General features: G+C 40.0%; 48 protein-coding genes, 2 pseudogenes and 1 other annotated feature (2 of these 51 running past the window's edge). Of the genes and pseudogenes, 43 read left to right on the top strand and 7 right to left on the bottom strand.

Going from position 1 to position 57,671, the window contains the following annotated elements:
* The 16 genes and pseudogenes from RV00_RS16810 to spx form a co-directional block, all read left to right on the top strand.
* Positions 1-1,848, top strand: the 3' portion of a protein-coding gene (locus RV00_RS16810; protein WP_084133260.1) for an NlpC/P60 family protein. 66 nt of this gene lie to the left of the window's left edge; only the last 1,848 of its 1,914 coding nucleotides appear in the window; its start codon lies beyond the left edge, outside the window; it ends in the stop codon at positions 1,846-1,848.
* A gap of 821 nt (positions 1,849-2,669) precedes the next feature.
* A complete protein-coding gene (locus tag RV00_RS07355) occupies positions 2,670-6,491 on the top strand; it encodes a Cna B-type domain-containing protein (RefSeq protein WP_071861955.1) in 3,822 nt (1,273 codons plus the stop codon).
* Positions 6,492-6,494: 3 nt separating this feature from the next.
* Positions 6,495-7,187, top strand: coding sequence for a hypothetical protein (locus RV00_RS07350; RefSeq protein ID WP_071861954.1), 693 nt, complete (start codon positions 6,495-6,497; stop codon positions 7,185-7,187).
* A gap of 13 nt (positions 7,188-7,200) precedes the next feature.
* Positions 7,201-8,868 carry a SpaH/EbpB family LPXTG-anchored major pilin gene (locus RV00_RS07345; RefSeq protein ID WP_071861953.1) on the top strand — a complete coding sequence of 556 codons (1,668 nt, stop codon included), beginning with the start codon at positions 7,201-7,203 and terminating at the stop codon, positions 8,866-8,868.
* Between the two features lie 146 nt (positions 8,869-9,014).
* Positions 9,015-9,665 (top strand): HI_0552 family protein, encoded by a 651-nt coding sequence (locus RV00_RS07340; RefSeq protein WP_071861952.1) that lies wholly within the window; start codon positions 9,015-9,017, stop codon positions 9,663-9,665.
* Positions 9,666-9,762: 97 nt separating this feature from the next.
* A complete protein-coding gene (locus tag RV00_RS07335) occupies positions 9,763-9,993 on the top strand; it encodes a DUF1858 domain-containing protein (protein WP_071861951.1) in 231 nt (76 codons plus the stop codon).
* Entirely contained in the window at positions 9,993-11,318 is a 1,326-nt protein-coding gene (locus RV00_RS07330; RefSeq protein WP_071861950.1) for a DUF438 domain-containing protein, read from the top strand. The genes RV00_RS07335 and RV00_RS07330 overlap by 1 nt, the downstream gene beginning before the upstream one ends.
* A gap of 118 nt (positions 11,319-11,436) precedes the next feature.
* The gene (locus RV00_RS07325) at positions 11,437-13,353 is read left to right on the top strand and encodes a heavy metal translocating P-type ATPase (RefSeq protein ID WP_071861949.1); all 1,917 of its coding nucleotides are present in this window, start codon (positions 11,437-11,439) and stop codon (positions 13,351-13,353) included.
* 28 nt (positions 13,354-13,381) lie between these two features.
* A complete protein-coding gene (locus tag RV00_RS07320; protein ID WP_071861948.1) occupies positions 13,382-13,612 on the top strand; it encodes a heavy-metal-associated domain-containing protein in 231 nt (76 codons plus the stop codon).
* Position 13,613: 1 nt separating this feature from the next.
* On the top strand, positions 13,614-14,141 hold the full coding sequence (locus RV00_RS07315; RefSeq protein WP_071861947.1) for a ferritin family protein: 528 nt from the start codon (positions 13,614-13,616) through the stop codon (positions 14,139-14,141).
* Positions 14,142-14,153: 12 nt separating this feature from the next.
* The gene (locus tag RV00_RS07310) at positions 14,154-14,813 is read left to right on the top strand and encodes a Crp/Fnr family transcriptional regulator (RefSeq protein ID WP_071861946.1); all 660 of its coding nucleotides are present in this window, start codon (positions 14,154-14,156) and stop codon (positions 14,811-14,813) included.
* 206 nt (positions 14,814-15,019) lie between these two features.
* Positions 15,020-15,127: pseudogene (locus RV00_RS07305) on the top strand (helix-turn-helix transcriptional regulator); the annotation flags it as partial.
* 133 nt (positions 15,128-15,260) lie between these two features.
* Positions 15,261-15,707, top strand: coding sequence for a GNAT family N-acetyltransferase (locus tag RV00_RS07300; RefSeq protein WP_071861945.1), 447 nt, complete (start codon positions 15,261-15,263; stop codon positions 15,705-15,707).
* Between the two features lie 151 nt (positions 15,708-15,858).
* Positions 15,859-17,163 carry an MATE family efflux transporter gene (locus RV00_RS07295; RefSeq protein WP_071861944.1) on the top strand — a complete coding sequence of 435 codons (1,305 nt, stop codon included), beginning with the start codon at positions 15,859-15,861 and terminating at the stop codon, positions 17,161-17,163.
* Positions 17,164-17,290: 127 nt separating this feature from the next.
* Positions 17,291-18,154 (top strand): arginase family protein, encoded by an 864-nt coding sequence (locus tag RV00_RS07290; RefSeq protein ID WP_071861943.1) that lies wholly within the window; start codon positions 17,291-17,293, stop codon positions 18,152-18,154.
* A 523-nt stretch (positions 18,155-18,677) separates the two neighbouring features.
* On the top strand, positions 18,678-19,103 hold the full coding sequence (gene spx, locus RV00_RS07285; RefSeq protein ID WP_071861942.1) for a transcriptional regulator Spx: 426 nt from the start codon (positions 18,678-18,680) through the stop codon (positions 19,101-19,103).
* Between the two features lie 85 nt (positions 19,104-19,188).
* On the opposite strand, the gene RV00_RS07280 is transcribed toward spx, so the two are convergent.
* Positions 19,189-20,652, bottom strand: coding sequence for a helix-turn-helix domain-containing protein (locus RV00_RS07280; protein WP_071861941.1), 1,464 nt, complete (start codon positions 20,650-20,652; stop codon positions 19,189-19,191).
* The gene (locus tag RV00_RS07275; protein ID WP_071861940.1) at positions 20,645-21,574 is read right to left on the bottom strand and encodes a DUF916 domain-containing protein; all 930 of its coding nucleotides are present in this window, start codon (positions 21,572-21,574) and stop codon (positions 20,645-20,647) included. Before RV00_RS07275 ends, RV00_RS07280 begins: the two co-directional genes overlap by 8 nt.
* Positions 21,575-21,858: 284 nt before the next feature.
* Here RV00_RS07275 and RV00_RS07270 point away from each other — a divergent pair, with 284 nt between their 5' ends.
* The 23 genes and pseudogenes from RV00_RS07270 (at position 21,859) to RV00_RS07160 (ending at position 44,542) form a co-directional block, all read left to right on the top strand.
* Positions 21,859-22,551: a WxL domain-containing protein gene (locus RV00_RS07270; protein ID WP_071861939.1), complete on the top strand. Its 693-nt coding sequence runs from the start codon at positions 21,859-21,861 to the stop codon at positions 22,549-22,551.
* 117 nt (positions 22,552-22,668) lie between these two features.
* Entirely contained in the window at positions 22,669-23,706 is a 1,038-nt protein-coding gene (locus tag RV00_RS07265; RefSeq protein WP_071861938.1) for a WxLIP family cell surface protein, read from the top strand.
* The gene (locus RV00_RS07260) at positions 23,706-25,721 is read left to right on the top strand and encodes a WxL domain-containing protein (protein WP_071861937.1); all 2,016 of its coding nucleotides are present in this window, start codon (positions 23,706-23,708) and stop codon (positions 25,719-25,721) included. The genes RV00_RS07265 and RV00_RS07260 overlap by 1 nt, the downstream gene beginning before the upstream one ends.
* A gap of 87 nt (positions 25,722-25,808) precedes the next feature.
* Positions 25,809-26,321, top strand: a complete 513-nt coding sequence (locus RV00_RS07255; RefSeq protein WP_071861936.1) for a YehS family protein — start codon at positions 25,809-25,811, stop codon at positions 26,319-26,321.
* Between the two features lie 215 nt (positions 26,322-26,536).
* Positions 26,537-26,734: a hypothetical protein gene (locus tag RV00_RS07250; protein ID WP_071861935.1), complete on the top strand. Its 198-nt coding sequence runs from the start codon at positions 26,537-26,539 to the stop codon at positions 26,732-26,734.
* Positions 26,735-26,903: 169 nt separating this feature from the next.
* Positions 26,904-27,144 (top strand) — a binding site (T-box leader).
* Positions 27,145-27,297: 153 nt separating this feature from the next.
* Positions 27,298-28,146: an SAM hydrolase/SAM-dependent halogenase family protein gene (locus RV00_RS07245; RefSeq protein ID WP_071861934.1), complete on the top strand. Its 849-nt coding sequence runs from the start codon at positions 27,298-27,300 to the stop codon at positions 28,144-28,146.
* A 21-nt stretch (positions 28,147-28,167) separates the two neighbouring features.
* Complete coding sequence (locus RV00_RS07240) at positions 28,168-28,719, top strand: ECF-type riboflavin transporter substrate-binding protein (protein ID WP_071861933.1); 552 nt, start codon at positions 28,168-28,170, stop codon at positions 28,717-28,719.
* Positions 28,720-28,737: 18 nt separating this feature from the next.
* On the top strand, positions 28,738-30,426 hold the full coding sequence (locus RV00_RS07235) for an ABC transporter ATP-binding protein (RefSeq protein WP_071861932.1): 1,689 nt from the start codon (positions 28,738-28,740) through the stop codon (positions 30,424-30,426).
* Positions 30,413-31,246: an energy-coupling factor transporter transmembrane component T family protein gene (locus tag RV00_RS07230; protein ID WP_071861931.1), complete on the top strand. Its 834-nt coding sequence runs from the start codon at positions 30,413-30,415 to the stop codon at positions 31,244-31,246. Before RV00_RS07235 ends, RV00_RS07230 begins: the two co-directional genes overlap by 14 nt.
* Before the next feature lie 348 nt (positions 31,247-31,594).
* A complete protein-coding gene (locus tag RV00_RS07225; RefSeq protein ID WP_071861930.1) occupies positions 31,595-32,104 on the top strand; it encodes a cell division protein in 510 nt (169 codons plus the stop codon).
* Positions 32,101-33,408, top strand: a complete 1,308-nt coding sequence (locus RV00_RS07220) for a glycosyltransferase family 2 protein (protein ID WP_071861929.1) — start codon at positions 32,101-32,103, stop codon at positions 33,406-33,408. The genes RV00_RS07225 and RV00_RS07220 overlap by 4 nt, the downstream gene beginning before the upstream one ends.
* Positions 33,409-33,694: 286 nt before the next feature.
* The gene (locus RV00_RS07215; RefSeq protein ID WP_071861928.1) at positions 33,695-34,363 is read left to right on the top strand and encodes an Asp23/Gls24 family envelope stress response protein; all 669 of its coding nucleotides are present in this window, start codon (positions 33,695-33,697) and stop codon (positions 34,361-34,363) included.
* A gap of 510 nt (positions 34,364-34,873) precedes the next feature.
* Positions 34,874-35,236, top strand: coding sequence for an iron-sulfur cluster biosynthesis family protein (locus RV00_RS07210; protein WP_071861927.1), 363 nt, complete (start codon positions 34,874-34,876; stop codon positions 35,234-35,236).
* A gap of 49 nt (positions 35,237-35,285) precedes the next feature.
* Complete coding sequence (locus tag RV00_RS07205) at positions 35,286-35,888, top strand: TetR/AcrR family transcriptional regulator (protein ID WP_338070743.1); 603 nt, start codon at positions 35,286-35,288, stop codon at positions 35,886-35,888.
* A 90-nt stretch (positions 35,889-35,978) separates the two neighbouring features.
* Positions 35,979-36,875, top strand: coding sequence for a deoxyribonuclease IV (locus RV00_RS07200; protein WP_211272381.1), 897 nt, complete (start codon positions 35,979-35,981; stop codon positions 36,873-36,875).
* Positions 36,876-37,070: 195 nt separating this feature from the next.
* Positions 37,071-39,113 carry a BglG family transcription antiterminator gene (locus tag RV00_RS07195; protein WP_071861924.1) on the top strand — a complete coding sequence of 681 codons (2,043 nt, stop codon included), beginning with the start codon at positions 37,071-37,073 and terminating at the stop codon, positions 39,111-39,113.
* 17 nt (positions 39,114-39,130) lie between these two features.
* The gene (locus RV00_RS07190) at positions 39,131-39,763 is read left to right on the top strand and encodes a bifunctional 4-hydroxy-2-oxoglutarate aldolase/2-dehydro-3-deoxy-phosphogluconate aldolase (protein WP_071861923.1); all 633 of its coding nucleotides are present in this window, start codon (positions 39,131-39,133) and stop codon (positions 39,761-39,763) included.
* Positions 39,763-40,221, top strand: a complete 459-nt coding sequence (locus RV00_RS07185) for a PTS sugar transporter subunit IIA (protein WP_071861922.1) — start codon at positions 39,763-39,765, stop codon at positions 40,219-40,221. Before RV00_RS07190 ends, RV00_RS07185 begins: the two co-directional genes overlap by 1 nt.
* 16 nt (positions 40,222-40,237) lie before the next feature.
* A complete protein-coding gene (locus RV00_RS07180) occupies positions 40,238-40,516 on the top strand; it encodes a PTS sugar transporter subunit IIB (RefSeq protein WP_071861921.1) in 279 nt (92 codons plus the stop codon).
* A 24-nt stretch (positions 40,517-40,540) separates the two neighbouring features.
* A pseudogene (locus RV00_RS07175) lies at positions 40,541-41,907 on the top strand (PTS galactitol transporter subunit IIC).
* 12 nt (positions 41,908-41,919) lie between these two features.
* On the top strand, positions 41,920-43,065 hold the full coding sequence (dgoD, locus tag RV00_RS07170; protein WP_071861920.1) for a galactonate dehydratase: 1,146 nt from the start codon (positions 41,920-41,922) through the stop codon (positions 43,063-43,065).
* A gap of 16 nt (positions 43,066-43,081) precedes the next feature.
* Positions 43,082-43,537 carry a hypothetical protein gene (locus tag RV00_RS07165; RefSeq protein WP_071861919.1) on the top strand — a complete coding sequence of 152 codons (456 nt, stop codon included), beginning with the start codon at positions 43,082-43,084 and terminating at the stop codon, positions 43,535-43,537.
* Positions 43,538-43,819: 282 nt separating this feature from the next.
* Complete coding sequence (locus tag RV00_RS07160; RefSeq protein ID WP_071862155.1) at positions 43,820-44,542, top strand: alpha/beta hydrolase; 723 nt, start codon at positions 43,820-43,822, stop codon at positions 44,540-44,542.
* A 135-nt stretch (positions 44,543-44,677) separates the two neighbouring features.
* On the opposite strand, the gene pgmB is transcribed toward RV00_RS07160, so the two are convergent.
* Genes pgmB through RV00_RS07145 form a run of 3 tightly spaced genes read right to left on the bottom strand, consistent with a single transcriptional unit; the run spans position 44,678 to position 49,881 of the window.
* Positions 44,678-45,355, bottom strand: coding sequence for a beta-phosphoglucomutase (gene pgmB, locus RV00_RS07155; protein WP_071861918.1), 678 nt, complete (start codon positions 45,353-45,355; stop codon positions 44,678-44,680).
* Positions 45,348-48,173 (bottom strand): alpha-L-rhamnosidase, encoded by a 2,826-nt coding sequence (locus RV00_RS07150; protein ID WP_071861917.1) that lies wholly within the window; start codon positions 48,171-48,173, stop codon positions 45,348-45,350. The genes pgmB and RV00_RS07150 overlap by 8 nt, the downstream gene beginning before the upstream one ends.
* A gap of 16 nt (positions 48,174-48,189) precedes the next feature.
* Positions 48,190-49,881, bottom strand: a complete 1,692-nt coding sequence (locus RV00_RS07145; protein ID WP_071861916.1) for a glycoside hydrolase family 3 protein — start codon at positions 49,879-49,881, stop codon at positions 48,190-48,192.
* Positions 49,882-50,162: 281 nt separating this feature from the next.
* On the opposite strand from RV00_RS07145, the gene RV00_RS07140 reads away from it, so the two are divergent.
* Entirely contained in the window at positions 50,163-51,173 is a 1,011-nt protein-coding gene (locus RV00_RS07140; protein WP_071861915.1) for an AraC family transcriptional regulator, read from the top strand.
* A 123-nt stretch (positions 51,174-51,296) separates the two neighbouring features.
* On the opposite strand, the gene RV00_RS07135 is transcribed toward RV00_RS07140, so the two are convergent.
* Positions 51,297-52,259: an AraC family transcriptional regulator gene (locus RV00_RS07135; RefSeq protein WP_071861914.1), complete on the bottom strand. Its 963-nt coding sequence runs from the start codon at positions 52,257-52,259 to the stop codon at positions 51,297-51,299.
* Between the two features lie 116 nt (positions 52,260-52,375).
* On the opposite strand from RV00_RS07135, the gene RV00_RS07130 reads away from it, so the two are divergent.
* The 3 genes from RV00_RS07130 (at position 52,376) to RV00_RS07120 (ending at position 57,280) form a co-directional block, all read left to right on the top strand.
* Positions 52,376-54,766, top strand: coding sequence for a glycoside hydrolase family 2 TIM barrel-domain containing protein (locus tag RV00_RS07130; RefSeq protein ID WP_071861913.1), 2,391 nt, complete (start codon positions 52,376-52,378; stop codon positions 54,764-54,766).
* Positions 54,767-54,899: 133 nt separating this feature from the next.
* Positions 54,900-56,117, top strand: a complete 1,218-nt coding sequence (locus RV00_RS07125; protein ID WP_071862154.1) for an MFS transporter — start codon at positions 54,900-54,902, stop codon at positions 56,115-56,117.
* A gap of 167 nt (positions 56,118-56,284) precedes the next feature.
* Positions 56,285-57,280 carry an aldo/keto reductase gene (locus tag RV00_RS07120; protein WP_071861912.1) on the top strand — a complete coding sequence of 332 codons (996 nt, stop codon included), beginning with the start codon at positions 56,285-56,287 and terminating at the stop codon, positions 57,278-57,280.
* A gap of 56 nt (positions 57,281-57,336) precedes the next feature.
* Here the strand turns inward: RV00_RS07120 and RV00_RS07115 are convergent, their stop codons facing one another.
* Positions 57,337-57,671 carry the 3' portion of a hypothetical protein gene (locus RV00_RS07115; protein WP_143141775.1) on the bottom strand. The gene runs 175 nt beyond the window's last position, so only the last 335 of its 510 coding nucleotides appear in the window; its start codon lies beyond the right edge, outside the window; it ends in the stop codon at positions 57,337-57,339.

The raw sequence follows: 57,671 nt of genomic DNA, 5'->3' as shown, positions 1-57,671 counted from the left end.
CACTATTTGAAAAAGAGCTCTGCTGTGTTGGGGACAGCGTTAGTCACTTGTTCAGTAGTCGCACCTTTACTTAGTCCAAATGAAGTTGAAGCTAAAGCCACGAACACGTCGGAGTCAACAAAATCTGTTGACGAAAAAGCGTTTATCAACAAAATTTCAAAAGAAATTCGTCCGTTAGCGGAAAAACATGATCTGTATGCATCGGTAATGATCGCTCAAGCAATTGTTGAAAGTAATTGGGGACAAAAAGATTTTGCCCAAGCGCCATATTATAATCTTTTCGGCTTAGAAGGTCAGTATCAAGGAAATTCAGCAATTTTAGAGAAAACCGATTCAAATACTGGCAAAGCAGAAAAGAAAGAAATGAAAAAGTATGCTTCATATAAAGAAGCGATTGAAGATTACATCGAGATCATGAAAACAACTTCTCGCGATGGCAATGAAAACTATTTCAGTGGTTCATGGCGTAGTAAATCAGACAGCTATCAAGCTGCAGCTGAAGCCCTAAAAGGACGCTTTAATGACGATGAAGGCTATGTTCAAAAATTAGTTTCAGTGATTCAAGATCATGATTTGGCTACTTACGATGCTACAAAAGACGTAACACCGCCAGTTGCACAACCTGCGGCGAACACGCCTGCTGACGCACAAGAATACACTGTTCAATCAGGCGATTCGGTTTATTCTATCACGAATCAATTTGGAATTGGACTAGAAGAGTTCTTATCATGGAACAGTATTGAAGGTAACACGATTTATCCAGGTCAAAAGGTAGTCGTAGGCAATGGCAAGGTAGTTGCGAAGCCAGTTGTTGAAGACCAAGTTGTCAGCAAAACAGAAACGGCAGCTACACCAGTGGCAAACACACCAACGCCGGAAATTCCTGCAGTATCAACTGATTTAGCAGCAGATCAAATTGCGACACCAGATGTGATTCAGCCAACGGTCAATCAAGAACCAATAGTAACACCAACACCAACACCGGCGCCAGAACAACCAGCAACAACTCCGGAAGCAACACCAGCACCAGAAGAACCAGCAACAACTCCGGAAGCAACACCAGCACCAGAAGAACCAGCAACAACTCCGGAAGCAACACCAGCACCAGAAGAACCAGCAACAACTCCGGAAGCAACACCAGCACCAGAAGAACCAGCAACAACTCCGGAAGCAACACCAGCACCAGAAGAACCAGCAACAACTCCGGAAGCAACACCAGCACCAGAAGAACCAGCAACAACTCCGGAAGCAACACCAGCACCAGAAGAACCAGCAACAACTCCGGAAGCAACACCAGCACCAGAAGAACCAGCAACAACGCCGGACGTAACACCAGCACCAGAACAACCTGCGACGACGCCGGAAGCAACACCGACACCAGAACAACCAGCAACAACGCCGGAAGCAACAACGCCAGAAACAACACCGGCACCAGAACAACCAGCGACAACGCCGGAAGCAACACCAGCACCGGAACAATCACAACAGACCTCTCAAGGGCAACAGATTGTAGATGAAGCTGAGAAATACATCGGGACTCAATATGTATGGGGCGGAAAAGATCCAAGCGGCTTTGACTGTTCAGGTTTGACACAATATGTTTACAAGCAAGTAACAGGAAAAGATATTGGTGTTTGGACAGTCGCGCAAGAATCTTCAGGTCAACAAATTTCTGTAAGCCAAGCACAACAAGGTGATTTGTTATTCTGGGGTCAACAAGGCGATACCTATCACGTAGCGATTTCAGCCGGTGGCGATAGCTATATTCATGCGCCGCAACCAGGTGAAAGTGTGAAATACGGTTCAACTCAATACTACGCACCAGATTTTGGAGTGCGTGTATACTAAAAAAGTGATACATCCAAGAAAACTGGTCAGCAGAATCAGTTTTCTTGGATGTTTTTTTGCGTAGACTTTTCTCACGACAACAGACAAATAATAAAACACATTAAGCAAAAATATTTGCAGGTTTACTATAGAAGAAAAAATTGCGTCCGTGAGTGGCATAATAGTTTTGAAGTGAGTGTATTGAAGAATCTATTCAATACACTCACTTTTTTGTGATAGAAAAATTTTTAATTTTATTTGCTGAAAAGTTGAACTAGCTCCTTTTGTCATAAAAAGAAGATGATTTATTTCATAATGTCAAAATTTTAAAAAGAAAATGGAGGGAAATCAATCGATTATTTACTTTTAGGCGAATATCAGGGACTGTTCTACTTTCAAAATACCAATTTACGTTTGAAATAAATAGAAAATAAATAATAAACGCCTTAAAAACCCTATTAAATCTTTTTTTGTCAATAAAAGTCTATGTTGAATCCTATCATTCTTTATCAAATTGTGTTCAATCAAGAAAAAAAAAAGTTGTTGAAAATGCGTGGAATAACAAGGATTTAATGAGAAAACAGACAATTCGTTCATGAGTTAATCTTCCTTTGATTACTCGAAAGGGCGCTTTTTTTATTAAACATATGAATGTCAATAAACGCTAAGAGAAATTCTTTTATCGGATAAAATAACCTATTAATTCGTTTGTATCACCTTATTAATAGCGTATAACTAAAATATAATAACGAATAAAAAACGAAAAGGTGAAATGCAGAAGAAATTAATATCAGTTACTATAATCTTGGAAATATAAATAAGCGAAGGGGGGGAGGTAAAAAATGCCTAAAATAAAACTATTCGTCGTAGTAACACTAATGTTTTCTTTCTTAGCGGGGGTGTTTCTTTCAACTACACAAGTTCAATCAGAAACGATCAAAAAGACCATTATTGATGAAGATTATTTGAATATGTCTTATGAATTTGAAGAGAAGGCTGAAGATAGTCAATTGTTATTTAAGTTCAAACGGCGAGCAGAAGATAAAAAAGTACAACAGCGACTCAAAATGAAACTAACCGATGGAAAGAATGAACCAATCGAATATCCAGAATCGGCCAGTCTAAAAGCAGACGGCGGATGGTTGATAGAAAAAGAATTTTCAGCAGAGCAAGAAAAGCAAATAACAGTAAAGCTTTCTAAGTCAATCAAGGAACTTAACTTATATGTGCAAATGGATCAGAAAAGTATTTCCGACGAATCAGATGGAAAGATCGAAGAAAATGTCTTGAAGCAAGAAAAGCCTTATGTTTTGAAACTAAAAGATGAAAAGCAAGCGACGAACAGTTCAAGCAAAAAAGCAGAGGGGAAAAAAGAAAAAACGACCGAGAGTTCTCAAGGATTGATCGGTCCTAAAAAAGAAAAAGCGACACAAAACAACGGACCGGCAAATGCACCGATGAATTCAGGCAGCGGAGTGGCTATGCCGATCTATGAAAACTTCGCCCCAACATACACACCAGATGGAGCAGATGGGAAATACCCAACTAATGCTTGGCAGCCGACTAACCAACCGAATGTCAAAAACTATCAAGGGGGATATGCAAGTACAAAGCAATGGGATGGCAATACTGGTTGGGATGTCACAAATGATAATTATACGAACTCCTACATTAAATATGGGGATGATACGAGCGATCCGAACGTATCCCTAAGAAAATACGCACAGGCAACTGAAAATGAAAACGAGTTCAAGATCAAATTAAATGTTAAAGGGAATATCACCCATAAACCTGGGGTAGATATGGTCTTCCTATTGGATAACTCAGGATCGATGGTTAATGGGCCTACGGGATCTAGATCAAGGAAGAAAAATACTGAAGACGCGTTAGCTAGAATTGTTCGAGAGTTGAAAACAAATTATCCCAGTAATTCAGACACTGGGCTGCGAATTGGTGCTCATATCTTTTCAGACTATAGTTGGAATCAAGGCCAAGAGACATTTCCATTGTCTTCCAATAAGAGTAACTGGGATGGGATTGTCAGTGGGTATAAAGGGTTCGTGGTTGCAGGACAAACCTTTACACAACGGGGACTGCGTGAAGCAGCAGATGTATTCATAGGTGCACCAAATATTGGTGAACGACAGAAATTCCTCTTTGTATTAACTGACGGAGCTCCTAATAGAAGTTGGAATCCTGAAGATGGTCATGCGGATGGAACAATGTTTCTTGACCCTTATTATGTCACTAGATTTTCAATGGGAACTAAAGGAAACTACGCTGGTGGAAATCCACTAGGCGCTAATAAAGACCGAACGAAGCTTCCAACGATGACAAGGGGGGTAACTAGTCATATAACTACGACTAACTCTACTGCCAAAGCAATCAAAGAAAATGAAGGAGTACAGATCCATACGATCGCGGTAAATGTCGAACGATTTTATTCAGATGACCACCCAACTGAGACCTTGAAAGAAGGGCTCTATCGGATGGGAAGTAAAAAGGCAAATAGAACGTCAGACACTGCTTCAGATTACTTCTTTTATGATGTCTCAAATCCTGATGAGTTGGAAGAAACGTTCAAAAACTGGTATGACGCGATCATTCGGACAGTCGATAAAGGGAAGATCACTGATCCTTTAGGCGATATGGTCGATTTAGTTGACGGGCCGAGAGCTACACAAGTTAACAATGGTGCTGATCCTATCGCGACACTTGATCAACCAGAAGCCACACGCACGAATGATAATCGACAAATTAATGTGAACAATATCAATTTAACGGCAGATCAGGAGATTGAAGTCGAGTATACAGTTCGCCTAAAACCATCAGCTGTAGCTAATCGCTGGTATCCGACTAACGGAAGGACAACTTTGGAACCGACTTCAGAACGAAACACAGACAAATTAGACTTCGGGGTGCCATCCGTTCGCAAACAACAGACGATTGATGAACTCAGTATTCCAGTAAGAAAAATTTGGGATGATAATAATGATACTAGCAAACGACCATCAAGTATCACAGTCAAATTGCAACGGTCAACGAACGGCGGCAGCTGGACAGATGTAGGGACTAAACAGTTAAGCAACTCGAATTCTTGGACACAAACCTTTACCGGCCTTGAAAAAGGTGCTGGAATCCAATATCGCGTCACTGAACCGACCCAAACAACAGGCTATTTACCGGCTACGGTCAGTCCAGCGACGATCAACTCAGCGACTCCATTTACAGGAGAAGTGCAGGTCACTAATAAAATTAAAGGTGCTGCTTTTGAGATTCCAGTAGAAAAAATCTGGAATGACAATAATCAAACCAACAAACGACCACCAAAGATTACAGTCAAGTTGCAACGCTCAAATGGGGTCGACTGGGATGATATTGCCACTAAAGATTTAGTAGCAAGTAAACAATGGAAAGATAGTTTCACAGTGGAAAATTATGAAGCGATCAGTTATAGAATAGTTGAAGTAGGGCAAGTGACTGGTTATGAGGCGCCTCAGTATAATCAGGAGTGGTTTAACTCAGATTGGAATCCAATGCCCGCTGGCGGAATCAAAATTACCAATACAATTTCAGCAGCTGATTTCGTCATCCCAGTCGAAAAGGTCTGGGAGGATGAAAATAACCAATTCGGGACTCGACCGACGAGTGTAACGGCGCAACTTCAACGGTTGGGCGGCACTGGGTGGGAGAGTGTTGAGGAGAAGGTATTGGATGCGGGAAATAATTGGAAAGACAACTTTTCAGCAGTCGATGGCGATGACTCGATCGTCTATCGTGTTCAAGAGTTAGACCGTACACCAGGATACAAAGCGCCAACAATGAATATCGCCGCTTTTACTAAGCCAGAGCTGGCTTTTGTAGAGGGAACAGTAAAGATCACGAATACCTTAATAAAAACCAATTATCAATTTGTGAAGGTCTTTGATGATGGAGCGACACCGTTTAGCGGCAGTGATTTACCGAAGTTTAGTGTCAAACGCAAATCAAATGGAACTGTTTTAGCAGAAAATCTTACGCCAAATGCTTCTGGTGAGGTCAAAATCGAGAACTTGACTTTCGGAACCTTTGAAGTAGAAGAAACACATGTGCCACAAGGGTTCCAAAAAATGAGTAATTTTGACATCGTTGTGACAGAAAACGGAGCAGGTACAGCTTTAGTAGTCAAGGTCAATAACAGTACCGATTCTTATAAAGCAAAAAATAAATTAAAGGATTTCTCAATGACGGTTCTAAAGGTCGATGAAGATGGGTCAACACCACTTGGGGGAGCAACTTTTAAATTGAGTGGACCGGATGGATACGAGCATACGGAAAGTTCTGATTTCATGTTTTTCAGTAATTTGAAGCCTGGACAGTATACCTTAGAAGAAACTCAAGCTCCTCAAGATTATAGTAAAATCACGACGCCGATTCGCATCACGATTGGTGTTGACGGGACGATAACGATCCCTGACCATTCGAATGTTAGCTGGTTCGGCGGGATAATGGACTACGGAAATGAAATAACCTTGACGGTAACCAATAAGAAAGAACGAGATGGTGCACTACCAGCAACTGGGGAAAAAGGTATTAAAGCCTTTATGTTAGTGGCAGCGAGCTTGGCTGTCGCTGGGATGATTACTGGCGGAGTCTTCTTGATTCGCAGCAGAAGGGAGGGCTAATAAATGAGAAAAGGACTTTCATTTATTCTAAGCCTGCTTCTGGGAATATGCTTTTTGGGTGGAACAGCAGTTGGAGCAGAGGAGCAAGTTGATCTGTGGATTCACACATGGTCAGAAAAGGGAGAAAAAGTAGAGGGGACGGAGAAGTTAGCATTTGATGTTTATAATCTGACGCAATGGCGAGAGGAACGTAAAGGGGATGAGAAGCAGGACAAAGAATATCTAATGAACACTTACCCAAGTAAAGAGGAACTAAAGTCATTTGTAGAGCAGGAACAATTGACGAAACTGAACGAAGCCTCCTACTTAGTTGATGGTAGCGGGAACGTCTCATTCGATGTTCCCCGTTACCAAGATGGAAAAGATGCGGCGTATTTGATCTTAGCCAGTGGTGAAGAGGGAGAATACCACATGCTGCCAATCATTCTATATTTCCCGCAGCAACATCCGGAAACAGGGGAGGAAGCACAACGATTACTGATTTATGGAAAATATCAAGATATCAAAGTACCGGCACCACCGGAAGATCCGGCACCACCATTGGAGCCAGAGGAGCCTAGCGCAGCAAAAGATTTTCCGACTTTAGGGAAACGATATCCATCCACCAACGACTTGGTGAGAGATTTTTCTAGGATTGGCTTAGTTTTAGTAATGATTGGTTTTATTGGTTTAAAACAAATAAAAAAAAGAAAATAGGGGGAAAAGAAAAATGAAGAGTAGAGGGAAGGTAATAAGTTTTATCATGGCGCTGTTATGCATGGTACCACTGATCGCTGGATTAGCGGGTTTTGGTAATGAAGCTTCAGCAGCGGGTGACACAGTCAATGTTACATTGCACAAGAAGAAGATGGACCAATTTCCGACGGCGATGAAAAATCCTGGTGAAGTTACAGATGCTTTCGATCATTTTCAACCATTAGAAGGCGTTACATTCACACCGTATGATGTCACTACAGCTTTCTATGCAGCATTAGATGAAGAATTAGCAAAAGGTACCGACTATGATGACGCGGTTAAACTAGTCGTTAAAGATTTTGCATTGGATCCAAGTGCGACACCAGCGGCAACAGGCAAAGCAACTGACTCAGATGGTAAAGTGGAATTTAAAGACTTAGCAAAACGCACGGCAGGCGGAATCTACAAAGTATACTTCTTTAAAGAAGATGTTCCTGCAGATTATGAAGAGTATGAAGGCTATCCAACATTGTTAGTTTTACCAGCGATGAAAGCAGACGGAACAACTCCAATTGAAGATATTCATTTGTATCCGAAGAACAAACTTAAAAATGAAGAAAATCCTAAAAAAGAATTGTTAGATGATGAAGGAAATCCTTTAACAGTACCAACAGATGGCTACTATGTTTATGATATCGGTAAAGTCGTCAGCTACAAAGCATCATTCACATTCCCAAGTCAAATCGGTGAAATCCTTCATGATGTTGGCACAGCAGGGGTAGACCAAACACGTTATTCAAAATTTGAATTAAAAGATGAAGTGTCAGTTGAAGGAATGAAATTTGAAGGTATTTCTGAAATTTGGATCGGCGGAGTGAAATTAGACACTGCGGCTAGAGCAGCACTTGAAGATAAAATGCCAATCACACCAGTCAATGCAGGTCCAACAGGTCCTTATACTGGCAAAAAAGCGGGATTCACTATGGCGGCAAAATTGAACAATGAAAAGAGTGATGGCGATGCAGCTAAATTCGGTGAATCAGTAGCAACCGCAGAATTCTTAAAAAAATATGCAGGTCAAAAGATCGAATTGGTTTACGGGGTATCATTTACTAATGAAACAGCCGTTGATGTGAAAGTAGAGAATGATTTCTTAGTAAACATGGAACATGATGGAGGTCAAGCAGACAACCGCGAAAACGATCAAACAGTACCAGGGATTTCAACTGGTGGTATGAAATTCTTGAAATACGAAGAAGGAGACAAAGCTCAAGGACTGCAAGGTGCAGAATTTGCTATCCTTAAGAAAGATGGCTCAGACGAATACTACTTGACTCAAGATGCTGATAAAAAACCAGCTTGGACAAAAATTGATGCATCAAATCCAATCAGTCAAGCGGACAAATTTGTGTCTGCCGAAGACGGTAGTTTCAAAGTAGAAGGACTTGCTAAAGGCACATACTATTTAAGAGAAACTAAAGCACCTCATGGCTTCCAATTGTTGACAGAAGACAAAGAATTTGAGGTCAAGGCGGGTTCTTACACAACAACTGCATTGAGATATGATGTAGCCAACGTAACTGAAGGCGGCTTCCTACCATCTACTGGTGGTATGGGTATCGTAGCATTCTTACTAGTAGGTCTAAGCCTAATGTCAGTAGCATACTTCCGCTACCGCAAAGTGCAACATGCAGCAGAATAGTAGAAGTTAATTTTTTAAACAGGATGGGGAGACTCATCCTGTTTTTTTGTGTTGAATTTTAACGAGGATTTACTAAATGGCTAACAGTTGAATAAATTTTGGCTGCTATTTACAATAGAAAAGATCTAATGAAAAGAGGCATTTTGATGGAGTTAACGAATGAAGATTTTCAATTATTTGAACGAGATTATTTTGCTTTTAAGCAATTAAAGGCAAGTTATACTATAGCAGAAATTGAGCAGATCAAGAAAAACTATCAGGAACATTGGCAAAAATGGAAGGCGCTGCAGCAAGTAGTGGCAAAATCATTACCAGCAGAATATCATCTGGACAAGCCGAAGATCGAAAGCTGGACCAACGGGTGGAATTTGCGGAATCATTTTTGGTGCGCGTATCGTGATCCGCAGCATCGTAATCAAAATGCGTGTTTGGCGACCTTATTGAATAAAAAGCAATTTCAAGTTTATTTGATGTTTCAGCATTATAAAAGTGGTGAACGTTCGGGAAGTTTGGCGGATTATAATGCGCTGCTGCCGACGCTGAAAAAGTGGAGCGAGACGGTAGACATTACGGATTACTATATTTGGCCGCAAGTGGAACATGAATTAGCTGACCATCTCCTGCTTTCGGAATTCTTAGCAGATCCACTTCAATCAGAGAAGCTGGAAGCTAAATTAGAGGGACGAAGTTTTCAAGTGGGAAAACTATTATTTAAAACAAAAAGTATCACAACGGTTGATGAAATGGTTGTTCAAACGATCAAAGAATTAGCTCCATTGTATTTTGCTTTAAGCTAGTTCGATTAGATCCTCTTCAAAAATTTTTAAGAAGCGCTGAAAAATAGTTGTTTTGGGCGTATAATGAGTGAGCAAATAAATTAAGGGAGAACTGTGTATGAAGGAATTAGACTTATCTAAATCTTTGTTGGAATTAGTCACTCTTTATCCTGAAGTAAAGGATTTAATGTATAGATTAGGTTTTGAAGCGATCGCAAAACCGGGCATGCTGCAAACGGCAGGCCGTTATGTAACGATCCCCAAAGGCGCGAAAATGAAACACATTCCGCTAAATCAAGTCATTGAGTTGTTTGAAGCGAATGGCTTTACTGTGAAAGGAGCAGTCTAATGGAACGTACGAGAGAACAACGACAAGCGAGAATTGTCGAGATCCTATCATTACTCCACAAAGGCGGTTCTTTTGAGGAAGCGAAAGATTTATTTAATCAAGAGTTTGACGGCGTAGATGTGACCGAGATTACGGCGGCGGAAAAAGCCCTGATCCAAGGTGGTTTAAATCCCCAAGAGATTCAAAAGTTGTGTAATATTCATGCGGCGGTATTTAAAGGTTCAATCAACGAGATTCATCGATCTAATTTGGAGCATGAACAGCCGGGTCATCCGATCCATACGCTGAAGCTAGAAAATCAGGTGTTGCAATCGTTGTTGACGGATGAAATCGATGGTCTTCTAGTTAAAATAAAAGCAGGTGATTGGTCACAAAAGGAACGGTTGCTGCATGCACTGACTGATTTAATGCAGATCGATAAGCATTATGCTCGTAAAGAAACGTTGATTTTTTCTTATATGGAAAAATACGGTATCACGGCCCCTCCAAAAGTAATGTGGGGCGTTGATGACGATATTCGGGATCAAATCAAAGCTTTGATCCAATTAGTAAGTTCTGACAAAGCGGCTTACAACCCAATTGCTGAGCAGTGGGAATCGGCAAAAAATGAAATTGAAGAGATGATTTTTAAAGAAGAAGAGATCATGGCACCGATGACTTTAGATGTTTTCAGTTTGAAGGATTGGGAAAAAATCGCCGAAGATAGTTTTGATATCGGCTTTGCTTTCATACCTGATCTTTTACCGTGGAAGGCCAGCCAAGCTTCACTAGAAAAGGAACAAGAACGAGAACCAGCTCGTCAATTAGCGATCCAGCAAGCCAAGGAAACAACAGAGGGGATCGCAGCTAGTCTGACTGATCAAACAGAGATGAACCCGGTAGAACATGATGATTGGGAGAACAAAGCATCGGCTGAGACGGTCGTTTTACCTACCGGAACATTAAAGATGGCAGAAATGATCGCTATGTTCCAAGTTTTACCAGTGGACTTGACGTTTGTTGATAAAGAAGATCGTGTACGCTTTTTCTCAGAAGGGAAAAGCCGAGTTTTTCCCCGTACGAAGTCAGTAATCGGACGTGAGGTTGTGAATTGCCATCCACCGAAGAGTATGCACATCGTTCAGCAAATCCTTGATGATTTTCGTTCAGGCGCCCGTTCAGAAGCAGATTTTTGGATCGATATTCGAGGCAAAAAAATCTATATTCGTTATTTTGCTCTAAAAGATGAATCCGACGAATATTTAGGCTGCTTAGAGGTTACTCAAGATATTACAGAAATCCAATCAATTGAAGGTCAAAATCGTTTATTGGATGGAAAAAATTAAAATGCCATTTTAAAGAGTATTCGTATTTTTACGAATACTCTTTTTTTCTTGATAGTAATCAATTCATTTTCTGAAGAGCACTTGTAAACTGTTAGAAAACAGACAAGGAGTGATAATAGTGAAGGTGCAAAAGAAAATACTCGCTCAAAAAAAGGAGCTCACGTTGCTCAATGCGATTTTTATCATAGGTTCGATTGGGGCTAAGTTTTTTTTCCAACAGGAGTGGATCTATGACGTAGGAATGATCGTCGCCTCTGTATTAGGGGGTCTGCCGATCATGATCCAAGCTTATCAAGCATTAAAGGTTAAGGTGATCAGTATTGATTTACTCGTTACGATCGCGGTAATAGGGGCATTTATGATTGGGGAATACAATGAATCGGCGATCGTCACTTTTCTTTTTCTATTGGGTCATTTGCTTGAGCAAAAAACATTGGAACATACCCGTTCTGCTATTCAAAAATTAGTCCAAATGGCTCCTGCAAAAGCTTGGAAATTCACGGGTGAGGCTTTTAGTGAAGTGGAGATAGACGAGGTGGGAGTGGGCGATCAATTATTGGTCAAAACAGGTGCCCAGATTCCCGTTGATGGCATAGTATTAGAAGGATCAGGCTATCTAAATGAAGCAAATGTGACCGGGGAATCAAAGCAAGTCCATAAGCAAACAGCCGATCAGGTGTTTGCCGGAACGATCTTGGAGAATGGCACCCTAAAAATGCGGGCTGAAAGAATCGGTGAAGATACGACTTTTGGAAAAATCATTGAACTTGTAGAGGAAGCACAAGACAGCAAGTCAACCGCAGAACGGTTTATAGATCATTTTGCTAAATATTATACGCCGCTCATTTTAATTATAGCTATACTGACTGGCTTGATTAGTCGAGACGTTCGTTTAGCGATTACCATTCTCGTACTTGGCTGTCCGGGGGCGTTGATCATTGGTGTGCCGGTATCCAATGTTGCGGGGATCGGAAACGGAGCGAAAAATGGGATATTGATCAAAGGTAGTGATGTAATGAATACTTTTAGTCGGGTGAATACGCTAGTCTTTGACAAAACTGGAACGTTGACAAATGGCAAACCAACCGTCGCAACAGTGCAGCTGTACGGCAAATCAGCTACTGACTATCTTGCGTTGACTGCGGCGGTGGAAGCCGAATCGGATCATCCTTTAGGACAAGCCATCGTTGACTATGTAAAAGAAAATAGCCAAGAAGATTTTAGCAAAATCAGTGTCACTGATACTGCAATCAAAGCAGGCCGAGGGATTGTTGCATCTGTAGCAGGTCAGCGCCTAATCATCGGCAATAAGCAGCTCATGAAAGAACAAAAAATTCCACTGACGACTGCGCTTCAAGTAGACGAACAATTTTTACACGAGCAAGGTCACTCGGTAGTATTGATTGCAACGGATCAAGAAGTCGTGGCATTGATTGGTGTAAAGGATCAGCTTCGTCAAGGTACATCAGAGACTATGAGTGCGCTGAGAAAAAGCGGCATTAAACGTCTGATTATGTTGACAGGGGACAATCAACGGACTGCAGAAATTATTGGAAAAGAGCTTGGATTCACTGAAATTCAGGGTGATTTACTACCTGAAGAGAAAGCGGATGTCATTCAACAGCTGCAACAAGCAGGCGAAGTTGTGGCCTTTGTGGGGGATGGAATCAATGATAGTCCGTCGATCGCGCTAGCGGATATTGGGATAGCGATGGGGAGTGGAACTGACGTAGCCGTTGAGACATCGGATATTGTTTTAATTCAGTCAACATTTCAAAGCTTACTTCATGCTTATCAACTTACTAAAAAGACGGTGACCAATATGAAAGAAAATATTACGATTGCGATTGGGACTGTCCTCTTTTTGTTAGTGGGGTTAGTTTTTGGCTATGTTTATATGGCCAGTGGCATGTTCTTTCATGAATTAAGTATCTTGATTGTTGTAATCAATGGTATGCGGCTGCTTTCTTTTAAAACAAAAAAGGCAAAACTTGATAGAAATCAATTCGCGAAAATCAAAGAATCTATAGAATGAAGGTATCAATTTAAAGGAGGCTTCAATGATGAAAAAAATGATTATCCAATTAGGGACACTGACTTGTCCGTCGTGTATGCAAAAAATAGAAAATGCGGTCAGCCAACAAAAAGGTGTCGAAAATGTAAAAGTTCTTTTCAATGCCAGCAAAGTCAAAGCCGATTTCCAAGCAGAGCAGACTAGTCCGGAAGTATTACAAAAAGTGATCGAAGACTTAGGTTATGAAGTGGAAACGGTCAAAGTAAAGGAGCTATCCTAAAGTGAATCCAGATGAAAAATTCCAAGCAGAACAAATCAAAAGTGATCGGGACCATCATACGCCGACTGCCGCAGCGATGATCAGCCATATTTTGGCTAATCTATTTATCCATCGAACGAAGCTAAGACAAGCAAATTATTATTTAAAAGGTCACGTGCGAAGCTTTTCTGAGGATAAGTTGGTAGGGATGATTGCTGATGAAGATCATTTCTTTGATACATTAAGTCAAAAGGTCCTTGCAGAAGGAGAACTGGTCCCAACAACTTTGAAAGAGTTCAGCGACTATGCGATGATCAAAGAAAGTGGTAAATTAAAGTATGAAAGCGACACAGTGATTCTTAGGGAGTTTATCACGGATCTAGCAACGCAAAATTTATTTGTCACCCGCGGGATCGCCTTAGCAGAAAAAGAGGCTAAATTTGGTTTAGCTGATTTTTTGAAAGAACTATACGGCTGGATCAAGGAGCAGGAATTGGTTTGGCAGCGGTATTTGGGAGAAGAGGGACTCTCCCAACTTGAAGAAGAGTAAAGGAGAATTTTCATGAACCATGAACATTTATGCGTATCTTTAGTTCCACTATTCAATCATTTGGATATCACGGATCAGCAAAGAATACATGCGCTGGTTAAACACCGGGTCATTGAAAAAGGTGAACAAATTTTTACACCCGCGGGAACCGCGCAATTAGTGATTGTTGCTCATGGAAATATGAAAGTCTATCAACTATCTTCAAATGGCAAGGAACAAGTCCTACGCGTAGTGGAACCTGGTGGGTACGAAGGTGAAAACCAATTATTTGGTGTTCGAAATGAAGTTTTATTTGGTGAAGCACTAGAAACAACTGAAGTTTGTATTCTTAGACAGCAAGATTTTTCAGAATTGCTCTTAAGTTATCCGCAACTAAGCTTGAAATTACTAGAGATCAATGCTCAAAAAATGCTGAAAGTAGAAAAGCAGACACAATTTTTAATGATGGAGAAAGTGGAGGAGCGTTTAGCCACCTATTTGCTTGATTTGGCTAAAGTAGCCCATACAAAGACATTCGTTTTACCTATGAAAATGAAAGAGCTAGCCTATTTTTTAGGGACGACACCGGAAACTTTATCAAGAAAATTCAAATTACTAGAACAGCAACAGCTGATTAAGCGTGAAAGACGCAATGTAACGCTATTAGATACAACAGGATTAGAAGAGTTGTGAGCATTTAGGTTAAGCAGACTGAGGGATACTCAGCCTGTTTTTTTGCATTTCGATGAAAAAAGCAACAATAGTTAGTCAGCGGTTTGGTTACTCGATAGATTGCTTTTGATTGGATTATATCTCAATTATTTGTTAACTGATCCAAAGACATTGTAGGGTGAGCCCATGTCAGAAAAAAATTTTAAGAACCGTTTAATAGAAATACTGAAGAGAAACTCTCCCAAACTGCATTAGCAAAATCAGTTGGGTTCTCGAGAACGACGGTCAATTCAATTGAAACCGGACGATTCAGTCCAACTGCGAATTTGACGTAGATTTTACGCATCGTGTTAGATAAAACGTTTGAAGAACTCTTTTATTTCTAGTAGTATTTCACTTGAATATGAATCTATCAGCGAAAATTTGCTAGTGTGACAAATAAATAATGGCTCAAGGAGGAAGAAATCAGTGAACGTATTCATCAAAGCAGTCGAGGAATCCAATTGGCGGGAAATCGCCGCACTTTCTGTATCCGCCGACCAACGCGGTTTTATCGAAAGTAATGCGCAATCGCTATTAGAAGCGGCTTATGATTCCTCGCTCCAATGGCATCCTTTAGCGCTTTATCACGAAACAACGATCGTTGGATTTGCGATGATTGGCGCTAAAGAAGGCAATGAAATGTGGCTGGATCGCTTCATGATCGGAGCTGAATTTCAAGGGAAGGGATATGGCAGTTTGTTTATGCCGTTACTAATCGACCATATGAAACGGCATTATCAAATCGCACGCATTTATTTAAGTGTTCATGATGAAAACGAAAAAATTATTCCTTATTATCAACGTTTCGGCTTTATTGATAGTCAACAATACGATTTAGAAAATGGCGAGCGCATCATGTATTTGGATGCTTGATCAATCGGTGTTTGCCTTTTTAGTAATTTGTTGCTAGAATAAAAGAAAATTATGAAGAACTTTTAACAAAATCGCCGGGTTTTGTTTTGAGCAGCAGTCTACCCCATAGGCCATTGGAGGGTAGGATGCTCTTTTTTTTGGAGGAATTTAGATGAACGAGATCAAAGGGTATGTTACGAGAAGTGTGCTAAGTACGTTGGGTTTGTCACTGTATATTTTAGCGGATACGTTCTTCATTGCAAATGGTGTCGGAGTGCTAGGCTTAGCGGCACTGAATATCGCTCTGCCATTGTTTAATTTATTGACGGGGCTTGGTCTGCTCCTGAGAATGGGCGGGGCGACGTTGTTTGCTTTGAAAGGGCGAAGCGGTAACTATTTTTCGCAGTTAATGATTGTTGGTGGCGTTATCGGGCTGTTTTTTACAGCACTTGGCCTCTTTTTCAGTCGTCCATTGGCGCTGGTATTAGGAGCTAGTGGCGCAACGGTGGACCTGACGACGCTTTATATGCGTTTTATTTTGATAATGGCGCCCTTTTTCATCTTGAATAATTTGTGTCTGGCCTTTGTTCGAAATGATCAAAATCCCCAACTGGCAATGAAAGCGATGATTTTGTCTAGTGTCTTTAATATGATCTTTGATTATATTTTCGTTTTCCCATTGGATATGGGCATGGCCGGTGCTGCACTTGCCACTGTGTTGTCGCCGGTCCTTAGTCTGGCTATTTTAAGTACCCATCGTAATTTTTCAAAGCGGCAGTTGTCGTTAAGCTGGGTGAAACCACAATTAAGAATAGTGACCAAGAGTATCCAACTAGGGCTCTCTTCGTTTCTGGCGGAAATGAGTACTGGTGTCAGTATCTTAGTTTTCAATCAAGTGCTGCTGGGATTAGGCGGAGATATCGTAATCGCCGCTTATGGGGTGCTGGCGAATATTCTAGTGGTTGCCTTGTCGTTGTTTACCGGAGTGGCCCAAGGGATTCAGCCATTGATTAGTCGTGCCGCAAATAAAAAAGAAACTCTGACGATTCAAAAAATCTTGAACTTTGGCTTAAAAACCAGCTTTATTATGGCAGTGGGATTGTATTTGATTCTGTTTTTCCTAAAATACCCGATCATTTCCGCCTTCAATCGTGAAAATGATCCGCTGCTGATTCAATTAGCAGCTTACGGGATTCCGATCTTTTTTGTATCGTTGTTCGGGTCATCATTAAACGTGGTGTTCAGCATCTTCTTTTCGGCGATCGGTCACGCCAAACAAGCCTTTGCACTGTCTTTATTTCGCGGCTATTTTTTGTTAGTTCCGTTGGTGATCATTTTAGCCGCGATTTGGGGCCTGACAGGAGCCTGGGTCAGCTTGCCAATAACGGAAGGACTCACGTTAATCGTTTCATTTTTCTTTTTACGAAAGTATAAAAAGGCTGCCGTTAAAGCTTCAAGGCTGAATGCGGAAGTATAAAATAAGTACTCTGAAAGGACGAAATCGTCAGTTTCAGAGTGCTTTTTTGAGTAGTTGTGAGAAAAGCTGCTGTCATCCCCAAAACAAGCTGTTATGATTAAAGTAACGAAAAAAGGAGGCACAAAAGATGAAGGATCAGAAGACATTACGATTATTGTTGCCGCAATGGCAAGGGGGCAATAATCCAAACTATTATTTTGGTGGGGAGCTATTGGCTCAGATTGTTCCTGCTAGTGCTAAGGATAAGCTGAGACGTGTGCCAGTAGCGAAAGATTTTGACAAAGCATTAGCTGTTGAAGATGGTGTCAAAGGTAGCAAGGTGCTTTTGCAGCAATTAGCAGACACAACGAAGATTTTAGCAGAAGAAAATCCGGATAGGGTAATCGTTCTCGGTGGGGATTGTTCGATCTCGCAGGCTCCTTTTGATTATTTAAACGGTAAATATGGAGGCAATTTAGGAATTCTTTGGCTAGATGCCCATCCAGATGTGGCATTGGCGGCGGATACTACGCATGATCATGAAATGGTCTTAGGCAATCTATTAGGTGGTGGAGCTCCCAGCTTCGCTGAAAAGGTTCAGCATCCAGTAAAGCCGAGCCACGTAATGTTTGCGGGCCTGATTTATGAAGAGCTAAGGCCGCGAGATCAAGCAGTCAATCGCTTGCAGCTGCGCTATGCGACCCCTCAGCAGTTGAAAGAGAACAGCCAGCCGATCATTGACTGGCTAAAAGAAAATAACATTCAACATGTGGCGGTCCATTTTGATCTTGATGTACTAACGCCGGAGGATTTTCGTTCAATTTACCCAGCGGAACCTTATTTGAAGACGTTTGGTGCCGCAATCGGAGAAATGACTCTAAAAGAGGTGACACGTGTATTAACGGATCTTTCTAAGGAAACCGAATTGGTGGGCTTGAGTATCGCGGAGCACATGCCATGGGATGCGTTGAATCTTCGTCAGGCTTTATCACAGGTTTCGATATTTAAATAGAAAAATGAAGTTGTGGATTTTTGGCATAATCGAGAAAGCAAACTTTGCGCTCAATCATCAAAAGTGATTGAGCGTTTTTTGTGTTCAGTTTTAACTCATCAAATAGTTATGGATATTTCTTTAAGTGCTAGCTTTGCTTTTAAAAGTACATTTTTTAGCGATCTTTCAGAGTGATTTTTGCGAAAAAAACTTAAAAATAGTAAAAAAAATCATTCAATCAGTTTTTACATTATTGAAGAACTTATTGATTAAAAAGCAACCTATCAGATGCAGATTGTTATCTAATTGGTATAGACCAAAGCATAAAAACTGCTTCAATCAGTGTATTTACTTCAAATTTCATTCGGCTCCTTGTTTAGAATGATTCTATTAAAAGTTATATAAAAAAGCACACTTGTCACATAAAAGGATTATTTTTCGTCATTTTGATCAGAGCACATTTAACAAAAAGGGAAGAATATTGTATGGTTGATATATAAGATAACTGAGAATAATAAAAAAGATTAAGAAAGGTGTTTAGCAGATGATTAAATTGTATACTTCTCCGAGTTGTACTTCTTGCCGTAAAGCAAAAGCATGGTTAACCGAACAAGAACTTCCATTTGAGGAAAGAAATATTTTTTCTAGTCCTTTGAATAAAGAAGAAATCAAGGAAATTCTTTGCTTGACGGAGACAGGAACGGAAGAGATTATCTCGACTCGTTCTAAGGTCTATGAAAAACTTAATGTTGATTTTGATGAATTATCTTTCAATGAGCTGATTGAATTGATTGAAAAGCACCCAACCTTATTACGCAGACCAATTATTTTAGACGAGCGTCATTTACAAGTGGGTTACAATCAAGATGAAATTCATCAATTTATTCCCCGTGAAGTCAGACGCCTGACTTCAAAAGAGATGTCTAAGATTCTGATTTATTTGGATTTAGAAAAACAAAGCCTTGCTTAGTAGGTGAGCTAAACACATAAAAACAAACAAGTGCTACCTTCAAGAATCGAAGATAGTACCTGTTTGTTTTTTTATTATAATAAAGTTAGCGATTTTTTTCGATATACGTCTTACGTAAAGCTACATATAATGAAGAAAGATTTTGATATCCGACGTTAAAGTCCCAATAATAGACAGGAATTTCCATGGCTGTTTGGGAAAAGGTCGTAATCAGAAAATCGTAGGTAGTCTCACTGTGATAAAGCTCTGTTTCCACAAAACTAATATCCGCTAAAAAGTCCCACAACCGTTTGACGAGTAATTGATTAGACTCCACCATAACGCCGACTTTCAAAGGGTGTTCCTTGGTCATTTGATAATAGAAAGGTGAGATACCAGAACGCAGGATCTGGACTAAATATTTTTCAGAAGGGCGAAGGGCTGAAAATTCTTCTCGTTTTAAAAGTGAATTTAAGAATTGTTTGATCTTCTGTTCAAGCTGTAAGGTCTCGGCTGATTTTACTTCAGGATACTTGACTAAAGCGGGTAGATTTGGAAAGGGGCCGCGAAAAACATAGAAGGCAAGAATGATGTTGGCTAGATTGGCCATCATCATTTTTTTTGTCCCCGTTTCCATATGCACGTGCAATTCGTCGATGACAAAACAGCGGAAACTTTCTACTAAATCCCAGACTGGATTTGTTTTTCTAGTAAAGGTCTGAATACTTTTTTCTAGTGCGGGATCGGCAGGGTCTTCGTAAATCGGAATAAAATTCATCAGAAAATAGATCGAAGCCAATTCTCCCTTAGAATGTTCCGGTGAAAGGTCAAAGGTGTTTTCAAACGCACACAGATCACATTCGGGATTATCTTCCAACATAAAATCCAAGGCCGGTTCGTACTCAGCGAATCGCTGCTGGAGCATGCGAGTGAGAGCCACGCCAGAATAAATCGATGTTTCCAAGCGGCTGACAAAGTCGCGACTTAAAGGTGAATCCTGTAAAAAGAGCTCACCATAAGTCGACGCTTTTTCTTTGGCGACATCGAAAGGCCAAAATAAATTGCGGTAGCCTAACCAAAAAAAATAGAAGAAAGCCAGACGGATGGCGATCTCATTCCCTTCTATTCGGAATTTTTGAAAGTTGATTTTGAGCTGGTACTTGGCTAAATATTTGATCATCGGCTGCATTCTGCGGCTGATGGTGGCGCGGCTGATATAATTTTGCTGCAAGAAATTTTCCAAACCAAGTGTTGGTTTCAAAAGTAATGCTTGCATAAATTGGAAAGAAAGACTTGATTTTAATAGGTGAAGGCGGTACTCATCAATCGAAAGCGCCAGTTTTTCAGTGGAGATTCCGGTATTTGGTACGATCAAGGAAGTTTTGATCAGCCCTGACTCTAATAAATCGTGATCCAGTTCTTGCAATAGCTTGTAATACTGTTGATAAGAAAGCTGAGTCTGGGCGGCAAGGTCACGATAAGGATAGATTCCAGTCGTTTGTCCCGCGAGATTCTTAAAGATCCGGAATTTCATTTGAGTGACCGAATCAAAGACTATTTCTTCAAACATAACGTTTCTCCTTTCTTTTTTTCCAAATAAAAAGAATTAATGATCCGAGGATAAAAGCCAAGGCCAGGATAAATGGCCAAAGAGCAAGCTCGTAGATTTGTAGCTGATTATTCTGCTGATGCAGAAAGACCCAGCGGTCAAAAGAAAACGCCTTTTCGCCTTTGATTGTTAGCTTGATGGTATAAAGTCCACTCGTTGGCGGTTTTTCGGTTGGCAACTGCAATGTAAATGAATCATGAGGCGCGACGCTGATGGTCTGATCTGTTAGGCTGATTTCTTTTCCTGTAATAGAGCGAAGTTCGCCTGTTAATTGGTAGTGACTAATTAATCGACCTGAGGTGTTGGCTAGTTTCGCAGCTACATCTTCTTTGGCTGTCGTGAAATTTTCTAAAGTTAGTTGGGGAGCGGGTAAGGCTTTATCCTCTCGCAGCATCACTCCGATTACGTAAGCCAATTCTTGTTGGATGCCACCGTTAGTGGGGGCATTCTGATCAAGAATTTGAAAGCCTCCTAATAAACTGCCGGAAAAACCTTTTTCAGGAATCGTCAATTGGAAAGCAACTTGCTTTTGCTCCTTGGCTTCTAAGTGAACCGTCTGAGGTCCAGAGACTAGTTCTTTAAAGTTTGGACCACTAGTAGGCTTATGATCGTTCAAGCTGTATTCGATTTGCCCGATCGTATTCGTGAAGGCAGTGGTAGGAGTGATCTCTAAAGTTTTTGGCTGATCGTCAAAGTTTTCTACTATTATATAGAGGGTTTGCTGTTGGTCTTTTTTTACTTGCAAATCAAAGTAAGAAGCGCCGTCGATTTGGTTCTCAGGAAAAATCGGCGATGCACCAAATCCAAAGGTCGCGGCTTGAGTGGTCGGCATGTAAATAAATAAAAGAATGAAACTAAGTACTAAAGAAAATATTTTTTTCACTAGTGACTCCTCCGTGACGGATATATCTGCTGTTTTGAGTATAACAAAGGATTTTATCAAAGTGAAAAGATAATTTTATTTTCACATTTAGATAAATCCATTTTGTAAATGTGAAACAAGCTTGATACCGCAAGGCGATAGGCTTTTTGAAGGGTAAAAGCAGCGAGCTATTACATTGATATTGGCGTTAGAAAACTTATAATCAGATGTGTATTAAAGATTATTTACATAAACGTTTCATGAAAATAATAATTTGTTGCATGAGATGTTAAGGAGGAATTTTTATGAAAAAAATGTTAGCCACACTTATGACTTCAACGATCGTCCTAGCTTCACTAGGCTTAGCAAGTACGAATGTTTTTGCGGCTGAAACTATCAACGCAGGGACACTAGGGGCCGGATATGATGCGACCAACGATTCAGTAGCTGCAAATTCTAAAGCTGAATTCGCCATCGAACCCGGTCAACTACGGTTAGATCAAGTACCTGACTTGCATTTTGCTAACGATAACGGTACAAATCCAAAGGTTGCTGACTTTTCAAAGGAAGTTCATTTGAATTTGTTTGATGGAAAACTTTCGAACGCGTCTAAAGATGGAAATAGCAATCAAAAAATCACTGTTTCTGACTACCGCGGAACGAACGCTGGTTGGAAACTCTCCGTATCAAGAAGTGATTTTACGAATCTTGCCGACAGTAGCAAAAAAATCGATGGTGTAACTATGACATTATCTCCTTCAGCTGATGCGACTGACGGAATCGCAACCAAAGCACCAGTTAAAACAATTGTGAATGATCAAGCAGCGACTTTGATCAATGCGGCTGTTAACGAAGGAACTTTTGCCAACAACTTCGATGTAGCTTCTGGCGATTTGACCGTTGCTGCCAACGCAAATAAAAATATCGTTGCTGGGACTTACCAAGCTGATGTGAACTGGACATTAGCCAATATACCAACTGCAGCTCCAGCAAAATAAGTGGATCAAGCTCGCTAAATTTTCGTTAATCGAACGCTTTGTGCGTTCGATTTTTTGTAAAACAGATTATTTTTGACTAAGATGAAAAGAGAGAGAATCAATAAAGGGGAGAACAATATGAAAAAAATAGGATTAGTGTTAGCCGCTGTTTTTTTGATGATGATCAGTTTTATGACCACAGTTTCTGCTGAAGCAGCTGGTGCAGGCTTTACTATCGATGCGGTCCAGCCCGAAAATCAAATTGGTGATGCTAGCTATTTTAATCTGAAAGTGATCCCTGATCAAAGCCAAGAACTGACTTTAAAGGTAAAGAATTTAGAGAATCAAGCGATCAAAATCAAAATTTCGCCCAATCCTGCGTTTACTAATAATAATGGTCAGATCGATTATAGTGATCAAACGGTAAAGCGTGATGATACTGCTAAATATGATGTGACACAGCTTGTTTCTAGTCCGCAAGAAGTGGAGCTGGCAGCCAATGAAACGAAGGATGTCAAATTTACTCTAACAGCACCAAAGGAAGCCTTCAGTGGGACGATCATGGGTGGTTTTTACGCGGAAAAACTTTCTGATGATACCGCCGATTCGTCATCTAGTGAAGGGCAAATGCTGACGGTGAAAAATAAATATTCTTTAGTGCTCGGTCTAGCATTGACAGAAAATCCTGATCAAAACATCACACCAAAATTAAAATTAAATGATGTCAAAGCTGGATTGTCTGATGAACACACCGCGGTCTTAGCTAATTTACAAAATATCGAACCACAAGCCTTTGGCTCCATGACAGTGGATGCCAAGATCTATAAAAAAGGCGACGATAACGTTTTTAAAGAAACGAAGAAGTACAATCAAGAAATGGCGCCAAACTCTAATTATGATTTCGCCATTGATTGGCAGAAGGAACCGCTTGAAGCGGGGGATTATCATTTGGCTTTAGTCGCAACTTCTGGTACACAAGAATGGAAATTTGAACGAGACTTCACGATCGCTCAATTGGAAGCTCAGACCATCAATGAAAAATCAGTTGATACACCAGAGCAATCCAATAATTTATGGTTGTATGTCATTATCGGTGTCTTAGTCTTAATCATTTTATTGCTATTGGTTTTCTTATTAGGCCGTAAAAAAGGCAGACAAGCAAAGGATGAGGCGTAATGAACAGAAAAAATCGGCTGGCCTTTCTGCTTTTCCTATTAGTTGGAGGCACTCTTTTTACTTCCACCGTTCAAGCGTTTTCCAGTACTGAAACTGCGACTCAAACAACCATGACTGCTGATTCCGCGACACAGGAGACTTTGATGAATTCTTCAACGGAAGATTCGCCAGCAACTACTCGATCTAAGAGTGATGAAACAGCGGAGTCCTCCAGCCAAACAAGTACCAGTTCCTCGGTAAAATCACCAGAGAAGACCATTAAACCTGAAAAACGCGGATTGGTTGACGCATCAGGCTTGGTCAATCCGCGAGAGCTGTCTAGCTATCCTTTAGGAGTCGGTACAGAATTCACCGCTTTTGCTGGCGGAACCTTAACAATTGGTCAGCAAAACGTGACAGGCTATATGGGCGCTAATACGATTACTGGGAAAAATGGCTGGCCAAATTATTTCGGCAGCAATCTAACCACTGGCGGTTTGAAATTAACGGGTGATCCTAAAGAAAATGTCACAGTGGTAGCCAATACCATCAATGATACATTAGCCAATAATTTAGCCCAGTCTAGTGCGTTTCCAAATCAAAAGCTGATCGTAAAGAATGGCGGAGCTAAAATTCCCGCAGCTAAAAAATCAGTTCATTCTGCCGATCAACTCCAAGCTTTTCAAGATAATGGGATTACCGCTGATAATTGGCAGTCAACCACGCAAAATAATTTAATCAGTGTCAGTGAAAAGTATCAAAGTCTGACCCAAGATAAAGGGGTTGCTGTTTCAGATACGGCAATCAAGGCCACTCAAACAGTAGTCCAAGATACGACTAAAGCCAAGACAGTCCATCAGATCAGCCTTGATCTTCGCAACTATACCAGCTCAGCTGTTCCCATTATCATTTTAGATATGAATCTTTTTCGAGCCGATGATGAGTTCGAGATTAATTATCAAGGTGCTTCATCCAAGCAATTGCCGTATTTGATTTTTAATTGGCAAACGAGTGGCACCTTTACGTGGGATTGGAACAACCACTTGACGGTCACGGGGGACACGACGATTGAAGCATTAGGAAACCGCATCATCCATTCATTTCCGAACGCGAGTCAAGTCTCAATCATTGCCGCAAAATTTTATGGTTCATTGCTTGTTCCAAAGGGAAATATTCTTGTAGGCAGTGCTGGGGCCAATGTAATGCATTCTAGTTACGTAGCTGGCGGTGACATTGAGATTCAATCGGAATTAAATTTAGACATGGCAAAAAGGAATCAATTTGATACGAGCAACTGGCCGGGTACTAGCGCGCCTAATCATCCCACGCCTAAATTGCCGACGATTCATTTAACCACAGAAGATGGCCATGCAGTGGGAAATGAACTGACGATCTTCAAAGATCAGCCAATTAAATTAAAGATCGTTACAACTGATTACGAGGGAACCGATGTCGAGGGAGCCGATGGACAAGGTGACTTTAGCAAAATGGTGATCACTGATGGAGTGAACCTGCAAGGCTTATCTGTAGGGAAGCACGTCATTACGATCAGAATTCCTGGGCAGGAAGATGTTTTTACTAAAATTATAGTCAATGTCAGCGGGTATTTGACATTAGATCAAGTCCCAGATCTTCAATTCGGGAAAAAAGATCTATCGCAATTTAGTCAAGATCCTAGTTTTCAACTAGTCAGCGAAAACAATGAGGGCATCAAGATTACCGATGAACGCTTTCCGACGGATGGAAAAACACCATGGAGTTTATCGGTTGCTTTAAGTGATTTTTCAAATGGTAAAAAGCCGATCGCCGGCAAGATCGATTTTGCTTCTGCTCAAGGAGCACAAGGGCTTTTGAATGGCACCGTAACTTCTGATGGTAAGTTGACGTTCGATAAAACTGGCAAGCCCAATTTGGATCATTCAGTCAGTGAAAATCTAGCAGCTGAGACAAAGTTAAGTATCACCGATGCTAAGCAAGTAGAGACGGGCACTTATCAAGCGACTCTGCGTTGGACCTTATCCAATGCGCCACAATAATAACAAAGACTAGCTCCGACGTTCGAAAGAATGAGGTGCTAGTCTTTTTTGTGTTATAGTAGAACAATCAGAAAAGTGGAGGAACTCATGAATAATAACGATCTATTACTACGTTTGCGTTACGCCTTAGATATCAAAGATACCGATATCGTTAAAGCTTTCGAATTAGGCGGCTTGACCGTTACCAAAGAAGAAGAGAAAGACATGTTGAAGAAAATCGCGAACCAAGCCGAAGAACAAGACGAATTCGAAAAAAATACGTACGTAAAACCAATCAATAATCAAGTCTTCGATAGCTTTTTGAACGGTTTTATCATTTTGAAACGCGGCCCACAAAAAAATAAATCCGCCGAAGCGCCCCAATTAAAAAGCAATCAAATCCGCCATATCAACAATATTTTATTGAAAAAGGTCAAGATCGCCTTGCAATTAACTAGTGATGATATGCTGGATATTATGGCAGAAGCCGGGGTCTATCCTTCAAAAGGTGAGCTGGGCGCCATTCTTAGAAAAGAAGGTCATCGTAACTTTAAACCTTGTGGCGACAAATACGCTCGCAATTTTTTAAAAGGCCTGGCGTTGTGCTATCGTGAGGACTAGTTGCAGAGCTAAGTAACCTATTATTAACATAATGGACACCTTTACCACAGTCATTTTTAAAATGAGTGTAGTAAAGTTTTTTTTATTTTGCATATTCAAAAAAAATCGAATATAAAGAAAATTCCTCTTTGGATATAATAACTTTAACGAGCCACAAGCGCTTCAATCGAAAGGTTATTTTAAAAGAAAACAAGGATTGTTCTAGGAGGATTATGATGACACTTAATGAAAGAATCGAATTACAAAAACGCTTAAAGAAGCTAACTAGAACCAGTGATTGGATGGTCAATCCTAACAAACGTAGTGAAGTGGAATGGTTAAGAAGCTATTTATTTCCAAGTGTTTTTGATAAGCAGAGAAAACGGATGGTCACTGATAGATTTGAATGGGCAAGTCGAGGAGTACAGTTTTAGTTCATATTTTTAGCGAAGTTATGGACTGGTTTGTTTGTTGGAAAAGTTATTTAATCGCTGTAAATAAAAAAAGATATCGTGAAGAATTACAGTCTAAGCATGTTTAATTTGATGAAGATAATCTGTGTTTGACAAGCTTGGGCTTCTCTGCTATGATTTTGCAAATGAATGAAACACATTGAAAAAGAAAGTAAAATAATCATACTTAGCCTAAGAGAGTCCTCGTTGTGGTGAGAGAGGATGCAAGTAGATCATTTGAAAATGGCTTTTGAGTGGATTTCCCGAATCTTTAAGGAAATACGGATGCCCCCGTTAACAAGGCACAGTCTCCGATGTTTGGGTACTGATAAAGGTAGAGTCTGTGAAGGCTGTACGATTAAAGGTGGTAACGCATGTTAAATGCCCTTAGCAATTTTTTGCTGAGGGTATTTTTTTGTTCTCTTTGTCTCTTTTTCAAAGAAGATTCATTCATAAAGATTATGGCTCGTTTATTAAATGAGGGGATGTTAATCCGATTCAATATTCGATTCCATGAAGGAAAAATAATGAAGGGTGGAAGAGTTATGGCAAATTTTTTAGTACTGCAAACGGATTTTGGCTTACAAGATGGGGCGGTCAATGCCATGTATGGGGTGGCTTATCAAGTCGAGCCCAACTTGACGATCAATAATCTAACTCATGAAATTGAGCCTTATAATATCCATGATGCGAGTTATCGGCTGTTGCAGACGGTTAGTTATTGGCCAGCAGGTACGGTTTTTGTGTCAGTAGTAGATCCTGGCGTGGGCTCGACTCGCCGTAGTGTGGCAGCGGAGCTTAAAGGCGGTCAATATGTGATCACACCGGATAACGGGACATTAACTTACCTAGCTCAGTATGTAGGCATCAAAGAGCTGCGTCAGATTGATGAAGAAAGTCAACGATTACCGGGATCTTCTGAGAGTCACACCTTTCATGGCCGGGATGTTTATGTATATAATGGAGCACGTTTGGCCAGTGGAAAGGTCGCTTTTACCGAGTTAGGTGAGATTATTTCTCTAACGGATCTTGTAACTTTCCCATTGACTGCTCCACAACAAGATGAGCAAAAGATTACCGGTACCATCGATATTACCGATATTCGTTTTGGTTCGCTTTGGACGAACATTCCATTGGAGTTTTTCAAAACGTGGCAAGTGGACTATGGGCAGAACTTATTAGTAAAAATATATTTCAAAGATGTATTGCGCTATCAAGACGAAGTGGTGTTTGGTCGTTCCTTTGCCCAAGTAGTACCGAAAGAAGCAGTGCTTTATATTAACTCTGTGCTGAATGTCGGACTGGGTATCAATCTTGATTCTTTTTCAGGGGTATATAAAATTGGGACCGGTAATGAGTGGACGATTGAATTGACAAAAGTTGAAAATAATTAATAATTCTAAGGAGGAAAACAAATGAATAGTAAATTTACAGTAAAACATATTGTAGCAATTGGAATCGGGGCGGCTGTTTTTTTCATCTTGAAGCGCTTTGTGACGATACCGACGGGCATTCCTAATACGGATATCGCGACGGCTTATCCTTTCTTAGCATTACTTGGTGTTGTTTATGGACCTATTGTGGCGGGGTTAGCGGGCTTTATCGGACACGCGTTAGGAGATTTGACGACTTATGGGGCTTGGTGGTCGTGGATCGTTGCTTCTGGTTTTCTAGGTGTCTTCTTCGGTTTATTGACGAAACGAATTCCAATCAATGAAGGAATTTTTGGTAAAAAAGAAATGATTACTTTTATTGTAGGAGAAACGATCGCGAACTTAGTTACGTGGGTCGTGATTGCTCCAGTTGGTGATATTTTGATCTATGCCGAGGCACCAAGCAAAGTCTTTACGCAAGGAGTCGTAGCCGGTGTGACAAATGCGATTGTTACAGGAATCATCGGTGTCATTTTACTCAAGGCTTACGCCCAAACTAAAACGAAAAAAGGCAGTCTGAATAAAGAAAGATAGTGTGAGGACAGTGGAAAAATGATCGAGTTTCGTGATTTTACATTTCAATATGATAGTCAGGCCGAACCGACCTTAAAGCAGATCAATTTGACGATCAAACAAGGAGAAAAGATTTTGCTGATGGGTAGCAGCGGTTCTGGCAAGTCAACTCTAGGAAAATGTCTAAATGGAATCATCCCACAAAATGAAAAAGGCACCTTTAGCGGTTCACTGACAATCAATGGTAAGAACTTCAGTGAGTCATCCATTTATGATCTTTCGTTAGATGTTGGAACGGTACTGCAAGATACCGACAGTCAATTTGTTGGCTTGACGGTAGCAGAGGATATCGCCTTTTCATTGGAAAATGAAATGATTGAGCAGCCGGCGATGCAAAAGGCGGTGGACTATTGGGCCCAAAAAACGGATTTGATGACACATTTAAGAAAGCGGCCGCAAGATTTATCTGGTGGACAAAAGCAAAGGGTAACGATGGCGGGCGTCTTGATTGATGAGACACCGATTCTACTTTTTGATGAACCGCTGGCTAATCTCGATCCGCAAACTGGTTACGAAGCGATCCAAATGATCCATCAGCTTTATCAAACCCAGCAATTTACCACGGTTATTATTGAGCATCGTTTAGAAGAGGTTTTGGCGGCGCCCATCGACCGCATCATTTTACTTGATGAGGGTCAGATTATTGCGGACTTAACACCAACCGAATTATTGCGGAGTGATCTATTAGCCAAGCATGGCATTCGCGAACCGCTCTATATCACGGCGTTGAAACGAGCAGGCATTTCCTTAACTGATTTCGCCGATTTAACCGATGTGGACCAGTTGGTTTCTCCAGAAATCGCCGCAGCATTGGCTCACACGCACAGTCAATTTCGCCAAACACCTTCGCAGCAAGTTCCGTTACTGGTCTTACGGAATATTACTTTTGGTTTTGGCACTGAACCGGTCATTAAAGGTGTCGACCTAACGCTATATCAAGGTGAAATGGTCAGTTTAGTTGGACATAACGGAGCAGGTAAATCTACTTTGTCTAATTTGATTACGGGCTTTTATCCTCTACAAGAGGGTCAATTGTTGTGGCAAGGTCAAGTACTAACGGACGAAAGTATCAAAGAGCGAGCTGATAAAATAGGGTATGTATTGCAAAACAGCAATCAAATGCTCTCTAAAAATATGATCTACGAAGAAGTAGCTTTAGGCTTAGTCAATCGTGGGGCAGTTCCTGAAGTGATTGAGGAAAAAGTTATAGAAACTTTGAAAGTTTGTGGACTGTATGAATTCCGCAATTGGCCAATCTCGGCATTGAGCCACGGTCAAAAACGGCGAGTAGCGATTGCGGCAATTTTAGTTTTAGAACCACAATTATTAATACTAGATGAACCAACCGCTGGACAAGATTATTATCATTATAATGAGATGATGACCTTCTTACGGCAATTAAATCAGCAGGGCATCACGATTTTAATGATTACTCATGATATGCATCTGATGTTAGAGCATACTCAGCGAACCATCGTTTTAAAAGACGGTCAAATCATTGCCGACGAAGCACCAACAAGTGTGCTTTCATCGTCGGAACTGGTGACTTCCGCTAGTTTAAGAGAAACAAGTTTATATCGGTTAGCGAAAAAGAATCAGATCGCGGATGCTACCGGCTATGTGTCCGCCTTTATCCAGCATGAGGAGGATTCTCATGGAAGCAAATAATGTAATTGGCTATCTGCCTAAAAAAACACCGATTCATCAGCTTAGCGGCTTCACTAAAATGCTTAGCTTCTTAATGATTTCAATCGTCGGAATGATTTCATATGACACACGTTTTCTGATTGCTCTGGCGGTTTTTTCCGCGATTCTTTTTCGAATCGCCAAAATTTCCTATCGTGAGATTTCTTTTGTCTTAAAATTTATTGCGTTCTTCTCTGTATTGAATTTGCTGACGGTTTATCTTTTTGCACCGGAATACGGCGTGACGATCTATGGGTCTCGCCATGTAATTTTTGAGGGGATCGGTCGTTATACGTTAACGCAAGAACAATTGTTTTATGAACTGAATCTCTTAATCAAGTATTTTGTGACCATTCCACCAGGTTTGATTTTTATTTTGACCACCAATCCCAGTGAATTGGCGTCAAGCATTCATCGAGTGGGCGGGTCATACAAGATAGCCTATGCTTTTTCGTTGGCGTTGCGTTACATTCCTGATATCCAAGAAGATTTTCGAACGATTTCTAAAGCACAACAAGCACGTGGAAACGAACTGTCAAAAAAAGCGGCTCTATCCAAACGGATACGAGGAAATCTGACGATTGCGATTCCCTTGATTTTTTCAAGTTTGGAACGAATCGAGACTATTTCTTCGGCGATGGAATTGCGACGCTTCGGCAAGAAAAAGGGTCGGACGTGGCTGTTGGCTAAGCCGCTGAAAAGAAATGATTATCTTGCTCTGTTGTTGGTGATTGTCTTATGTTTGATTGGAATTTATTTATTGCGGATCAACGGTGGACGCTTTTATAATCCCTTTCGTTAAAGGCTACAACGAAGAATAAAATAAATTATGGCTGCTGAACTAGTTGGTTGTTTGGCGGTTTTTTGGATTGAGAAAAGCGGCTTTAGGAGAATAAATAGGCAATGACAAAAACTCGGTTTCGTAAACTATGACTCTACTGATCGTATTCAAGCTAAAAATACTACCAAAGTGTGAATTGAATGAAACCAAGGAAATCAGGAATAATGGTCATGGCTTGTTCATAATTGTGTACATAAAATGAAATTATCGTTATGATAAAGTAAAGAAACTGTTTCACAGAAGGTCTATTCGTACCTTTTTAGGTAATTTTTTAGTATTCTGAAATGTGAAGGTAGGAGCGTGAGTGAAATGAAAAAAATGATTCAACGTAAGGATGTCTCCAAGTTATTAGTCTCGGATGACTATTTTTCAGAGAAGCATTATCTTCTCAAAATTCGACAGACTTTAGTGGCTATCATTGGCTGGGTGGGTGTAATTCTCCCCTTCGTATGGCTTTCGATCCCCTTTGTCTTTCCTAAATTTGCTAAAGAATATTCCTTCCGTACTTATGTAGATGGATTCCAAACATTTCGATTTTTACTAATCTTTTTAACGATTAGTTTCGTTTTTATCCTGATTTTCTATATCTGTATGACCATTTGGAACAATTATCGCTTCAGCCATTTTTTGCAAAAGGAACCCTTGTTTAATGAAAAGAGAATGGAAAAGCGGAAAAAGCTCATTAACGAAGCTTATGATGAACGATTTTGCCCAGAAGAAATTCGACACAACGTCAAATTTTACTCCGTTTCCGAAGAACAGAACTTAGACAAAGAATTTTTCCGTAAAATGTATAAAGATAATGAGGTGCCGTTATGATTCATTTTATCAACAGCGGCAATCCCATATTCGATACAATCTTTACAATTATGTTCCTAATCTTGATCGCCTATCCGATCTTAGGGGGCTTTGGCTGGTTTATCGGAGAGTTATGTTATGCGCTGATTTTTAAGTATCGCCAGAAAAACTGGATCGAAATCCCCGAAGAGATCGAACCTTTTATCACGATTATGGTTCCCGCACACAATGAAGAAATCGTGATTGAAAAGACGATCGACTACTTAATGAATCAGCTGAATTACTCAAATTATGAAGTATTAGTGACCGACGATGGTTCCACGGATGAGACACCAGCAATTTTGCGCCGTTTATCCGACCAATATGAAAACTTGCGAGTCGTCCGTATTGAAAAAAATAAGGGCAAAGCCCATGCCTTTGATATCGGCGTAGCCTTCGCGAAGGGGGAATTGATCCTCAGTAACGATGCGGACACCGTTCCCGAACCTGATGCTTTGAACTATTACGTGAATTTCTTTATTCGAAAGGATGCACGAAATATTTCGGCGGTCACTGCCAATATGGACGTACAAAATCGAACCAAGCTGATCGCAAAGTCTCAGACGGTGGAGTTTTCCAGTATCGTAGGCATCATCAAACGGACCCAAATGGGCGTACTTGGTGGAATTTATGCCTACAGCGGCGCCAATACGATGTATCGAAAAGACGCTTTGATCGATGTGGGAATGTTTCGTCAAGACCGAGCAACAGAAGATATTAGTATTGCTTGGGACCACCAGTTGGATGGGTGGGCCTCGCTATTCGCGCCCCGAATCATGTTCTTTATGGAAGTCCCGGAAAATTTGAAAATGTTGTACCGTCAAAGAAAACGCTGGGCAAAAGGTGGAACAGAAGTCTGGCTGACCAATTTCAAAAAGGTTTTTTTACATCCGTTTCAAAATATTGGGCGGACTGTCATGTTTATCGATCAGACCTTCAGTATCATTTGGTCCTTCTTTTTCTGGATTTCTTCCATTTTGTTCGCCGGAGCGCTTATTCGATTTCTAGTTGAGGGAAATTATGAACGGATCTACCACATGATCACTCTATCATTCTTGTTTGTTTGTTTTGAAATGATTTCCGGTACATTTCAGCTAGTGGCCTCATTAATCGCTGACGACCGAGCCAGAAAACTCAAATACATCTTGTTCGCACCATTATACATGCTGTTTTATTGGATGCTGAATGCTTTGACGATTGTCACAACCTTTATTCCTGCGGTGAAGACGATCTTAGGATTCGGCAGTGGAACATGGAAAAGTCCGGAGCGACAAAAACGAGATTAGAAGAAGGAGCCTGTAAAAAAATGCTTATGGAGAAGATAATCCGTAAATAGAACATGTCTTTCCGTTCGCCAAAAGGGAATTTTCTCTTTTTTTATCATTTATTTTCTGTATTTTAAGCATATTTTTTGCTTTAAAAAAAGATGCGTCCTATCCTTAATATATAGTAGGTTTGAAAAAGCTACTTTTTCTAAGAAACAAGTCGCTTAAAAGTCAAATTTATTTAAGACGAACTTAACAGCTTTTTGGACCAATGAAGTGATTCTGTAAAAAAATAGGAGGCTCTATCATGGAAAATAACAATGACAAAAACAAAATGACTAAAAACGCACCAGTATCTGCACATCCCGATCCGGTTATGCCAAATGCGGAGGAAAAAATGCAAGCTGATCACCAGCATGATGCTAGTAAATCCGTACACGATGGTAAACAAGAAATGAAGACCAATCCGCATTCAAATGAAGAAAATACGGATGGCGAAGTGACTTATGATGACAAAGTAATTCAAAAAATCATTGGGATCGCTTTGGAAGATGTTGATGGCTTATTGACGATCGATGGCGGCTTCTTCTCAAATACTGCTGAAAAACTAGTGAATACAGACAACGAAACAGCTGGTATCGAAACAGAAGTTGGAAAGAAACAAGTAGCCGTCGACATGAAAGTCGTTGTGGAATACGGCAAAGATATTGAAAAAATCTTTAGTCAAATCAAACAGATTGCCAGCAAAGAAGTCGCAACTATGACTCACCTAGATGTGATTGAGGTAAATGTTAAAGTCACCGACATCACAACTAAAGAACAATTTGAGAAAGATAGCGAGACGGTTCAGGACAAAGTAACGGACGCCGCTAAAACAACAGGGGAATTTGCTTCTGAGCAGACCGACAAAGCAAAAGCTGCGATAAATAACCAAGCAGATAAAATGAAAGATGATTCAAAACCAGAAGTACAATAAAAAGTTTTTTAGAACTTTTTATTGCTTAATCTAAATAGTTAAAAATGGACGATGGTTTCGACTATTGTCTTTTTTTAACTAATAGCGGAGTTGGAAATCCTTATCAAGGTTTTTTATAGAGTTAACCTTTACGAAGACTAACACTGATGGGTAACACGATACACCAATGTCTGGTCACCATGTAAACAGCGAAAGTGTTGAAGTGAATTATGGCGGCTATGAGAAGATGAGTTCTCACCCGATGCGGACATACACAGTTTTCAATTACTGAGTATACAAATATTCCGATCGGATTGATTGAGACGAATCTGCAAAAACAAACCGGTGGGATTTCTTCTAATGCTGCAGTTTTTGAATCTCACGTCTTGATGGATTATAGAACTGGTCCGGTTTAGAGAAAAGATGGAGATAGCAGTTCAAATCTTTGCGTAAACAGTCAAATTTTTATATACTCTTTTTGTACCAAACGGTAGGTTTTATTTTAAATTTAAAAAGAAGAAGGAATAGATGATGGAATTAGTTATTTCAGAAGAAGCGAAGGATTATATTGAAAAGAAAGTACCTAGTTATCAAAAAGTAGTGTTAGATTTTGAAGATGGCGACAGTCCATTTAAGATCAATGCCTCGAGTTGTGGTCTGGATGTTGGTTTTCGCTTGGTCTTACTGCAGGATGCGGATGAATCGAAATTGGATTTCTCAAACTATCAATCAACGGTCAATACGTCTATGGGTGAAGTCTATTTGAAAGAAAGTTCAAAGCTTTATTTAGATGATAATACTCGTTTGGTTTTTGATCCTAAATATATGCGTCTGCAATTGAAAGGCGATAATTCTGGTACGATTGCCAATTCTGTAGAAATCTATGAAGCGTAATATTAGCAGAGAGAGAGGCTCTTAGCCGATAGTAGCCTTTTTTTGAGGAATTCAGTTAGGAGGGTTTGGCATCAAAGCAAAAGAAAAAATCATTTTAGGTGCGCGTGAGTTAATCTATCAGCACGGCTACATGAATACATCAATCTCAGACATTTTGGAGTTTACAAATACTGGCAAGGGACAGCTATATTATTATTTTGATTCAAAAAAGGCGATTGGATTAGCAGTTATCCAGTCCCTGCTTGAAGAATGGCGGATAGATTTATTTGAACAGATTTTGTCGACAGACTTGCCAGCGGAACAATCGATTGAACAAATGATTGATTGGTTTTTTGCTTTCCATCAGAAAGCAGTGATTCATTATGGTTGTCCGGTAGGAAATCTGATAGCGGAATTGGCTTTAGCAGACGAACAGTTTCGTGAGCCGTTGAATAGCTTTATGAAGGAGTGGCAAGAGCTTGTGAAGAAGCAAGTGCTAGCTCTTGATGGGAATCAACTCACTGAGGAAGAAGCTGCGCAGGAAGCGAGTCATATCATTGGCAGTCTGCAAGGAATCGCTTTGCTTTTGAAGCTCTCGCAAAATATTAATGAAGCGAGTCAATCGATTGTTTTTTTGAAAAAGGAATTGAAATTAAAACAAAAGCCCAAATAATTTTACCGGTGTTTTTTGAATTATTTGGGATAAAGGACGATCATGGTCATAAAAGATTAGAATAAATACTAAAGGAAGCTGGAGTAAATGATGCTATTAGGCTCACACGTCTCGCTTGGAGGAAAAGAAATGCTGCTACAGGCAGCAAAGGAAGCCGCTGTCTATCAGGCAAATGCGCTACTTTGTTATACTGGAGCCCCGCAAAATTCTCACCGCAAGCCGATCGAGGATTATCACATCCCAGAAGCTTGGGACTACATGAAACTAAAAGGGATTCAGAATGTGACTATTCATGGACCATTCTTGATCAATTTAGCTAATTCCATTGATCCGCACGTTTTTTCATTTAGTATCGACTTTTTAAAAGAGGAATTGCAGCGAACTGAAGCAATTGGCGCAAAAACATTGGTCTTACATCCAGGTGCTCATCGGGGAGCGGGCTCTGAAAAAGGGATCGCACAATTGATCGAAGGATTGAACGAGGTGCTTGATCATTCAACAGGACCTTCGATTGCATTAGAGACGATGGCAGGTAAAGGGACTGAAATAGGGAAAAATTTTGCAGAGCTGGCCGAGATAATTAGCGGAGTCACCTATAACGAGCGGTTATCAGTATGTGTCGATACTTGTCATATTTATGACGGCGGCTATGACATTGTTAATGATTTGGATAGAGTGTTGAAAGAATTTGATCAACTTATTGGTTTAGAACGAATTAGTACTTTCCATCTCAATGATTCTTTGTATGGCTTGGCCTCACATAAGGACCGGCATCAAAATATTGGCCTGGGGAAGATTGGTCTTCCCACGTTAAAACGAATTGTTGACTTGCCGGAATTTGCGGAAGTTCCCAAGTTTTTAGAAACCCCCTCGAACGGGAAAGTAAAATATAAGAATCCGCCTTACAAAGAGGAAATCGCTCTGCTTCGTGGCGAGCTTTCCTTTGAAGAATACTTAAAGTCTCCGAAGCTATACAGAGAGAGGTAAGAATTTGCAGAGTTAAAAGGAATAAAACTTGAGCTTTATTAAAAGCTCAAGTTTTATTCCTTTTATGATTATAGAGAACATAAAAATTTTTGACTATGACAATCGTTTTAATAGACTGTGACAAAATTAGGTTTAAAAGACAAACCAGATTGTTAACAACAGCCGTTATAATGAATATGTCAGGAGGGAAAGAAAATGAATGAACGGATCCGAAATATTCTGACCATACTTACAAAGAGACCAGAAATAAAAATGGCCGAAGTGACAAAGGAGCTTGGACTGACTAGACGGCAAATTAATTACGCTATCAATCAGTTTAATTCTGAATTGATCACTCAGAAAATTCCGAACATTGAGCGGAATCACGCTGGAGACTTTATCGTCCCTTTGGAGGTGTTACAACTACTTTCGACACAAAGAGAACTAATAGAACAGGTAACAACGATTCCTACAGATGAGGAACGATTAGCATTAATTGTCATGTTTTTAATCACCCACATTGAATATGTGAGTGCTGAACACCTTAGTGAATTTCTGGATGTTGGAAAATCTACGGTAACTGATGATTTGAAAAAGGTTGATCCGTTTATTCAAAGGTACTATTTAACCTTCAAGTACGATCGCTTACAAGGCTATCAACTTGAAGGTTCCGAACATCGAATCATGCAGCTTCTGTCTGATTTGGTGAAACGTTATCCAATTTTTAAGCGGATCGAGGTAACCGGAAAACTAAGTCCACAGATATCCAAGGAAGAAGTAATCCACCTTATTCATAATATGGAACAAATGTTGCACTTAAGTTATTCAGATGAATCTTTGGAATATTTACGAACCGCTATACCCTTACTTTTAGCTCGAGCTGTAGTGAGAACGAAACTAGGAACGCAAGATTTTTTTGAAGGTGAAGTACAGTACACACCGGAGCACCGATTTCTTAGTGTTTTGATTAAAGAGACGAATTGGGAAATAGCTGATAGTTATTTAGACTGGCTGACCTTACTATTTTTGATTTCTAACATTTTTGAAAAGAAAACGACCCAAGAATTTGATTCTGATTTCCGGTTGAAAGAATTGATTCGGGAGATGGTGTCTAATTTCGAACATCAGACGTTTATTATGATTGAGGATCGAGAAAATTTTGAACGGCGGATTCTAAACCATTTACGTCCGGCTTGCTTCCGTATTAAGTATAACTTGAGTCTAGGGATGTACTCTTTAGACAGTCTGATTCAAGACAGCAATCACGCAATTTTAAATGACCTGATGAAAGAATTAATTGTTCCAACAGAAAATTGGTTAAGGCGGGCGTTCCCCAATGATGAATTAGATCTGCTTTCCTACTATTTTGGTTTTCAGTTGAGTAATCAACCTGTAGTCAAACAACAAAAACCTAAAGCAGTAGTGGTCTGCACTAATGGGGTTATGGTTTCAAAAGTGATTAGAGAAAGTTTGGAAAAATTATTCACAGAGATCCATTTTTTGGCCTCGTTTTCGGTTAGAGATTTCTATCAATTTGAAGTGGATTATGATCTTGTATTTACGACTATTCCTTTGGAAACAAATTTACCACAGTTTATTATTGAGCCGATTATGACATATAAAGAACAAATCAGTCTTCGTTATCGTGTCTTGAATGAGCTTGGAATCAATGAAGTCGATCAATCCGTTGATCGTTTGTTGAGCATCATACAGAAGTACGCTACTGTCTCCAGTTCCAAGGAATTAAAGGAAGAACTACAATATTTTTTGTTACAGGAAAAGCAGGATTCGCCTCTAGAGAATACGAAAGTTTTGCCATCTTTAACTTATTATTTAAAGCCCAACTACATTACGATTGTTGATCAAGCAATTACTTGGGAAGAAGCAGTGGCTTTAGCCTGCAAGCCATTACTAGAGAACCAAATCATCAATCAAGACTTTTTAACCGACTGTCTTCAACAAATTGAACAACCCAATTATGCAGGATATTTTGGTGAGAAGACATGTATTCCGCATACTACAATTGAACATGGTGTTTTAAGAGAAGGCGTTAGTTTATTAATCAGCAAAGAAAAGATCGCATTTCCAAATAGGGAAGATATTCAGATTATCCTTCCATTATCTTTCCTGGATTTAACTAAGCATTTGAAAGCGGTTAATCAAATTGCTGATCTTAGCACGAATCCAGCATTTTTAGCAGAGTTATTTACGAAACAAGAAACCACGTCGATATATCAATTAATTCGACAATTTACTTGAGAAAAGAGCGATTGAACATGAGGTTAAAAGATTATCCACGCTTTACCATTATTATGCGAGGCTATACTTTTCAGCAAGCAGATGCAATTTTGAAAGCTATGAAAGGATTAGAAAACGAGTTTGCGGTTGAAATGACGCTAAATACCCCGAACGCCTTGGAACAAATTAAAGAATTGACGATGACTTATGGCGATTCTATCTATATTGGAGCTGGAACAGTTCGAACAATTGACGACGTGAAGGCTGCCACCGCGGCTGGAGCCCAGTTTTTATTAGGGCCGCATATTTTCACGACAGAAATGTTAAATTACGCAAAGCAGCACAATGTACTTGCTGTACCAGCAGCCATGACACCATCAGAAATTAGCGATATGTTTGAGCAAGGAGCGGATATTGTTAAAGTTTTTCCAGCTTCGGTAGTATCGCCAAGATTTTTCAAAGACGTTCAAGCACCACTTGGAAAGCTACCTTTGATGGGTGTCGGAGGTATCTCAGTCGAAAATGCTCAGAAATTTCTATCAAATGGTGCCAGCTATTTAGGACTTGGTTCGGGAATGTTTAACCCAGAGGACTTGGAAAAACTGAACATTGAAAATTTGGCAGCAGCATTAAATAAATTAATTTCTAGTGTACAAGGGGTGATGGTTTGATGGAATTATTTTTACATGAAGAATTAGTGTTTAGAGAAGTATTCGCGAAAACGAAAGAAGAAGTATTAACCTTTTTGGCAGAAAAATTATTCGAAAAAGGGTACGTAAAACATGAATACATTCAAGCCATTCAAGATCGAGAACAAGAGTATCCGACCGGATTGCCTTCTTCAGAACCAGGCATAGCAATCCCCCATGCAAATTTTGAAATGGTGAATAAGACAACTTTGGCTATTGCCACTTTGAAACAGCCTGTGGAGTTTCACAATATGGAAAAGAAGCAAGCGGAATTGCCGATTCAAATCGTTATTATGATGGCTATCGGTGAACCACACGGACAAGTTGAGATGTTACAAAAAATTGTCACAATTATTCAAGATGAACCATTAAGAAAAGCAATGATTAATACAAAATCAAATCAAGAATTGCTGCAGCTTTTGAAACAAGCAGTAGCTTAAATTGGAGGAATTTATAATGAAAAGAATTTTAGTCGCATGTGGGAACGGAATCGCAACATCAACAGTAGTTGCAACAAAAGTGAGAGAGTATTTAATGGATAAAGGTATTCAAGTAGAGACAACTCAGACAAAGCTTATGGAAGTACCAGGGAAGGTACAAGACTATGATTTATTAATTACGACTGGCGAATTTGAGGGACAAACAGGTGATGTTCCAGTTGTAAAAGGCATGCCGATATTAATTGGTATGGGAATGGAACAAACAATGGAAGACATTTTGAACTATGTTAAATAATTTATCTACTAAGGAGAGACAAAGATGAAAGTAATTATGAGTGTATTTAACTTTCTAATGGCCGCAGGACCGACAGTGATGCTCCCAGTAATAATCACGATTATTGGTTTAATTTTTGGATTAAAAATCACACGCGCATTTAAGTCTGGCCTGACCTTAGGAATTGGTTTTGCAGGTATCAAACTGATTCTTGATTTTATGACAACCAATGTTGGTCCGGCAGCCAAAGCAATGGTTGAAAGAACCGGTGTCCAGCTTGATGCATTGGATGTTGGCTGGGGGTCTATAGCAGCTGTAACTTGGGCCTCACCAATTATTGCATTGTTAGTGTTTGCGATTTTGATTGTAAATATTATTCTACTCATTTTAAAGCGCACCAATACATTAGACGTAGATATTTGGAATTATCATCATATGGCAATTGTGGGCGTCATGGTTTATTTCGTAACTAAGAATGTTTTATTGGGTGTGGGTGCATCAATCCTCATGGCAGTTATCACATTTAAGATGTCTGATTGGTCACAACCAATGGTAGAGGGCTTCTTCGGGATTCCTGGTGTGTCATTGCCTACAGTTTCTGCTTTGTCATCTTTAGTTATTGCCTGGCCGTTAAATTGGTTATTGGATCGTATTCCAATTTTCCGCAAATCAACGTTTACAATTAAAGATGCACAAAAATATCTAGGATTTTTTGGTGATTCGATGATTATGGGATTAGTGATTGGGTTAGTCATTGGTCTCCTTGCCGGCTTCGATATTACGCAAGTCTTCCAATTAGGTGTGAGCATGTCTGCGGTACTAGTCTTAATACCTAAAATGACTTCTTTATTCATGGAAGGATTAATGCCGATATCTGACGCTGCCCAAAAATGGTCGCAGAAGAAATTTAAAGGCCGTAAATTATTTATTGGTTTGGATGCAGCAGTGGTAGTAGGAAACCCAGATGTTATTACAACCGCATTAATCATTATTCCATTAACTATTGCGATGGCGTTAGTATTGCCAGGAAACCGTGTATTACCATTGCTGATTTGGCGGTTGTTCCTTTCCAGGTTGCTATGGTCGTAGCTTTGACAAGAGGAAATCTGCTTAAAAATATCGTCATTGGGTTAGTTGTTACAGCATCATTATTATGGTGCGGAACGGCAACTGCACCAGTCTTAACCGCCATTGCAAAATCGGTAGGAATTAAATTAGGAGCAAATGCCATGCTGATTTCATCATTCGCTGCTACAGCAATGATCCAAAGCTATCTAGTCTTTCTCGCATTTACGTATAATCCAATCATCGGTATTCCGCTGTTATTAGCCGTATTTGCTGGAACTTGGTACTACTTTGAAGGAATCAAAAAAGTCAATGCAAAAAATGTTGAAGAAATTCAACCAAACTAGGAGAGCATAATTGTGAAAATATCAAAGATTAAAGTATATAAAGTAAAACCACGATGGATATTTATCAAAATCAGTACGGATGATGGCATTGATGGCTGGGGTGAAATGATCTCCGGAACAAAAACAGAAACCGTTGTAGCTGGAGCATATGAAATTGGTAATCGTCTAATTGGAAGGAATCCATTTGAAATTGAACGACTGTTTCAAGAGATGCATCGCTCATTTTTCCGTGGTGGTCCAATTAATGGAACAATTGTCTCAGGAATTGAAATGGCTTTATGGGATATAAAAGGAAAAGCCTTTGGAGTGCCTGTCTATGAATTATTAGGGGGAGCTGCTCGGGAAAAAATTAAAGTCTACTCTTGGATCGGCGGTGATCGGCCAAGTGAAGTACTGGAACCAGCGCAAGACCGTTTTGATCGAGGGTTTACTGCCATAAAAATGAATGCGACATCAGAATTACATTATATTGACTCCTATGAAAAAGTGGAGGAAGTTGTTGAACGAGTAGCTTCTATACATGAACGTTTTGGCAGCAAGTTAGCGATTGGTGTTGATTTTCATGGACGAGTTCATAAACCGATGGCAAAAGTTTTGGCGAAAGCTCTCGAACCCTATCATCCAATGTTTTTAGAGGAAGTAGTTCTTCCGGAAAATGAAGAACATTTCAAGGAAGTTGCTGACTCAGTCGCAGTACCTTTGGCAACTGGTGAACGACTTTATACACGTTGGCAATTCAAGAATATCTTTAATCAAGGGGCCATTGACGTGATCCAACCAGATGTAGCTTTGTGTGGAGGAATCTTAGAAACCAAAAAAATCGCAGCTATGGCAGAGGGCTATGACATCGCAGTTGCTCCTCATGCTCCTTATGGTCCTATTGCTTTGGCGGCCACTTTACAAGTAGATTCGTGTACACCTAATGTTTTCATTCAAGAACAAAGTTTGGGGATTCATTACAATAAGGGGTTTGACTTATTGGATTTCGTTAAGAACAAAGATATTTTCCAATATAAAGATGGCTTTGTTGATTTACCAAGTAAACCAGGCTTAGGTTTAGAAATGGATGAAGCAAAAATCGAAGAAATCGCTCAAGAAGGATTGGTTTGGACAAACCCTCAATGGCGGAATTACGACGGTACAATCGCTGAATGGTAAAAGAAAGGTGAGAGAAATGGCAGAATCAATCATGATCAGTGGCTTCCTATTTTTATTAATCCTCATACAATATAGAGAACAAAGGAAAATCAAAATTGTGGCCAAAAGTAGTTGGGTTAAAAAATTTTTATCTGTTCTTTTATCCAGTATACTTCTTCTAGTTTTTTGGTCAAATAATTTTCCTGATCAAATAAAACTGATTGCCTTTTCTGTCCTCATCATCATTTTTGGTTTTATGAAAGAAGGATTGACTGAGCATAATTTAGTCAAGTTAGGCGTCTTAGAAGGCGATTTTCATGACTTCAAAAAAATCCAAATTGAAGAATTACCGAATCACAATCAATTTATTTCATTCTATAAGAATAAAAACAGCTGCCTATCAATGATTTTTGACATTTCCAAAGAAGAGTTATTAGATTATTTTAAAGAAAATAATCTGCAAGATCGTGTGATTATTGGTGATGAAGAATGAGTAAAAATGCTATAACAGAATTCCAAAGTCTCAACATGGGGCTTTGGAATTCTGTTTTTATAATTTTAAAATTGTTCTGTTGTTTTGATGTATGTTGGAGTTATTAGGGAGAGAGAAGAACGAGATATAACCAGTTAAGAAGACGAAAATAATTCTTTTTTTAGTCACCTATGTGTATAAATAGATAAACGAACAACATTGCGCTATTTCTGTTTTTCTCAATCATTTCTATTTAAACTATCAAAAATGATATGATAAAAATAATAGAAAGGAACGATGGCACTGAAAAAGTGGAAAAGGCTTTTGCTAGCGATAATGATTGCGGTGGTATTGGTCATTTCTGGTGGAATAATCTATCTGAAAACCCAGACCCACGCGCCAACTGATAACGCCCAACAAGTTATAAAAAAAGCAGAAAGCACCAGTGATTGGCTTTATTTTCCGTCGAATGACAAAAATAAACCAATGATTATTTTTTATCCCGGCGCTTTAGTTGATTCCGGCAGTTACAGCCTTTGGGCGGAGAAAATTTCTGAAGCTGGTTATCCGGTCTATATCGTGAAAATGCCTTTGGATTTGGCGCTCTTGGCACCGAACCGCGGCAGTCAAATTTTGGCGGATCATCCCGATCGGTCGTATGTGATTGGCGGGCATTCTTTAGGCGGTGTTATGGCTAGTCGTTTTGCCGAGGATCATCCGAAAAAATTAGCTGGGGTTTTCTTTTTAGCTAGTTATCCTGATGAGAAGGGCAGTTTGAAAGATACAAAAGTACCGGTCCTGTCAATGACTGCTGGAAACGATCAAGTGTTGAACCACGAAGCCTATCAAAAGGCGAAGCAGTATTTGCCAACAGATACTGAATATCAAGAAATTCGTGGAGGAAACCATGCTGGTTTTGGTTCTTACAATGCTCAAAAAGGCGATGGAAAATCGACGATCAATAATCAAAATGAGCAAGTGGCGGAACGTTTGGTGAAGTGGTTGAAGCGTGAAATAAAGCGCTGAGCCTCGCGATTAAGTTCAGAGATAGGTAATGATCGTTTGTAATTAAAATTGCTAGAAGAAAAAATGATGCTGTCCCCGTTCCAATTGGAAAAGAGGAGGCATCATTTTTTGTTGCTCAGCACTAGATGTAATTTATTAGCCAAAGAGTTCTTTTTTGAAAATCTGATAAGCAAGGTGGATATCTGCTAGGTTTAGTTCAGCGGTGGTTCCAAAATTATGGCTAGTAGATTTTAGCGCTTTGTTTGTACCGACGGATATAGCTAAAGCACCGCTGGCGTTGATTGCATTGACTCCGGCGACAGAGTCTTCAATTCCGATACAATCAGTAGGAAAAAGGCTTAATGATTTCGCCGCAGCAATAAAAATATCCGGTGCGGGTTTTCCTAATGGAATCGTACTAGGATCGATGATAGTGTCGAAAGCCTCGCTTAGCGCTAGTTTTTCCAATATAACAGGGCCGTTCAAACTGGCAGAGGCTAATGCCAGTTTGACTTTTCGTCCTTTTAGCTCACTTATAAATTCAGCTACTCCCGGTAAAATATTTTTAGGCGTCAAATCTTTTAAAGAGGCTTTGTATAGCTCGTTTTTCTCATTTAATAAATGTTGGAACTCATTGCTAGAGATCGAAAGATTTAAGTGGTTCAAGATAACTTTCAACGAATCTCTACGGCTAACGCCTTTTGTTCGTTCTTCTAATTGCATTGGCAAATCAGCCGAAAAATGGTTATGTGCGAGACTCTGCCAAGCGTCAAAATGCAAAGTAGAGGTATCGGCGATCACGCCATCTAGATCAAATAATGCACCTTTAAACAAGAGCAGCGGCCTCCCGTTCACTTAGGATAGGAGTAGTCGTTAAAATCTGATGGATTTCTTCTAAGTGTTCCGCTGAAATCTGAATGAAGGGCAGCAGGGTATTTAATTTTGCTAACGACATCGTACCTAAACCACCTTTTACAACCTCTGGGTCATTTCTGAAGAAATCTAGGACTGGATCAACAGCATCAATTTTTTCGATCAATAAAGGATCGCTCATGATCTCGGCCGCGGGCGTTTCGCTGGAATAATATTCGACATAGTCCAGCGTGGGAATATAATTGATCTCGTATGTTCCGCAAGTAAGGCTCAGGTTGTCGCTGGCTGTGGTCTTCCCATTGACGTTAATAGAAACATTTTCTGATCTAGGCAGAACAGCTTTCAGGGTCACGCCAAATGGCACAGTCACCTTGAGCTGAATGGTGTGCTGAACATCGGTTTCGATTTGGTAGCTCACAGCGAAATTTCCATAAGGAGTCTGGAACCGGCCACTAACATTTTTTAATCGATAATCAAATTCGGGTGCGAAAGTTATTGCTTGATATCCTGGTGAGGTGAGTTTAATACCAAGTAAATAATTATAAGCCCATTCCATAATAGCACCGAAGCTGTAATGATTTAAAGAGTTCATGCCTTCGGGATTCAGGGAGCCGTCTGGTTCAACGGAATTCCAACGCTCCCAAATCGTTGTAGCGCCTAGATCAACGGCATACAACCAGCTTGGATAATCTTCTAACAGGAAGATTTTAGTTGCTAGTTTGTGGTATCCGTAGCGGGACAAGACTTGACAGATAAAAGGCGTACCGACGAATCCCGTTTTTAAGTGATCGTCATCTTTTTTCAGACGAGCAATTAAATCTTTGACCACACGCAAGCGCTGGTTTTCAGGTACGAGTTCAAAATGAAGCGCTAAGGCATAAGCTGTTTGAGTATCGATCGCCAATCGTCCATTTTTTGTGATGTATTCTGCGGAGATCGCTTTTTTGATTTGTTGGGCCTGTTTCTCATAATGGATCGCCTCTTCGCTAAAGTTTAGAATTTCCGCGGTTTTTGCGACGATGGTGCTGGAATAATAGTAATAAACAGACGCGATAAAATCCTCCTCCGTTTTTCCGGTAGGTAAGGCGGGATTCTCACCATCCAGAGCTAACCAATCGCCGAACTGGAAGGTTCCTGTCCACAAGTCTTCGCTCTTACTTTTTTTGCGAATCCAATCTACCCAAGCCTTCATAGCTGGATAATTTTGTTTCAAGATCGCCGGGTCGCCATAGGTCTGATACATATTCCATGGAATGATGGTTGCGGCATCGCCCCAAACAGCTGCACCTCCGTCAAAATTACCCAATGCGGGTGCGTACATCGGTACTTTCCCATCATGTAATGCTTGTTCCACAGCAACATCTTTTGCATATTTTTTAAAGAAAGGGAAGACGTTCATATTCAAAGCCGCGGTATTTGAGAAGACGGCAGCATCGCCGGTCCATCCCAATCGCTCATCTCGCTGTGGACAATCGGTGGGGATATCTAGGAAATTACTTTTTTGCCCCCATAGAACATTTTCAAAGAGACGGTTGACTTTTGGATTAGTCGTTTCGATTGTACCAGTTGTCGCCATTTCTGAATAAAGCACTGCAGCTTGAAAGTCTTTGGCTTTTAAAGGCCGTGTATTGCCTTCGACTTTCACATAACGGTAGCCATAGAAAGTGAAGTGGGGCCGTACCCATTTTTCCTCGCCATCTGAAATATAGACAAAAGCAGCTCGCGCTTCCCGCAGATTTTCACGATAAAAATTCTCTTCCTGTAAAATCTCACCCATTTGAAAGACTAATTTGGTTCCTTTTGGTTCGCGATTATAAAATTCTAGCCAGCCGGTTTGATTTTGTCCAAAGTCTAGAACGTATTCATTTGCGGGAGTATGAAGAATTTCTTGTACCGGCAAGCGTTCCATAATTTTGACTGGCAGACTTAGTCGGTCTTGTAGGCATTCTTTGTCTTGATCTAGCAATACGACTGGCTGCCATTCTTTCGGAGTAATGGTGTCATCAAGATCTTCTCCATAATAGATCGCTGATTTCGTTATTTTTCCGTTGGTAGTCAGCCATGAATCATCAGTAGCAATAATTTCATGGGTTCCGTCAGGATAGTCAAGATGGTATTCCGCGATAACCCGATGCTGATCTCCATAAATTTGATCCTTCCCGCCATCAAAGCCGATCGTTCCTTTATACCAGCCATCACCAGTTGAAATCAGTAATTCTTGTTCTTGGTTTTGATTGAAGGCATCAGTCACATCATAAGTTTGTATTTGGAGCCACTGATCGTAAGCGGTAATGCCAGGAGTTAGGTATTCATCGCCAACTTTTTCTCCGTTGATATACGTTTCGTAAATGCCTAAGCCGGTAATGTAAAGCCGGCCGCGCTTCACTGGTGACTGAATAGAAACACTCTTTTTAAACAGCGTATTTTGAAGCGTCTTGTCGGTGTTCGCGATCCAATCCGCTTGAAAGACTTCATTCATTTTTCCAGTCTCAAAGTGAGTTTCTTTAGAAATTGGGTGATCAGCTTCATCATAAAGCGTGACGGTTACTTGGTACTGGGTACGAGGAATAAGCGCTAGTGACACGTCAAAAAAATTATTGTCGAATGGACATCTCTCGCTTTGATAAACGATTTTTTGAGATTCAGACTCTTGAATGGTTAATTGTTTCGTTAATTCGATAAAGTGGTCAGCCTCAACGGTAAACTCAATACGTAAATTATCTAGTTGAAAGCCTAGAGGTTCGCTCATATGGTTGATTAGAATAGTAGAAATAATCATTTTTTTCCTCCTTATTTTATAAATGGGTAAGAGTATCACCACAGAATGGGTCAACCGGATGAATGCCTTCAAAAGCTTCTTCACCAGTCATTTTACGAATGGTCGCTTCGATGCTCTCTTTATTTCCGGTATAGGCATTGATATACGTTGATACCGCCGGAATGTCAAAGAGATGATACGGATTGGCTGTTGAGACAAAAATCGTCGGGATCGACTTCATAAACCACGGCGCATCCGCGGCCATTAAGTGAATCCAATCTAAACGAGTGGTCGTCTGATTACTTGCGGTCTCCACATTAGCAATGTACAATGCCAAATCAAATTTTTCTTCCATCTCAGCGACGCCTTCTTCGAAAATCTCATGGAAGTTTAACTGGTTTCGATCAAATAAAGTAACGTCAAAGCCTAAAGATTGCAGGTTTTGCTGGAAGATATCGGTGACTTTTCCGCCTTCCTTAAAGCCGCCGTTATCTGAATCGCCAAGCACCACAAGGCGAATGCGCGGGTATCGTTCAACGGACAAAGGTAGCAGCTGAGCACGATCTTTGACTAAAGTTACCGATTTTTTCGCGGCGATAGCGGCTTTTTCGGCATGTTCTTCTGTTTTTAATTGCACAGTTTCTTTTGGTTTAGCCTCAGGCCCAAACAATCCATGAGCCATTTTTGTTCCAAGAATGCGTGTGACAGCTTCGTCGATTCGTTCTAGGGTCAAGGTGCCATTTTCTACGGCTTGTCTGATAAACGTGTAATCTTCGTCAATATTTTTATTGAATAGAATCATGTCGATCCCTGCGTTGATAGTAACTGGAAGCAAATCTTTTCTTGGTAAAATCGCATTGTAGCCAATCATTGGTGTCGCGTCTGTGATAGTTAAGCCGTTGAAGCCTAGTGTTTGTCGTAATAGACCGTCGATTAATAATTTTGAAGCTGAAGCAGGTCTCAAATCAGCATCTGGTATTTCTGGATAAAGCTTCCGTTCCCAAGCTGGCTGTAAAATATGCCCAATCATGATACTGCTAATTCCTTGATCGATAAAGGTTTGATAAATTTTCCCGTAAGAAGTCATCCACTCATCAGCCGAAAGCGAATTAACTGTACTTAGTAAGTGTTGATCGCGTTCATCTACACCGTCACCGGGAAAATGCTTGATCACTGGTAAAATGTCATTGTCTTGCAAGCCTTTGAGTTGAGCCTCAGCCATTTTTATGACGCGTTCTTGGTCACTGCCAAACGTGCGCGTATTGGTAATCGGGTTGCGGAAATTTTTGTCGATATCAACGATAGGGGAAAAGGACATATTACAGCCGACTTGACTAGCCTCATAGCCGGCAACGTTTCCCAACTCATAAGCTTGTGAGGGATCATCGGTTGCAGCGATTTGTAAAGGATTTCCAAACCAAGTACCTTCAGAAATAATTCCATTCCCGCCGGATTCTAAATTCGCGGAAAAGAATAGAGGGATATCACTAGTTGCTTGTGCTGACGCTAGTTCTCGCTGGATTTTTTTTGCTTCCGCTGGGCGATACATCATCCCACCAGGTTGATATTTTTGAATGAACTGGTTGATATCCACCTGATCTTCATCTTGTCCAATCACAAAAAAAAGTTGACCGATTTTCTCATCAAGGGACATGCTTGCCTGTTTTTCTTGTATCCATTGTACTTGCTCATTTGTTAAATAATAAGGTTTTTTCGTAAGGTCTACCATAAAACATTCGCCTCCATAGAGTTTGAGTATGCTTGTTCACGCTTTCATTCTAGCGTTTAAAATTGGTGGAAACTATTGCGAAAAAACATCTATGGTGTGTTCATTTCATTGCTCCTTTAACATAATGTAAATCTTGACTTGATTGGTTTATTCATTCATGAGATAGTTTAATCGAAGTTGTGAATAAAAAGGATGCTAAAATCCGACAGAAAGATAGATTGCCAGTGATTATTCGACTTTATCCGTGATCTTAGAAGTCTTAGATGAAGGAGTGAAGGAACATGACGTTGGATATGCTTAAAATTTTAAGAGAAAAAAATGCCCCTAGAAACTGGGACGAGCTCGGGATAGAGATGCGACCAAGAAAAGCGGGAACGTTGAAAAATGAGCCTGTTTATGAATTTTTTCATACGTTAGATGATTCATTGGAAGTCACCTTGCAATCAATCGCAGTCTCTGTTCAGCCAGTGGAATCGTATATTCCCTATCATGTCCATAATCATGTTGAAATAATTGTTCCATTGATCGGAGAATGTACAGTAATTACGAAAAATGATCGATTAACCCTACAGCAAAATGATATGATCGTGATTGGAAATCATACAATTCATCGGGTGGAGCCGATCAGCGCTGATAGCATCGTAGTGAATCTAGCGCTCAAAGATACGGCTTTCACGTTGAACGACTATCATTTTATGTATGATGATCGAACGACCAAAAAAGTATCTTCATTACTTTTCTCTTTGCTGTCTAATGAGATACAAGGAGAAAATATTTATCGCCTTTTTCGTACACAAGAGGATCGTAAGATTCAATCGCTCATCATGGATATCATCGAAGAGTACTACTATCCCGACACACAATCAAATCAGATCATTCGATTAGAGCTGTTAAGCTTATTTGCCCGCTTTATTCGGTCGGCCGCCAATGAACAAGAAATTATCGCGAATGAGGATGACAGTTCAGTTAATTTATTGTCGCTGCTTTTATATATTGAAAAGAATTACGCCCGGATCACTTTGGATGACATGGCGCAGCATTTCGGATTCAATCCAAATTATCTTTCTTATTATTTAAAAAAACACACGGGGCTGACCTTTATTAAATTGGTCCATCTACAGCGTGTGAATGTGGCGGCGGAATATTTGACTTATACTAATGCGCCTATCGAACAGATCGCGCTAAAAGTCGGTTATGAGAATCCGTCGTATTTTTATAAAATGTTTCGAAAAAACTTAAAACTATTACCAACGGAATATCGTGAGAAATATTCAATTGATGCCAAAAAGTAATGAGTTTTTTGGTGAAAAACCCAAGTTTTTATTTCCAATTGGTCCGTATAAATAAAAAGAGATCTGTGCCAGATTTTTGGTCACAGATCTTTTTATTGTTTTCAAAGTCTACTGTATGAAAGTTCAAAAAGTAAATTTTTGCCGATACTGATTCGGCGAAAGGCCTGTTTGCTTTTTGAAATAGTGATAAAAATACGCTTCATTGGAAAAATTTAACTGTTCAGCAATTCGCTGAACGGATAAATCAGTCGAAGTCAATAATTGCTGTGCTTTTTTGGTTCGAACGGTTTGAGCATAATGAGCAATCGTCATTTTAGTTTGACGTTTCAATAGACGATTCAAGTATTCGGCGTTGTAGTGAAGAACAGCTTCGATCTCTTTGCGTGAAATATTTCCAAAACGACTGTCAATTAAGTGAAGGATGCGATTTACCAAATAATCTTCTTTTGATAAATCTAAATCAATTTGCTGAAGCGAAAACTGATTTAAATTTTCTAGTGCATCTAATAAACGTAAAATCAATCCCTTTTGGAAATAGGTCTTCCCAATTTTTGAAGTAGCAATTTCTAATTGTAAAGAGTCTAAGATGATGTGAAAGTTTTCGCTTTGATATGGAAGAGTAGGCGAAAACTCGATATAACTACGTTTCCATTGTCCGTCTGACTGAAGGTTCTGCTCTAAGAATTGGAAAATAGGTCCGTTGCCGGAGTCATTGTCCAGCAGCTCTGCTATTACAGCGGGGGATAAATTTAGAAAGACTACATTACAACCTTCAGATAAAATCTCTCTATGTAAAATCTGAGTATTTAATAAACAGCCTTCTCCAGCATGGAAAAGGTATTCTTTATCTTCGATTAGGTTTGTTAATTCGCCATTTAATACATACATTAATTCAAAATTTTGATTTTTATGCAGGGCTTTATATTCTTCATCTTCGAACGAAAGAATTTCTCCATCTTGTACTTTAGTGTAAAGTACGGTGCCACCAATTTTTTGTTTAAAAAAAAGCACGATTGGAGAATGGGTCGCAATTTGAGGGATTTCTTCATTGGCTGAATGGAGTGAAGAAAAAGGATCTTTAGTCATGGGACACCTCCAAAAAGGTCGGGAAATTGTAGTAAACGTTTTCTAAAAGTCGGTATTTTTTATTATATCACAGTGTCAAACTGTCTAAAATATGGAATAACAGAGGAGGATTATAGATGCAAAAGAGAAGAAACTTAAATCAAGATTGGAAATTTCATTACGGAGAAATCGGTATTCCTAGAAAAATGGCTAAGAAAGCCCATGCTTTAGGTGGGTTAACAGCACCGGTCACTGAGGAAGCGGGTTATCCTGTAAATTATGGACTTGGAGGGGAGCATTTTCTAAAATTAATTGCTGGAGGGGATACCGTCCAAGGACTAAAAAACTTAGCGGGAACTGAATTTGATGCTTCTTTAGATAAAAATTGGCAAACAGTTACGATTCCTCATGATTGGAAAATCAGTCAGCCGTATGTAGATGATCCAATGCTTTTAATGTCAGGATCAAAAGCAGAAGGAATAGGGTATTACAGGAAGACATTTTCTTTAGAAAACACGTTGATAGACCATAAGAGAATAATTATTCACTTCGAAGGAGTTATGAGGTCAGCTGACATCTGGCTTAATGGGGCTTATGTAGGCAGTAATAATAGTGGTTACGTGAGCTTTTCTTTTGATGTCACTGAAATGGTTCGCTACGGAAATGAGGGCACGAATGTGTTGTTAGTGAGGAGCGACACAACGACGGGTCCTGAAGGCTGGTGGTATGAAGGCGGTGGGATCTACAAAGATGTATGGTTGGAAATACGTCCATTAACAGCTATAAACCAAGACAAAGCATATATCTATACAAAAGAGATTCACTCCGAGAAAGCGTCTATGGGGGCGGAAATCTGTATAGAAAATTCTTCTGAACAAGTGAGAACAGTTCTTCCAGAAATCAGTATTGGAAGCCAAGCTGTAGTGTTTGATTCACAGATAATGCAGCCGTTTGAAGAACGAACGGTAACGAAAGAATTTGAAATTGTGGCACCCAAACTTTGGTCACCAGAAAGTCCATATCTTTATGATGCAATTTTTAGAATTGACACAGATGAGTGTCATAAGAAGTTTGGAGTGAGAACGTTCGCCTATGATACTTCTGGGTTCTATTTAAATGGAGAATCTTATATATTGCAAGGTGTTTGTGAGCACCAAGATTTTGCAGGGGTGGGAATCGCCCTGAATCAAGATATCGTCGATTACAAAGTAAAAATCATGAAGGACATGGGTGTGAATGCTTGGCGGAGTGCGCATCATTTTGCTTCTGAGGAGCTATTAACTGCTTGTGATAAATTTGGGATTCTTTTAATGAATGAAAATAGGTTGTTGGAAAGTACGCCATGGCGCTTGAGAGATCTAGAAGAAATGGTGATTAAGAGTCGTATGCATGCATCATTGGTTTTTTGGTCGGTGGCTAATGAAGAAGTAATCGGCAATACGGCACAAGCGGGTCGAATTGCCAAAAGACTAGTAAGGAGTATCAAGCGAAACAATTATGAAAGCCTAGTGGTATCAGCCGAGCTGCTTAATCCTAAAGGAATCGTTGATCCAGAGTATTTGGCTATCTTTGATGTATTAGGTGTCAATTATCCTGAAGCAGACGTTATGGGACCAGGAGCTGTAAAAATAAAAGAAAATTATCCAGGAGTACCGCTAATGAGTACGGAGAGTGCCTCTTATTTTTCTACAAGAGGAATTTATCAAGATGATGAAAAAAAATGCCAATGTTCTAATTTTGGTTCGATGTTTTCAATGGTCTTGCCGGGAAAACGTCAGCCCGGTGATCCTGGTGTAGGTGGAACAGCAAAACCGGAAAAAGTTATGTCCTATTTAAATGAGCATCCATATATGGGTGGTGTATTCTTATGGACGGCTTTTGATTATTATGGTGAACCTTCTCCATTTGGTTGGCCGGCGATCTCCTCTGCGTTTGGAATTGCGGATTTATGTGGTTTTCCAAAAGACTACTATTATTATTATGCGGCTTCATGGCGAAAAGAACCTATGATCCATGTTTTGCCGCACTGGAATTTAGAGGGGCTTCCAATTGACTCAAACGGCCACGTGCCTGTTCGTGTGTTTAGTAATACGAGTGAAGCTGAACTTTTTATTAATCAAAAAAGTTATGGAAAAAAACCGGTAAATGAACATGTTGTGGACTGGATTGTTCCTTATCAAGCAGGTAAGTTAGAGGTTATTGGCTATGATCATGGACAACCTGTGACACAGGCTTACAAAGAAACAAGTTCGATAATCAAATCAGTAGTCTCTGAAAAAATTTTTGATGGTGAAGAATACAGCTTGTATCGGTTGAAGGGAATTGATGCTCAGCAACGATTGGTTCATACAGCTGACAACAGGGTGACTGTCGCCGTTGAAAACGGAATGGTAATCGGATTAGCCAATGGTGATCCGGCAAATTATGAAGAATATAGTCTGAAACAGGTTCGACTGTTTCAAGGTCAAGCTTTGCTGATCATTCGTTCGAACGGAGAATGCAATGTTCAGACGGAGATTCAAGAGTAAATGTTCAGACAGGAAAAACATTCTATGAAAAGACCACAGTTTGGATGATTTTTGGATATGGTGAGCTTGTTTTTTCTGCTCTATACTTTATTTATAATTTGAAAGCGGAAACAAAAAAAGGAGAGTAATTATGATGAATAAGAAAAAATTATCGTTGGCAGTCGGCATTTTAAGTATGAATCTTCTATTGATGTCAGGTTCAGTTGTGGGGGCTGCCATTGCGGCAATCGCCAAATCTTTCCCCCAAGAACCAATCTCGAAAGTTCAAATGCTTAGTTCGATTCCCCAATTAGGCCAATTAGTTGCAACTATTGCATTTACTTGGCTGACTTATAAAATGACGCGTAAGAATATTGGTGTCTTTTCCGTCGCTGTGGTCGCAATTAGCGGATTATTGCCGATTTTTTATAATAATAGTTTGAATATCATTTTAGCATGTATGGTGGCATTAGGTTTTGGCTTAGGCTTAATCAGCAATGTCGGTCCGGTTTTATTACAAGAGCATTTTGCTGGGGAGGAACGGGCGACTGTGATGGGCTGGGCCGTGGGCTTTAATAATTTAGGGATGATGGGCTTCACCGCAATCGGTGGTATGTTAGGGGGAACAAATTGGAAAAATCTGTTTTGGGTCTATGGGGCGGCAATTGTTATTCTTTTGGTCGTTTTATTCTTAGTACCTAAAGACAGAAAACTTTCAGAAGAAGAAGTTTCAGCCCAAAAGGGACATAGCTTTGGCAAAACGGTGAAAAGTTTGAATGGATATGTTTATGTAATGCTCCTGGTAACTTTTGTTACGTCCTTATGTATTATGATTTTTATGGCGAACCAATCAATCTTATTGGCTTCAAAAGGAAATGGTACCGCATATACCGCAATGGTCACTGCACTTGGAAACATCGGTGGAATCTGTACGGCATTTGGGTTGAAATATATTCGTAAAGCGACAAAAACAGATACGATGGCTTGGGGCTTTGTTGCTTTCGCCTTATCATTTGTTTGTATCGTTTCCTTCAATAATCCAATCATGCATATCATTGGTAATATGTTTTCAGGTATGGGGATCGTGATGGTCAATGCAACGATTCCGTATGAACTGTCAGTTTTGGCAAATCATCAACAATTTCCGGTTGCTATCGCAATGAATACGTTGATTTCTTCAATCGCAGGCTTCACAGCACCGATGCTCCTAGCCGCTACTAAAATTTCAGCGGGAGCAAACTCGTACTTCGCTGGAATTGCTGTCAGTCTAGTAATGGCAGTATTTCTACTAATCACACGTTTAGGTACACGTATTGAAAAAAAGTCTGAACAAACGATCCAAGATCAATTAGAGAAATTTCAAGAAGCCTAAACTGACTTCTTAAAAAAGCTTGTCTACAGCAAAAATAGCGCTGTGAGACAGGCTTTTTTTCTTTCCAAGGAACTAACGCTTGTTTGAAAAAGAGATCGGTTGTAAACTTAAGAAAGGGTTCTCATTTCACCTTTTAAAGTAAAAACTGATAAGAGAGAAGGTTTATGATGTACGTAGCAGATGAAAAAAGATACGAAACAATGAAATACAATCGTGTAGGCAATTCTGGCTTGAAGCTGCCAGCGATCTCACTCGGATTGTGGAATAATTTTGGCGGTTACGATAATTTTGAAAAACAACGGGAAATTGTTTTAGGGGCCTTTGATCGGGGGATCACTCATATTGATTTGGCGAATAATTATGGTCCGCCCGCCGGAGCCGCGGAAGAAAATTTTGGTCGGATCATGGCACAAGATTTGAAACCGTATCGCGATGAATTGATTATTTCCTCCAAAGCGGGGTATTATATGTGGCCAGGGCCTTATGGCGAATGGGGTTCAAAGAAAAATATCATCGCCAGCTGTGACCAAAGTCTGAAACGGATGGGCTTGGAATATGTGGATATTTTTTATCATCATCGTCCAGATTATGATACACCGTTAGAAGAAACGGCTGGAGCATTGGATTTGCTGGTGCGTCAAGGCAAAGCATTATACATTGGGATTTCAAATTACGATGCACAGCGGACAGCGGAGATCACAAAAATTTTCAAGGAATTAAAAACACCATTCATTATCCATCAGCCGCGTTATAATATGTTTGATCGTTGGATCGAAGACGGCTTGACTGATGTATTGGAAGAGGAAGGACTTGGTGCGATCGTTTTCAGTCCGTTGGCTCAAGGCTTGTTGACAGACCGCTATTTAGACGGCATCCCAGAAGATTCCCGGGCACATCGTTCAGAGATTCAATTCTTGAATGAAGAAAATGTGGAAGGGACGTTGTCGATCGTCCGTGAATTAAATGAGATCGCGCAAAAACGGGGCCAGTCTTTAGCTCAAATGGCGATTGCTTGGAATCAACAACAAAAAGCTGTCATTAGTGTTTTAGTTGGCGCGTCTAAGTTAAGTCAGTTGGAAAATAATATCAAAGCACTGGACAACTTGGAATTTACTGCCGATGAATTAGCAGCCATCGATCGAATTTTAGCAAAGAAGAAATAATCAATAAAGAGAAAGCAGCTTGTCAGACGTCAATGGACGATTTCTGACAAGCTGCTTTATTTTTGTCGTCTTTTTCGTTTTTGATGCAAGATTCCTTTTAGTTTGTCTTCCTTCTGTTCAAGACAATAGGTGAAGGTCATGCTGGAAACACCAGAAATCGCCCAGATATACCAGCTATCTTGACTATTGAAGCGACTGAAAAGAGAGATATCTTTTAATAGTTCATGACCAAATTCAGAAAAAATATCACTGACCGTAATAGCCGAGTGATGAAGCCCATGCATCACGATACCTAAAATGAAAGTCGCTAGCCAGCCTAAAAGGTAAGGCAGCCCCTTTTTAATCAGGACAATCGGGCGTTGATAGCGATCAAGTTCTTCTGTGACTTTGA

The organism is Enterococcus devriesei, assembly GCF_001885905.1.
Lineage (GTDB): Bacteria > Bacillota > Bacilli > Lactobacillales > Enterococcaceae > Enterococcus_A > Enterococcus_A devriesei.
The sequence above is the reverse complement of the archived record's forward strand: the minus strand, read 5'-3'. Positions and strand labels throughout refer to the sequence as shown.

Coding starts and splice junctions, on each gene's coding strand:
- RV00_RS07355 (WP_071861955.1), top strand. CDS start 2,670: ATGCCTAAAATAAAACTATTCGTCGTAGTAACACTAATGTTTTCTTTC.
- RV00_RS07350 (WP_071861954.1), top strand. CDS start 6,495: ATGAGAAAAGGACTTTCATTTATTCTAAGCCTGCTTCTGGGAATATGC.
- RV00_RS07345 (WP_071861953.1), top strand. CDS start 7,201: ATGAAGAGTAGAGGGAAGGTAATAAGTTTTATCATGGCGCTGTTATGC.
- RV00_RS07340 (WP_071861952.1), top strand. CDS start 9,015: ATGGAGTTAACGAATGAAGATTTTCAATTATTTGAACGAGATTATTTT.
- RV00_RS07335 (WP_071861951.1), top strand. CDS start 9,763: ATGAAGGAATTAGACTTATCTAAATCTTTGTTGGAATTAGTCACTCTT.
- RV00_RS07330 (WP_071861950.1), top strand. CDS start 9,993: ATGGAACGTACGAGAGAACAACGACAAGCGAGAATTGTCGAGATCCTA.
- RV00_RS07320 (WP_071861948.1), top strand. CDS start 13,382: ATGAAAAAAATGATTATCCAATTAGGGACACTGACTTGTCCGTCGTGT.
- RV00_RS07310 (WP_071861946.1), top strand. CDS start 14,154: ATGAACCATGAACATTTATGCGTATCTTTAGTTCCACTATTCAATCAT.
- RV00_RS07295 (WP_071861944.1), top strand. CDS start 15,859: ATGAACGAGATCAAAGGGTATGTTACGAGAAGTGTGCTAAGTACGTTG.
- RV00_RS07290 (WP_071861943.1), top strand. CDS start 17,291: ATGAAGGATCAGAAGACATTACGATTATTGTTGCCGCAATGGCAAGGG.
- spx (WP_071861942.1), top strand. CDS start 18,678: ATGATTAAATTGTATACTTCTCCGAGTTGTACTTCTTGCCGTAAAGCA.
- RV00_RS07280 (WP_071861941.1), bottom strand. CDS start 20,652: ATGTTTGAAGAAATAGTCTTTGATTCGGTCACTCAAATGAAATTCCGG.
- RV00_RS07270 (WP_071861939.1), top strand. CDS start 21,859: ATGAAAAAAATGTTAGCCACACTTATGACTTCAACGATCGTCCTAGCT.
- RV00_RS07265 (WP_071861938.1), top strand. CDS start 22,669: ATGAAAAAAATAGGATTAGTGTTAGCCGCTGTTTTTTTGATGATGATC.
- RV00_RS07260 (WP_071861937.1), top strand. CDS start 23,706: ATGAACAGAAAAAATCGGCTGGCCTTTCTGCTTTTCCTATTAGTTGGA.
- RV00_RS07255 (WP_071861936.1), top strand. CDS start 25,809: ATGAATAATAACGATCTATTACTACGTTTGCGTTACGCCTTAGATATC.
- RV00_RS07250 (WP_071861935.1), top strand. CDS start 26,537: ATGACACTTAATGAAAGAATCGAATTACAAAAACGCTTAAAGAAGCTA.
- RV00_RS07245 (WP_071861934.1), top strand. CDS start 27,298: ATGGCAAATTTTTTAGTACTGCAAACGGATTTTGGCTTACAAGATGGG.
- RV00_RS07240 (WP_071861933.1), top strand. CDS start 28,168: ATGAATAGTAAATTTACAGTAAAACATATTGTAGCAATTGGAATCGGG.
- RV00_RS07235 (WP_071861932.1), top strand. CDS start 28,738: ATGATCGAGTTTCGTGATTTTACATTTCAATATGATAGTCAGGCCGAA.
- RV00_RS07230 (WP_071861931.1), top strand. CDS start 30,413: ATGGAAGCAAATAATGTAATTGGCTATCTGCCTAAAAAAACACCGATT.
- RV00_RS07225 (WP_071861930.1), top strand. CDS start 31,595: ATGAAAAAAATGATTCAACGTAAGGATGTCTCCAAGTTATTAGTCTCG.
- RV00_RS07220 (WP_071861929.1), top strand. CDS start 32,101: ATGATTCATTTTATCAACAGCGGCAATCCCATATTCGATACAATCTTT.
- RV00_RS07215 (WP_071861928.1), top strand. CDS start 33,695: ATGGAAAATAACAATGACAAAAACAAAATGACTAAAAACGCACCAGTA.
- RV00_RS07210 (WP_071861927.1), top strand. CDS start 34,874: ATGGAATTAGTTATTTCAGAAGAAGCGAAGGATTATATTGAAAAGAAA.
- RV00_RS07200 (WP_211272381.1), top strand. CDS start 35,979: ATGCTATTAGGCTCACACGTCTCGCTTGGAGGAAAAGAAATGCTGCTA.
- RV00_RS07195 (WP_071861924.1), top strand. CDS start 37,071: ATGAATGAACGGATCCGAAATATTCTGACCATACTTACAAAGAGACCA.
- RV00_RS07190 (WP_071861923.1), top strand. CDS start 39,131: ATGAGGTTAAAAGATTATCCACGCTTTACCATTATTATGCGAGGCTAT.
- RV00_RS07185 (WP_071861922.1), top strand. CDS start 39,763: ATGGAATTATTTTTACATGAAGAATTAGTGTTTAGAGAAGTATTCGCG.
- RV00_RS07180 (WP_071861921.1), top strand. CDS start 40,238: ATGAAAAGAATTTTAGTCGCATGTGGGAACGGAATCGCAACATCAACA.
- RV00_RS07165 (WP_071861919.1), top strand. CDS start 43,082: ATGGCAGAATCAATCATGATCAGTGGCTTCCTATTTTTATTAATCCTC.
- RV00_RS07150 (WP_071861917.1), bottom strand. CDS start 48,173: ATGATTATTTCTACTATTCTAATCAACCATATGAGCGAACCTCTAGGC.
- RV00_RS07145 (WP_071861916.1), bottom strand. CDS start 49,881: ATGGTAGACCTTACGAAAAAACCTTATTATTTAACAAATGAGCAAGTA.
- RV00_RS07140 (WP_071861915.1), top strand. CDS start 50,163: ATGACGTTGGATATGCTTAAAATTTTAAGAGAAAAAAATGCCCCTAGA.
- RV00_RS07135 (WP_071861914.1), bottom strand. CDS start 52,259: ATGACTAAAGATCCTTTTTCTTCACTCCATTCAGCCAATGAAGAAATC.
- RV00_RS07130 (WP_071861913.1), top strand. CDS start 52,376: ATGCAAAAGAGAAGAAACTTAAATCAAGATTGGAAATTTCATTACGGA.
- RV00_RS07125 (WP_071862154.1), top strand. CDS start 54,900: ATGAATAAGAAAAAATTATCGTTGGCAGTCGGCATTTTAAGTATGAAT.
- RV00_RS07120 (WP_071861912.1), top strand. CDS start 56,285: ATGTACGTAGCAGATGAAAAAAGATACGAAACAATGAAATACAATCGT.